This is a genomic window from Streptomyces scopuliridis RB72 (assembly GCF_000718095.1).
Lineage (GTDB): Bacteria > Actinomycetota > Actinomycetes > Streptomycetales > Streptomycetaceae > Streptomyces > Streptomyces scopuliridis.
Genome location: NZ_JOEI01000015.1, coordinates 1 through 57329, shown reverse-complemented (window position 1 = coordinate 57329; position 57329 = coordinate 1). Strand labels below are relative to the sequence as shown.

The window sequence follows — 57329 nt, the reverse complement described above, 5'->3', positions numbered from 1 at the left end:
GCCCCCGGCCACGTCCCGGCCTGAGCCGCGGACTCAGGACCACCCCAAGGAACAGCGGCATTCCGCGCCGTCGTCCGCACCGGCCATCGCCGATGTCTGCGCCCTCGGAGAGCGGTACGGCCAGTGGCCGAAGGACAGCCCCCAGGCCCGCATCTGCCATGACACCTACGGCGATTGACCCCGTCCCGCACCGCCCCGCACCGTCGCCCCCCAGCCCCCAATCTCTCTGCCACTCGCGCTGTCACCGCTCGCGCAACAGCCGCTCCAGCCGGTCGATCCCCGCCCGGACCCCGTTCACATCCCCCTCGGCCCCCAGGGCGTCCGCCGCGTCACGCGCCCGGTCCAGATGGAGCCGCGCCGCCTCCGGCCGCTGGAGCTTCAGATAGTCGGCGGCGAGATTGAGATGGAGCGACGGATAGAAGGCCCGTACGACCGAAGAGGCCCCGGGCACACCCTCCCGGGCCTCCGCCCACCGGCCGCCGCCCGGCTCGCCGCCGTCCGCCCGACCGCCGCCCACCCCGCGCTCAGCCGCCGACTCCTCCCCCAGCCCGTCCGCGGCCGTCAGCGCCCGCAGATCCCAGGCCAGTTCATCGCCCGGGTCGTCCTGCGTATCCGCCATATAGTGCGCGAGGGCACAGCGGTGAAACGCGTCGCCCGCCTCCCCCAGCTCCGCCCAGAGCTCGCCGAACCGATTGCGCGCCTCCTCGCGGTCGCCGCCGTGGAGCAGTATGACCGCCTGCCCGATCCTGGTCATGACGGCGTCCTCCGACGCCTCCTGCCGCTCCCTCACTACCGCCGCCTCCGCATGCCGTCCATGTGCCGTCCCGCACGCCGTCCAGTACATCCGACGAACACGACGCTATCCGGCATGACAGGCCATGACCTTCAGGCTCGGGCGGACAACCCGAGCCTGTCGGCAGGCTCGGCGGATCAGCCGCGGTCGCCCAGGTCGGGGATGCGCCAGTCGATGGGCTCGTGCCCCTGCGCGGCGACGGCCTCGTTGATCTGGGTGAACGGCCGCGACCCGAAGAACTTCTTCGCGGACAGCGGCGAGGGGTGCGCGCCCTTCACCACCACATGCCGCTCCGTGTCGATCAGCGGCAGCTTCTTCTGCGCGTAGGCCCCCCACAGGACGAAGACCGCCGGGTCGGGCCGCTCGGCCACGGCGCGGATCACCGCGTCCGTCACCTTCTCCCAGCCCTTGCCCTTGTGGGAGTTGGCCTCACCCGCGCGGACCGTCAGCACCGCGTTGAGCAGCAGCACACCCTGCTCGGCCCAGGGCATCAGATAGCCGTTGTCCGGCACCGGGAGGCCCAGCTCCTCCTTCATCTCCTTGTAGATGTTCCGCAGGGAGGGAGGAGTCCTGACACCGGGCCGCACCGAGAAGCACAGGCCGTGCCCCTGCCCCTCGCCGTGGTACGGATCCTGGCCCAGGACGAGGACCTTCACCTTGTCGTACGGAGTGGCGTCGAGCGCCGCGAAGACCTCTTCGCGCGGCGGATAGACCGGCCCCTTGGCCCGCTCCTCCTCGACGAACTCGGCGAGCTCCTTGAAGTAGGGCTTCTGCAGCTCATCGCCGAGGACGCCGCGCCAGGACTCGGGCAGCATGTCGGTGTCGGTCACGTCAACAACCTCCGGTAAGCGATCACTTGTGCACCACTGAACCTACCGGGGGCCACTGACAACGGCCTCCGGCGGCTGGTGACAAAGGCCGCTACCAGCTGGCTTTCCGGTTCAGCTCCCACATCTGCATGACCGTCTGCGGATCGAGCGCCCGCTCGCCGCCGCCGATGTCGTCGGTCGACGCCACGTACAGCTTGCCCTGCCACAGCGGGAGGAGCCGTACGTCATCGACGAAGATCTCCTGGGCGCGCGCGAACTCCGCGTTCACCGCGGCGCGGTCGCTCACCCGCCGCGACCGGGGCAGCAGCTTCTGGGTGATCTCCGGGCTCTCGTACGGTGTGCTCAGCGCGTTGTTCGTGCCGACGAAGGGCGCGATGAAGTTGTCCGGGTCCGGGAAGTCGGGGAACCAGCCGCGCCCGAAGACGGGGTACTCCCCCTTCTGGTAGCCCGCCTGGAACTGCTTCCACGGCTTGCCCCGGAGGGTGATCCTGAACAGCCCCGACGCTTCGAGCTGGCGCTTCAGCTCGGTGAACTCGGCGGCCGTCCCCGACCCGTAGCGGTCCGTGGTGTACCAGAGCGTGAGGGGCACGGGCGCGCTGATGCCCGCGCCGTTGAGGATCGCCCTCGCCTCGTTCACATCGGGGTCGCCGTACTGGTCGAAGAAGCTGGTGGTGTGCGCGAAAATGCCCTTGGGGACCATCGAGTACAGCGGCTCGGCCGTACCCTGGTAGACCTTCGCCACGAGCGCGTCGCGGTCCACGATCTGCGCCACCGCCCGGCGTACCCCGAGCTTGCCGGCCGCCGGATCGGCGGGGTTGAACACCAGATAGCGGATATCGGCGCCGACGGTCTCGACCAGTTGGAGATCCTTGTTCCGGGGCCCCTTGTGCTGGAGTTCGACGACCTGCTCCGAGGTGAGACCCCGGTAGATGGCGTCGATCTCCTTCTTCTGCAGGGCGCGGAAGACCGTGTCGGAGTCCTTGAAGTACTGGATCGTGACGGCGTTGTTCCGGTGCTTCGCGAATCCGCGGTAGTCCTTGTTCCGGTTCAGCTCCGCCCGGTCCCCGTCGGCGTACGAGGCGAGTACGTACGGCCCGGAGCCGGTGATCCCGCTGTCCTGCCGCAGCCTGTCCATCGGATACTCGGCCGGGGCGACGAGGGACATGGCGGGCGTGGCGAGGATGAAGGGGAAGGTCGCGTCGGGCTTGCGCAGCCGGAAGACGACGGTGTCGTCCCCGCTCGTCTCCACGGTACGGAGGGAGTCCAGCAGACCGGCGGGTCCGCCCGGCACATTGATCTTCCGGATCCGGTCGAAGGAGTGCTTGACGGCCGCCGCGTCGAGCGGTTCGCCGTCGGAGAACTTCAGTCCGTCACGCAGCACGCACTGGAACACCTGGTTGGCGGCGTCGGTGAACCGGCACTTCCGCGCGGCATCGGGCTGCGGATACGAACTGCCGGTCGGAAAGCTCACCAGGGTCTGGAAGACATTGCGGAACATCTCCCAGGAGTTGTCCCAGGACGCCGCCGGATCGAGGGTGCTCGGCTCACTCGTCGTGCCGACGGTTATCCTCCGTTCGGCTTCCGCGTCATCGTCCGAGAACAGGCCGCATCCCGCGAGCAGAGACATGACCGCCAGAGCTGCGGCGGTCCGCCGAATTGTCCGGTTGAACACGTAACACGCTCCTTGTTCAGCCATGGATCGGCAGACCATACCGCAGCGCCCACCGGATCAATACGCTGATCCGGTGGGGCTTTTGGAGAGGTTGGGGCCGGGAATCGTCACCCCACCCCGGTGTTGAGGAAGATGCCCCCGTCGACGACCAGCGTCTGGCCGGTGATCCAGTCGGACTGGTCGGAGGTGAGGAACGCGGCGGCGCCGCCGATGTCCTCGGGCACCCCGAGCCGTCCCATCGGGTAGGCAGCCGCTGCCTCCGCCTCCCTGCCCTCGTAGAGCGCCTGGGCGAACCTGGTCTTGACCACTGCGGGCGCGATGGCGTTGACCCGTACCGCCGGCGCGAACTCGTGCGCCAGCTGAAGGGTCAGATTGACCATCGCCGCCTTGCTCATGCCGTACGCGCCGATGAAGGGGGACGCCGAGATCCCGGCGACGGAGGCGATGTTCACGATCGCGCCGCCGTTCTCCTTCTGCCAGGCCCGCCAGGTCCGCTGCGCGAAGCCGAGCGCCGAGATGACATTGGTCTCGTACACCTTGCGGGCCACGTTCAGGTCCAGCTCGGCCATCGGGCCGAAGACCGGGTTCGTCCCCGCGTTGTTGACCAGGAAGTCGACCCGGCCGAACGTCTCCATGACACGGGCGACGGCCGTCGCCTGGTGCTGCTCGTCGTGTGCCTTGCCCGCCACGCCGATCACCCGGTCCGAACCGAGCCTCTCCACGGCCTCCTTGAGCGCGTCCTCGCCCCGGCCGGTGATGCACACCCGGTCACCGCGGGCGACGAACGCCTCGGCCACTCCGTATCCGATACCCCTGCTCGCGCCCGTGATCAGGGCGACCTTCCCGCTGTCCGGCAACTGCCGCTCGGACTCCGGCTGCCGCGTCCGCTCCGTCATCTCCTCTTCCCCCGGCCTCAGTTGAGCGGTCCGCCGGCGACGTACAGGACCTGGCCGGAGACGAAGCCGGCCTCCTCGCCCGCGAAGAAGGCGATGGCGTTGGCGATGTCCTCCGGCCTGCCGACGCGCTGCACCGGGATCTGGCCCGCCGCGGCGGCCTGGAACTCCTCGAAGCCCATGCCGATACGGGCGGCGGTCTGGGCGGTCATCTCCGTGACGACGAAGCCGGGCGCCACCGCGTTGGCGGTGATGCCGAACTTGCCGAGTTCCTTGGCGAGGGTCTTGGTGAAGCCCTGGAGACCGGCCTTGACCGCCGCGTAGTTGGCCTGGCCGCGGTTGCCCAGCGCGGAGCTGGAGGAGAGGCTGACGATACGGCCGAACCCGGCGTCCACCATGTGCTTCTGGCACGCCTTGGCCATCAGGAACGCGCCCTTGAGGTGCACGTTCACCACGGTGTCCCAGTCGGACTCGCTCATCTTGAAGAGCAGATTGTCCCGCAGCACACCCGCGTTGTTGACCAGGATCGTCGGCGCCCCCAGCTCGGCCGCGACCCGCGCGACGGCGGTCTCCACCTGCGCGCTGTCGGAGACATCGCAGCCGACGGCGAGTGCCGTGCCGCCGGCCGCGGTGATCTTCTCGACGGTGTCCTTGCACGCCGCCTCGTCGAGGTCGAGTACGGCGACGGCGCGGCCCTCCGCCGCCAGCCGTACCGCGGTGGCGGCGCCAATGCCGCGCGCCGCCCCGGTCACGATGGCTACGCGCTGCTCGATGGTGGACATCCCTGTTCTCCTCGCCCTAGGCCCTGTCCGACAAATCCCGCCTGGCCCGCGACGCCTGGCACGCACGCTCGCCGCGTGCCAGACGCCGCGAGCCCCGCCCTCCGGGCGGACGGCGCTATTTGTCAGACAGCGCCTAGGCTCCTGCGGCTCCCGATCACCAAGACCACTGAGCAACCGCTTAGTAGGTCCAGCAGACAGACGCTAGAAGCCACGGCACGCGGTGTCAACGGCCGACGGCGCCGATGGCGGGATCCGGGGCGGACGTCACACCCCGGGCATCAACCCGCCCGCATCGCATCGCCCCCGCGAGCCGCTCGTCAGCGCACCAGCAGAGCGAGCAGCCGCTCGGCCTCCGCCGCCGGGTCGTCCGTCAATCCGGTGTGTACGGGACCCGGCTGTACGACGGTCGAGCGCGGCGCGATCAGCCACCGGAACCGCCTGCCCGCGTCGTCGTCCGCCGCCTGCCCGGCCGCGTCGCCGCCACGGCAGACGCTCTCGACCGCGTGCAGCGCCGCCCGTACCCCCAGAACATCAGCGCCCGGGTCGAGGATCCTCAGCTTGGCCTCGTCCAGATGGGTCCTGGCCGAAACGTAGGAGCGGGCGCGGCAGTAGACCAGCACGCCCGCGTTGAAACACTCGCCGCGTTCGACACGCGGCACGACCCGCAGCAGCGCGTACTCGTAGACGTCCTTCGTGCTCACTGGCCGCCGTCCTTCACGCTCTGCTCGTTCGCCGTCCGCCGCGTGGTCCGCGCTCCGGGCGTCAGCCGGTCGGCGAGCCAACCGGGCGCCCGCGAAGGGCCGTTCGTGGTGGGCGCGTCGAGGGTGATGCGCTCGTGGATCGTGCCGGCCCGCGCGAGCAGCGGCTCCACATACGCGCGGCGCAGCGCGTCGGTGGACTCGAAGCCGGGCTCGTCGACCAGCCACTCGTCCGGTACGTCGGCGGTGACCTCCGTCAGCAACTCCTCGGTGACCAGCGGCGCCAGCTCGGCGGCGGCCGACGCGATATCGGGTCCGAAGGAGGCGAGTACATGGTCGGAGGCGTTGTACGGCTTCGCCGCGGAAGCCCGCGCACCGGGCCAGTTGTGGTGCCAGATCATGGTGGCGCCATGGTCGATGAGCCACACGTCACCATGCCAGACAAGCATGTTGGGGTTGCGCCAGGAGCGGTCGACATTGTTGATGACCGCGTCGAACCAGACGATCCGCCCGGCCTCCTCCGGCCCCACTTGGTAAGCTAGCGGGTCGAAGCCGATCGATCCCGGCAGATAGTCCATGCCGAGGTTCAGCCCACCGCTCGCCTTCAGCAACTCCTGTACTTCCTGGTCCGGCTCGGAGAGTCCGATGACAGGGTCGAGTTGCATACGCACCAGTTCGGGGATTCTCAGCCCCAGCCTGCGGGCCAGCTGTCCGCAGATCACCTCCGCGACCAGGGTCTTGCGGCCCTGTCCCGCGCCGGTGAATTTCATGACGTACGTACCGAGATCGTCGGCCTCGACGATCCCCGGAAGCGAGCCGCCCTCACGCAAGGGCGTGACATAGCGGGTCGCGGTGACTTCGGTGAGCATTGCGCCAGGTTACTTCGGGGTGGTGAAGCGCCGCTCGGTCGTTTTCGCCTGTCAGAACACGCCCGGGGTTCCCTCGGCGTGCCCGTGAGAGAGACCTGGAGACCATGGAGACCACCGGCTTTCCGCTGCAGTTCGCCCGTACCCGCCGCTTCTCGCTGGGTGTCCCCCGGCAGTTCACCGTGTCACCGGACGGCGAGCGCGTGCTGTTCGTACGGTCCGTGTCGGGCGTCGATCCGCGCAGCCGGCTGTGGCTGTACGAGAACGGCGAGGAGCGGATTCTCGCCGACCCCTCGGACCCCACCGGCGACATGCCCGTCTCCGACGCGGAACGGATACGCCGCGAACGGGCCCGCGAGACCTCGGTGGGAGTGGTGGGGTACGCCACCGACCGCGAGGCGCGCGTGGTGGCATACGCGCTGGCCGGCGCCCTCTGGGTCGTACGGACGGACGGCGGCGCTCCATGGCGCGTCCGCACCGAGGGCCCGGTCGTCGATCCGCGTCCCTCGCCCGACGGCGCGCACGTCGCCTATGTCAGCGGCGGCGCGCTGCGCGTCGTACGCACCGACGGTACGGACGACCGGCCGCTCGCCGAGCCCGAGACCCCCGATGTGACCTACGGGATGGCCGATCACACCGCCGCGGAGTCCATCGGCAGGACGCGCGGCTACTGGTGGTCGCCCGACGGGGACGCCCTGCTGGTGGCCCGGGTCGACACCTCGATGGTGCGCCGCTGGTACCTCGGCGATCCGTCCGATCCGGCACGGGCGCCGCGCGCGGTGCCGTATCCGGCGGCGGGCACCGCCAACGCGCGGACGTCGCTGCGCGTTGTCAGGCTCGACGGCCGGCACATCCCCGTACGGCTGCCGGAGCGCGCCCCCGAGGACGAGGCTCCGGCGGGTGTCTGGCGGGACCCGGCCTTCGAGTATGTCGTCAGCGCCGGCTGGGAGAAGAGCGGCGGGCCAGTGATCGGTCTCCAGACCCGGGACCAGCGCACACTATGGGTCCTGGGCGTCGACCCGGCCGACGGCGAGGTCGAGCGGCTGTTCCGGCAGACCGACGAACACTGGGGGGAGTGGCCGCCGGGCGCTCCCCTGCACACCGCGTCGGGGAGGGCGGTCCTGCCGTGCGTACGCGGCGACGCCCGCTCCCTGCGGATCGGCGACGCCTTCGCGCCGGACGGACTCCAGGTCCGCGCGGTGCTCGGCGCGGTGGGCGAGCGGGTCCTCTTCACCGCGAGCGAGGAGCCCACAGAGACCCATGTCTGGTCGTACGCCCCGGACACCGGGTTCGTCAGGCTGACGGACGAGCCGGGAGTGCACACCGCCTCGGCGGGCGGCGACACCGTCGTCCTCGACAGCAGGACCCCGGACGGACACACGGTCACGGTGGTACGCGGCGGCGCCCCGTCGGGCCGGATCGCGGTCCTCACCGAACAGCCGCTGGTCACCCCCGAGCCGGTCCATCTGGCCCTCGGGAAGCGGGAGTTGCGCGGCCGGCTGCATCTTCCGTCCTGGTACACACCGGACGCGGGCAAGCTGCCCGTACTGCTCAGCCCGTACGCGGGCCCCGGCATGCAGGTCGTGACGAAGGGCGGCGGTTGGTACACCGCCGTGTGCCAGTGGTTCGCGGAGCAGGGGTTCGCCGTACTGGCCACGGACGGGCGTGGCACCCCCGGGCGCGGTGTGGAGTGGCAGCGGGCCATCCTCGGGGACCGGCTGACGCCCGTCCTGACGGACCAGATCGACGCGCTGCACGCGGCGGCCGAGCGGTACGACGCGCTGGACCTGGCGCGGGTGGGGATCCGGGGCTGGTCGTTCAGCGGCTATCTGGCGGCGGCGGCCGTACTGCACCGTCCCGAGGTGTTCCACGCGGCGGTCGCGGGCGCGGCGCCGGCCGACCGGCGGCTGTACGACACGTACTGGGAGGAGCGTTACCTCGGCCATCCCGGCATCCAGCCCGAGAACTACGACCGCTGTTCGCTGATCCCGTACGCGGACAGGCTGACCCGGCCGCTGCTGCTCGTCCACGGACTCGCCGACGACAATGTGTTCCCCGCCCATACACTGCGGCTCTCGGCCGCGCTGCTCGCCGCGGGCCGGCCGCACTCCGTACTGCCGCTGCTGGGGGCAGGCCATCTCGTCACCCGTGTGGGGCAGGCGGACACTCTACTGCGCCACGAACTCGACTTCCTCAGGAAGTCTCTCGGTATCTGAACACGGCGGCGGGTATAGCCGTACCTATCGCTGAACGGCCGACCGGCCGGCGCAGAGCCCATCAGGGAACGGAGCTCGGTATGACGGGAACGCAGGGGACCGCACGGGTCGTCGCACGCCGGACCGTGGTCGCGGCGGCGGGCGCGACGGGGCTGGCGGCGGCGCTGGTCGCGTGCGGCGGCTCGGACACTCCGGCGGAGTCCGCTGCCGGGAAGCCCGCGACGCCCGACGACGACGCGGGCGGCGGTGCGGGACTGACCGCTGTCCTCGCGAAGACCACCGAGATCCCGGAGGGCGGCGGGATGGTCTTCGCCGACCAGGGCGTGGTGGTCACCCAGCCCACGGCGGGCGAGTTCAAGGCGTTCTCCTCCAAGTGCACCCACGCGGGCTGCGCCGTGAAGGACATCTCCGACGGGATCATCCACTGCCCGTGTCATGGCAGCCAGTTCAGCGTGGCGGACGGCAGTGTGAAGGCCGGACCCGCGACGCAGCCGCTGCCCGCGACGCCGATCAAGGTCACCGGGGACTCGATCTCGCTCGCGTGATCCGACGCGTGGCCGAATCCCCCCACCCATGACCGGCGGCCGGCGGGCTCCACTTTTCGTCGGCAGAAGGTGAAGTCCTCCGGCCGCCCCACTCCGTCCTCCCCCTCCGGTCAGCCGCCGACCAGCTGGTTCGCGGCCCCGGCCGCTTCCCCCAGCGCCTCGACGGCGGCCCGGATCGACGGACGGCGGTCCGCGTCCGTCCGCCACACGGCGTAGACGTGCCGGCGCATCCGCTGCCGTACGGGCACGACCGCCACGCCCTCCGGCACGGGGCCGCGGCCCAGCCGGGGCGCGACACAGACCCCGAGTCCCTCCGCGATCAGCGCGAGCTGCGTGTGGTACTCCCCCGCGAGATGCGCGATCCGCGGCTCGAACCCCTTCGAGCGCAGCGTGAACATCAGCCACTCGTAGCAGAATTCGCCCTCGGGCCAGGAGACCCAGGGGTCGTCCGCGAACTCCTCCAGGTCCACTTCCGACCGGTGCGCGAGCGGATGGTCCGCGGGCATGGCCACATCGGGGACATCGTCGAGCAGATGCGCCGTCGCCAGCCCGCCGGGCACCGGCAGCCGCTTGTTGCTCCAGTCCAGCACCACGGCGAGATCGAGATCCCCCCTGATGACGCCGCGGATCCCGGCCTCGGGTTCCACCTCGCGCGAGCGGACCCGCAGCTCCGGATGATCCTCGCGCAGCGCGCGGATCGCCAGCGGGAAGAGCCCGCGGGCGGCCGTCGGGAAGGCCGAGATCCGCACTTCCCCGACCACCCGGCCGCGCTGCGCCTCGATGTCCGACTGCGCGACCTCGACCTGGGAGAGGATCCGCGCGGCGTGGTCGGCGAGCAGCCGTCCCGCGTCGGTGAGCCGTACGCCGCGCCCGTTCCTGGCCAGCAACTGCTGGCCCACCTCCCGCTCCAGTTTGGCCAGCTGCTGGGAGACGGCGGAGGTGGTGACATGCAGCCCCTCGGCCGCGCCGCTCACCGAGCCGTGGCGGGCCAGGGCATCCAGCGTGCGCAGGCGCTCCAGATTCAACATGTAAGCAATACTAATCAGAGTGGTGCACATAATCTCGCTTGTTCTACGAGATGGTTCACGCCAGGCTGTCCGTATGAGCACCGCCACCCCGCCCCGTCCCGGGCCGGACTCCGTCTCCCCCTCCCCCGCCGTTCCGGCCGCGCCCGCCGCCGCCGATCCGGCGCGGCCGGGCTCCCTCCGTACCCGCCCCGCCGTGGACTGGCGCATCCGGTTCGCGGTGCTCGCGCTCATCTGGGGCTTCAGCTTTCTGCTCATCAAGGTGGGCACCCATGGCTTCGCCCCCTTCCAGGTCACCTTCGGCCGGCTCTTCTTCGGTACGGCGGTGCTGGCCGTGGCGATGGCGGTGAAGCGGGACCGCCTGCCGCGCGGGCCCCGCACCTGGGGGCATCTGGCCGTCGCGGCGTTCTTCCTCAACGCGCTGCCGTTCTCGCTGTTCGCCTACTCCGAGCTGACGATTCCCTCGACGCTCGCGGGCATCTGCAACGCCACGTCGCCGCTCTGGGGCATGGCTCTGTCGCTGGTCGCGCTCTCCGAGGACCGGCCCACCCGGCGCCGGGTCGCCGGGCTCGGCCTCGGCTTCCTCGGTGTGCTGACCGTGCTGGGTGCCTGGCAGGGCTTCTCCGGTCTGGATGTCACGGGTACGGCGATGGCACTGCTCGCCTCGCTCAGCTATCCGATCGGCTGGATCTACGTACGCCGCACGCTGGCGGGCAACAGCAGCTCCCATCTCTCCCTGACCGGCGCGCAGCTCTTCCTGGCCACGCTGCAACTCGCTCTCGTGACACCGCTGTTCACCACTCTGCCGACCTCGCTCCCGGCGGGTCCGCTGCTCGCCGTGATCGTGCTCGGCGCGCTGGGCACCGGTCTGGCGATCCTGCTCCAGTACGGGGTGGTCGCCGAAGTCGGCCCGACGACGGGCCAGATGGTCACGTACTTCATCCCGGTCATCGCCACGGCGGCCGGTGTCACCCTGCTCGGCGAACAACTGAGCTGGAACACGCCCGTCGGCGCCCTGATCGTCCTGGCCGGGGCCGCGCTCACCCAGAGCAGGGCCAGGAAGCGGCCCGTAGCCGCGCAGGTCCCGGCCGCGCCTCAGCCGTAGCTGCGCGCGGGCGCCGGGCCGGCCGCCGATGCCACCGCGTCGGCGACCGGCCCGATGTCGTCGCCCGTCATGTCCGACACCGTCAGCCGTACGCCCGGCGGCGTGGCCATACGGAAGCGCGCCCCCGGCGCGACCGCCCAGCCCGCGTGCAGCAGCCGTGCCACCGCCCCGGTCTCGTCGGCCACCGGCACCCAGACGTTCATCCCGCTACGGCCGTGCGCCTCGATGCCCCGCTCCGCCAGGGCCCGTACGAGCGCGTCGCGCCGCTCGCCGTACGACCGCGCCACGGCCGGCACATCCACGGCCCCCGAGGTCCACAGCTCCACGACGGCGCGCTGGAGAAGCCGGCTGACCCAGCCGGGACCCAGCTGCTGACGCCCCGTCACCCGGTCCACGGTCAGGGCGTCCCCGGTGAGCACCGCGATCCGCAGATCCGGTCCGTACGCCTTCGCGGTGGAGCGTACGAACGCCCAGCTGCCGGTGGTCCCGGCGAGCGGGTGGAGCGGCAGATCGACCATGCCGTGGCCGTGGTCGTCCTCGATGAGCAGCACCTCGGGATAAGCGGCGAGCAGGGCGCGCAGATCCTCGGCGCGGGCCGCCCCCACCGAGGCGCCGGTCGGGTTCTGCGCGCGGTCGGTGACGATGACCGCGCGGACACCGGCCCGCAGCGCCCGTGCCAGTCCGGCGGGGAGCGGCCCCTCGTCGTCGACCCCCATCGGTTCGGGCCGCAGCCCGAGCGCGGGCACCAGATCCAGCAGACCGCCCCAGCCCGGATCCTCGACGGCCACCGCGTCGCCCGGTCGCAGATGGGCCGCCAGTACGCGTTCGATCGCGTCCAGCGATCCGGAGGTCACGGCGACCGGTCCGGCCGGCACCCCGTCGGCGTCGAGCCCCGCGCGGGCGAGCCGCGCGAACTCCGGGTCGACGGGCGCCTGTCCGTACAGCCCCGGATGGTCCGCGTTGTGCAGCGCGGCGGCGGCGAGGGCGTCGTGCAGCGGGGGCAGCAGCGCCGGATCGGGGTTGCCCTCCGACACATCGCGTACGCCCGGAGGCGCGTCGACCCGGATCGAGCCGCGCGCCGTACTGGCGGGGCGGGCCCGCACCCTGCTCCCCCGGCGCCCCGCCGTCTCGATCACCCCTCGGTCCCGCAGGCTCCGGTAGGCGGCGGCGACCGTATTCGGATTGACCCCCAGCTCCGTCGCCAACTCCCGCATCGGCGGGAGGACTTGCCCCGGAGCCAGCTCCCCGGAACCCACCGCGCGCTCCACGCTGGCGGAAATCTCCGCCGCGCGCCGACCCTCAATCCGATACTCTCCTAGCACAAAGAAGATTATGCACTAGTGCAATGGAGATCGCAATGCCGGAGAGCACCGCCGCCTACCAGCCCACCCCACGCACCGTCCCCACCCGCGCCCGCGAGCGGGCGGCATACGACCGCGAGCTGGTGCACGGGATACTCGACGAGGCGTATGTCTGCCACCTCGGTTTCGTCCGCGACGGCGCTCCGGTCGTCCTGCCGACGCTCTACGGCCGGGTGGACGAGCGGCTGTACGTCCATGGCTCGACCGGTTCGCGGCCACTGCGCATGACAGCGGCCGGCGGCGGTACGGAGCGCGCGGCCGAGAGCGAGGCCGGCCCCGGTCTCGCCGTCTGTCTGACCGTGACGCTTGTCGACGGTCTGGTGCTCGCGCGCTCCGCCTTCCACCACTCGATCAACTACCGCTCCGTCGTGGTCCACGGCATCGCCCGCCAGGTGACCGACCCCGAGGAACGGCGCACCGCGCTCGACGCGATCGTCGACCACGTCGTACCGGGCCGTTCCTACGACTCGCGCCCGGCGAACGCCCGTGAGCTGGCGGCGACCGCCGTGATCCGCCTCGATCTCGACGAGGTCTCCGCCAAGGTCCGCACGGGCGGCCCCAACGACGATCCCGAGGACCTCTCGCTGCCGCACTGGGCCGGGGTCGTCCCGCTCGCGCGCGGCTACGGCGCGCCCGTCCGGTCCGACGATCTCGACCCGGCCATCGCACTGCCGGACTATCTCTCCGCGCTCTGAGACGACACCACGGACGACACCACGCGGAGTTCGGGCGGCGGTGTCAGACGACCGCCGCCGCCCGGCGCCGTACAGCTGCGAGGCGCGCCTCGGCCAGCGCGAGACCGGTCACCGCCGCGAGCAGCAGGACCGTACCCAGCAGAGTCGCGACGGTCAGCCGCTCACCGAGCAGAACGACGGCGATCACCGCCGCGCTCACCGGCTCCAGCAGCATGATCACCGAGACGGTCGCGGCCCGCACCACCGCTGCCCCGGCAAAGTAGAGGGCGTAGGCGAGCGCGGTCGGCACCGCCGCGACGTACACCAGCAGCCAGACCACCCGGGCCGGTTCCGCGGTGTGCGGCAGCAGCCCCTCGCCCCAGGCGATCGGCAGCAGCAGGACCGCGCCGATGGCGAACGCCCAGGCGGTGGTGGCCATCGCGTCGCCACCGCCGCCCTCGCGCCCCAGCCGGCGCGTGAGCAGGGTGATCCCCGCGTACCCGGCCGCCGACAGGATCGCGAGCGCGATGCCGGCCGGGCGTACGGAGCCGCTCTCACCGCCGAGTACCAGCACTCCGAGCCCGGCGAGCGCGCCCGTCACCGCGACCAGACCGCCGCCGCCCAGCCGCTCGCCCATGGTCAGGCGGGCGCCGAGCGCGATGAGGACGGGGCCGGCGCCGAGGGTGACGACCGTACCGACCGCGAGACCGGTCGCTTCGACGGCGGCGAAGTAGGCGCTCTGGAAGACGGTGAGACCGATACCGGTCCCGAGGATCCGGAGCAGCCGTCGCCGGCGCGGCTCCGCGGGCGCGGGCTCCCGGCGCCGCCGGAGCGCGAGCGCGCCGAGCAGCAGGACGAGACCGCCCAGGCAGCGCCAGAAGGAGAGCGCGAGAGGGCCGAGGTCACTGACCCGGTAGACCAGCGAGGCGGCGGCGCCGGCGGTCCCCCAGGCGACCCCGGCGACGATCAGAAAGAACAGACTCCGCCCGACCGGCAGGCCGGAAGCAGCGGAAGATACAGGATTCGGCACGTGACGTCTCCGTGTGAAGAACGGGATGGGTGTGGTCGCTCGGCTCCGTCACGCGGGCAGCGACGAACCGCTCGGGACAGGGGCCTGTACGGCCGAGGTCCTGTCCGAGCCCGGTCTTCGTCAGCGGATGGCCGCCCGCGTTACGACGCGGGAGGCGGAAGAACGGTCAAGTGCATAATCGGCACCCTATGTCGTGGGGTGTCCGGCGGACAACCGCGCCGGGTCGCCCGCCCCCGTACCGCCCGCCATCGGCCCGGAAGGCGCCTTCGGCGTCGACGACTGGGCGATGAACGCGCCGGTCAGCACCACGACGCCGCCGATGATCTGCGGCGCGGAGAGATGTTCCCGCAGCAGCACCCAGGCCAGCACGGTCGCGACGACCGCCTCCAGACAGGCGACCACGCCCGCCACCTGCGGCGAGAGCCGGCGTACGGAGACCACTCCCGTCATATAGGCGAGCACGGTGGCGATCAGCACGATCCAGCCGAGCAGCAGGGCCGCGGCCACGCTCGCTCCGCCCATGTCGGCGCTCCCGCCGAGCAGCGACCAGTCCATCCCCCAGGGCCGGGCGACCACCGTCAGTACGACGGCCCCGACGAGCAGTCCGTACGCGATCACGCCCAGCGGATCGGCCGCGTCCTCCCCGTCGGCGCCCTGGTCCGAGAGGACGAAGTAGCCGACCTGGCAGCAGGCGGCGGCGAGCGCGAGGAGCACCCCGACCAGGTCGAAGCTCAGCCCGGCCCAGACCTCGACCACACAGGCGAGCCCGCCCACCGCGAGAACGACGCCGACCGCGGCGGCGCGGGTCACGGGCCGCCGCTGGACGAACCGGACCCAGAGGAGGACGAGCGCGGGGGCCAGATACTCGATGAGCAGCGCGACCCCGACGGGGATACGGGAGATCGCGGCGAAGTAGCAGGCCTGGACGCCCGCCACGGCCAGCAGGCCGAATCCGGCGAGCAGCGCGGGCCGTTGCCGTACCAGCGCCCGATGGCGCCAGGCCACCGGAAGCATCACCAGGGCGCCGCCGGTGACTCGTAGCCAGACGACATGGAGCGGGTCGAGCCCCGCTTCTATCAGCGGCTTGGCCGCCACGCCCGAACCGCCGAACGCGAACGCCGACGCCAGGGCAAGGCCCAGGCCGACGCTCCTCCCCTGAGACATGTGCATGGCGTCATCATGACAGCCGACGTCAGGAGCGTCATCCTCATGACGCCTGTCGAGACAGCCGAGGTCCGGCGGGACGGCACAGGACCGGCACGACGCGGCGGGCCGAATCGCCCGTGGTCAGACCGATCGTGACGTACCGGACAGCCGCCCGGCCAGCGATCGCGCGTCCACCCCGGCCCGTTCGAGCACATCGACCGCCCGGCACTCCCGGTCGGCGGCGAGCGCGGCGAGCAGATCGAGCCCGCCGGCCAGCGGCTCACCGCGCCGCTCGGCGCGCTCCAGCGCGCCCGCCATGGCGGTGACGGCCGGGGGCGACCAGCCCGTCACGGGGCGCTCCCGCACCACGGGCACGGCCCCGGAGTCCTCCACGGTCCCCTGCCAGCGCAGTCCGTAGCCGATGCTCCGCTGGACCAGATAGCCCAGCACCCGGGCCAGTTGGGGGCCGCCGCCGAACGCGGCCCGCACCTCGGGGTCGGTCTCCAGCAGTGAGTGCAGCAGATGGGCGGTGTCGACCTGCCGGTCTCCGTCGCGGTGCGCCCTTCTGCGCGCGCCCGAGACGACGGACGCCAGCTCCGGGGTGAGCCGGGCCTCGACCTCGGCGCGCGCGGACGCGGTATCGGGTCGGTTCGGTGCGGACGGTTCCGGCACTCGCGGAGGTGGGCTTTGCACCCTCTCACCCCATCAGTCCCGGGCTTGCGGAGCATCCCCGCCGGGGAGCATTCTCGCGTCCCACCGGAGTTGGGCACATCTGGACCGGTTCTCCTCCTTACGAATGAGATCGCCCCCCCTTCTCTCCCCGGTGAAGCGCGCCGCCTTGCCTCCGCGGACGCGGCGGGCAAGGGGGACACGCAGAGGCCCCGCGGCGCCTGCGATACAGGCATGGCCGCGGGGCCTCCAGTACGGGCCGAAGCGTGCTCAGTCCTCATCGGCGAGGATCAGATAGAGCTTCTTGCGTGATTCGGTGATGACCGCCAGAGCCTTCTGGCGCTGCTCGGGCGTACCGGTCTTCCAGACCTGTCCGAACGCCTCCATCAGCCCGAAGCCGGCCTGACGGATCTCGTTCATCGTGTCCCAGTCGATGCCCCGGCCGGCCTCTTCCCACGGGGCCTCGGGCCCCGATTCGGCCTCCGTGCGCCCGGTGTCGGTGAGCGTGAACAGCTTCTTGCCGCCCTCGCTCCGGCTGGTGATCAGCCCCTCGTCCTCCAGCAGCTGGAGCGTCGGGTACACCGAGCCGGGGCTGGGGCGCCAGGCCCCGCCGCTGCGCTCGCCGATCTCCTGGATCATCTCGTATCCGTGCATGGGCCGGTCCTTCAGCAGGGCCAGGATCGACGCGCGTACATCACCGCGCCGTGCCCTTCCCCTGCCGCCGCCGCGCCCGCGGCCACCGCCGCCGAAGGGACCGCCGAAGCCGGGCCCGAACGGCCCGAAGGCCCCGCGCCGCCCCTCGAAGTCGCCCCTGCCCGGGTGGCCGGGTCCGCAGGCGCCGGGTCCCGGACCGTGTCCGCGTCCATGCTCATGTCCATGGTCATGTCCGTGTGAACGCATCGCTCTGTCACTCCCTACATCGTTGATCTGTCGCGATGCGTCAACGATATATCGGAACAGCTCGCTCGGCAAGCATTATCGGGCCGCGGCTCCTGAGACTGTCAGCGAGAGATGGCACTTTTCAGCAGGATTTGACACTGCCGAACTGTGTTCGGGTAGCCGGGTCACGTTGCCGTGATCCGGCTACCCGACACGGCTACGGGTTGAGATCCAAGTCAAGGGCGAGGTGTTTCAGAGTCCGCACCACGATGCCGATAGACGGGTCGGTCGGGCGTGGCCCCGGACCGAAGCGGTCCCGGGCCCACGGGCGACGAGTCAGGCCACCGGCTGACGGCCGATGAGGGACAGCCAGTCGGTGGACGGCGGCCAGGTGCGGTACGGCATCCGGGTACGCAGATCCAGCGCGTCGGCGGCCCAGCCTTCGGCGGCCTCCAGAGCAGGCCGGGAGATCTGGTCGTAGGCGGAGGCGACCCAGACCCGGTGGAAGTGAGCCAGCTTCCACGGCTCGAGCAGGTGCTTCCTGATCCGTCCGGTCACTCCCTGTTCGCCGGCGGCCATGCCGAGCCAGACGATGCGGCCATGGGCGTCGACCACGAGGTAGAGGCCCGGAGCGAACGCCTCGACGGTGTCGACCTGCGACCAGTACGGGTCGCTGCTGCAGTAGCCACCCAGGGCGCGCGCAAGAAGCGGGACGTGCGGTGGCCGGAGGATCGGGCCCGGCGGCGGTGCGGCGTCTTTCGGTGTACGCGCCCCTGGCCGGATGCCACTCACTCGGCCTCCTCCGTCCCGAAGGTGAAGTCGCCGATGCCGCCGGTCGTCGTGCCGGTGTCGGTCGGCCGGTACCGGAGCTTCCTCAGGTACGTGCCGGCCTTCACCACGATGGGCTCCAGCTTGTCGAGCTCGTCCTGCCACGACTCCCGCTCCTCGGCGGTCATCTCTCTGTCCGGTCCCACCAGGGCATGCATGTCCTCGAAGTGTGTGGAGAGGGTTGTCACGGCCTTCCTCGCGTTGTCGACCAGGCCGGTGGTGTCCTTGAGCTTCTCCGCCCACTGCTCGCTGGGCGAGAGCGCGGAGGGTGTGCCCACTCCGCCATCCGAGTCGGTGTTCTCCACTGGCCAGTGGCTGGTGAACCACTCCGAGTCGGCCGGCTTGTCGGTGGTGGCGACGGACCCGTCGGCTACCCGGCGCAGACGGCCTGCCGACGCGCCCGGCCGCGGCGTGACCTTGTGGCCGGCGCGGAGCTTCATCACCTCGGCGAAGGCGTCGATGGCCTCGATGAACAGCCGGACCCCGTCGTCGGTGATGCGGGCCGCGACCAGCTTGGTGGACACCGCCCGGCGGTCGCCGGTGGAACCGTAGGAGCCGAGCAGCACCTTGCCGTTGACGAGGCCCGGTACCGCGATGTGTGCCAGCTCGGCGCGGGCGGCGTCGCGGCCGTCGCTCGGTTCGGCCGAGGTCGCCGCGGCGATCAGCTCGGCGGCGGACAGCCCGGTGGTCGGAATGCCCTGGCGCACGATCTTCTGATGGGGGGTGTCCATGGCGGCGGCCGGGAGGTCAACCCCGCCCACTGCAGCGGTGAGCAGCGCGCTGCGGATCTCTCCGCGGGTCTCCGCGTGCTTGGCCCTCAAGTGGGCTGGCGACGGCTCGACGAGAACCTTGGTCGTCCTGCGCAGGCTGGGGATGTCGCTGGGGAAGACCACCCGGTCCACCAGCCGGACGAGGTTCACCACGGCCTCGCGCGGGTCGTCATGCAGGTACGCGGCCGGGGTCGTGCCGGTGAGGACCGCGTGCTCCAGCTCCGTGATCGCGTTGTCGGCGTACGCGCGGTTGACCAGCTTCCGGCCGGATGCCATGGCCTGGTTGGTGCCGGTGAAATCGAGCGGGCCGCGCAGGTGGGTGCGCAGGTTGGTCGACGCCAGTGCGGCGTCGAAGTCCGGGCGCGCGCCCTCGGCCGGCACGTAGCCGATGACGAAGGCGGCGTCGGTGGTCGCCACCTGGAGCGCGGAGGCCGCCAGTTCCGCCCAGCGGCGGGCTTCCTGGGCCTCCTTGGCCTTCTCCGCGTCGTCCTCCGGGATCTCGATGTCCTCGGGGTCGATGCCGTCGTACGTGTTGAGCTGTGCGGTGTAGCGGTCCCGCCAGTCGGCCGGGTTGCGCCAGCGCTGGCCGTCGGGTCCTCCGAGGAGCTGCTGCGGCAGGCCGAGCAGGCCGACCGCGGGCTGGAGTCCGAACAGGTCGTGGCGGTGGCGGGTACGGTTCGACCCGGCAGTGGCGCTGGTGGTGTCCCACACCTGGCCAGCGACTCGGTAGCGCACAACGTGGTAGGTGGCCCGCTCGGACTGACCCGATACCGCGAGGTCCGCTTTCAGGTCGTACTTGCGGGCCTTCTCCGCTGCGGTCAGCCTGCCCTCGATAAAGGTCAGGTGCTCCAGCAGCGCCTCCTCCGAGTCGAACTCGACCTCCAGTACCGCCTGTTGGCCGCCGTCCGGCGCCTTGACCGGGACCACTCGCGGGGTGGCCACGTTGGCGTTCTGGGCGACGTCGTAGGCGAAGCGGATGTTGAACTGGTTGATCGCACTGGCCAGGCCGGGCTGCTTGACCCTCAGTTGGTAGAGGGTGCCGTGCTCGGTGCGCACCGGGTCCACGGCGGCGTCCTTGAAGCCCGTGACGACGACGCCGGTGCTCTTGTTGCCGCTCGTCGCGATCAGGGGCTTGAGGTTGATGGCCTCGGTGGCCATCCGCTCCAGGGCGCTTCGGTCGAGAGTGCACCGGGGATCGGCCAAACCGGCGTCGACGAACTGGGATCGGTACTCGGGCTCGTCGAGATAGGGAAAGCGACCGGAAGGGCGCTTGGGACGACGCGGCGACATACCGCACCTCTGCTTTCGTACGCAGGGACGGCCGGCTCTCGCCGCATTCCCTGAACGGATCGGGACGCGGAGTGGGACCGCCTCCCGCCTGTGCAGAGGTGGGTGCCGCCGCCGTACCGCCTCCCCGCCGCTGCGGGGCACTGGGCCGTTGCGACCACCTTGGACAGATCACCGCCACCCGGCCACCGCTGGCTCCTCGCAGGAACCGTAGTACTGGCCTCCCCGGACCGGGATCGGTCCACTGGGGCTGGTGCGGGTCACCGACATCGGTGCGCTCCACCACCCAGAGTACGTGCCAGAGCCGACAGTTGTCAGACCGTCAGCCGTAGCTGATCCCTCCTGCACAGCAGGGAAAGACGTCGACATCATCGCGACGGGAGGGGGATGCTTGCCCCTATGTCAGCCACACCCACCGTCTACGCGGACGAATCGAACTCAACCGGGGAAAATCTGCTCGATCCGGCTCAACCCGTCTTCTGCGCCGCAGTCGTACACATCGACGATCACATGGCTCGCCAGGTCGTGGACGACGTCAAGGCACGGCTTCCCCGGGGACATGGTGAACCGAAGTACACCTCATTGTCTAAGACGGACAAGGGACGATCAGCACTGCTGACAGCTTTCGAGTCCATGGCCGACGCAACGATCTTGGCGTATGTCGCGGACAAGCAATTCATGGTGACAACAAAGATGGTCGACCTGCTGGTCGAACAGCTGGCACACGAGACCGGATACAACATGTACGCCGACGGCGCTGCGGTCGCCTTGGCGAACCTGCTGCATGCGGGTGGCAGGCTGATGGGTGATGCTGACGCCTACGACCACATGCTCTACACATTCGTTGGTGCCGCTCGCCGACGTAGCCGTGCTAGCGCCGACGACTTGTTCGCTGCGATTTCTGCCTACCAGGTCACCACGCACCCCGAATTCTCCGATGTGTCTGAGATTCTGGGTTACACGCGGGCGCAAGCAGACGACATCATTGCGACGATCGCCTCAGGCGAACTTCTGGACGCGTTGGACCCGGCTGTGCCTTGCCTGGTTCCGCTCTGCCACGAGATGGGTCAGATACTCGGCGATTTCGCCTTGGTGCACGATGAGTCGAAGACCATCTCGCGCCACGCTGACACACTCCTCGCCTTGCACGAGCTGCCCGATCCTGCACGACCCGGACATCTGATGCCACGTTTGGCCATAACTAGCATCACTTTCTCCGACAGCAGCGCTGTGCCCCAACTCCAGATCGCCGACTGGGCAGCCGGCGCTACAAGGCAATGGGCGACCAATCTGGTCACGAAGCTGCCCGATCCGTTTGCAGAGAAGCTCAAGACGGTTGTAGAGCCGTGGCTTCACGGAGGAATCTGGCCTGACCTGTCTTGTGTCGAGAATCCCCGACGCCTCGGGTAGTTACCTCGCTGTAGCGGATTCCGCCACAAACGCGCTAGGCTAGTCCGCCCATCTGACCAATACGGTCGAGCTCAGCCGTCCACGGCTGGTCGACCATCAGCTCGTTGAACGCCTGAATTCCGAAGTACAGCAGCATGAATGCCATAAAAGGCGATGCCTCAGCTGGGTTTGGAGCCGAGCCGTATCGCGGAGCATCGAATAGGTGGATGACGTCTGACGCCGAGTCGTCGAAGAATGCTCGCGCGGCTGCGATGCCTGAGTGCGACAGCTGGGTCTCACTGATCCAGACCTCTTGGATACCGTTGCCGAGGCTACCGAGCAAATGGGCCGTTCCATTAAAGGTGTCCGTTGGCGAACTTGGGAGTGACGCCGTCGCAACGCTGTCCGCAGCTGCGGCGACCTCGTCGTCGTAGGTGAAAATTCCTCCCTCGTCCACGGCCTTCCGAAGCTTGCCGTGGGAGTACTGGAAGTGCTTGTTCATGGAGTCAGCCGCGGCCTCGCCGTCGCGAGCGAGCCATTGCAACTGGCTCATGTACTCGATCATCAGCCGCCGGTTGGGGGCGGCTTCGTGTCCGAGATTCGATCTATGCAGAAGCAGCACTGCACACGCTTGCCGATGCAGCGCGGCCACCAAGCCCCAGCCAATCATGAAGGGCCGACGTTCCAGCGGAGAGGGCGCGTGGTCACCGGCACCTCCGTCCTTCAGCAAGTTGGTCAACGCTTCAAGTCCTGCGAGAGCTTTATCATTTAGCTGACTTGAATCAGATGTCATGTCGATGTTTTCTCTTCGAACGGTTCGGCGTTTTCTCTATTTTGCGGCAGTGATAAAAAATCCACCGCGACACTCATTCACACCAGAAGCGCGCTTCCAGGTCGAGGAAGAATTGGCGTATAAACGCCAGGTTTTCGCGAGCCGCAAGTATCTCCTTCCCGCCGAAGCGGAAAACCTCGTAACCCTTGAGTCGTAGCGCACGGTCCTCTGCAACCATCTCTGAGTAGAGGTCGGCTGCGACCTCCCAGTTATCTGACCCCTTCGGCACTTCTCGCGCATAGTGGTGCTTGCCGTCCACCTCGATCACGATTCGCACTCCACCGGGCAGCAGCAGAAGGAAGTCCATGCGCTCCCGAGCGAGTCGGCGGGGCTTCTTGAGAAACTGCCGCTGGCGCTCGGTGAGCGGGTCGAAATGTACATAGACCTGAGGAAGAAGCGCGGGCTGCGACATTGCGTCCGGCTCAGCGTAGCGACTGACGAAGGCGTAGAAGAGGTAGCGCTCGGCCTCTGAGCCGAGGGACCTCTTCAGTCTTTCGTGCAGCGACAGGGCCACAGTGCGATCGTCAGCGTCCGCCATGTTGTTCTGCTCGCGCCACCAGTCGACGAGTTCGCCCCAGGTGAGTCCAGCGTCGGTCAGCGGGCGGTTGTAGACGAGGCAGGTGTCCGCGTGCTCGACGATCTCGATCGCACCGTCGATCATCTCGCTCATGATGATCTCGGGCTTGTAGCCAGTGGAAGCGAAAACGATGTTCTTCAGAGTGCCGTCGACACCGCGCAGGCCTTCCAATCGCTCGCTGGCAACCTCCAATTCGTCCAGCCGAGCCCGGATCGGATCGAATAGCTCTGCTAGGTAACCGCGGCGCTTCGCGTAGCCGCCTCCGCCGTCCATGCCTTTCTCGATCCAGTACCGGCGGAATCCCCCATGGCTACGAAAGGGCGGGTTGAAGTCGATGCCGTGCCTCCGCAGCACCGCCTTGAGGCAGCGGAGGAGTTCCTCGCTTCCTTCATCGTCGACGTTCTCACCGCCGCTGGTGCCGAAGGCTTCCAGTTCAGCGCAAACGAAGCGGACGATCGCCTGGGCGGCCTCCAGGTCCGGCACGTCTTCGAGCGGGCCGGACCTCAGTGCTGCAACGCGGTCGGTGTCCAGGACCTGCCGCACCCACGGTGTCCCGAGGAAGTCTCGCTGCACCGAGATCAGGAAGTCGCTCGCCTTCATGACGTCAGGCTACTGAAGACCTCTGACATTCCAAGGTCGCTCCACTGTGCCCTAGTTGGGCCAGGTCCTCGTACTTCGCAGGCCAGTTCGTCCTGATTTTCAGCAACGGGAGGACCGTGTAGCGTCGGCCTGCACGTTGCTGGGCTTGCTGGCACCGACGCCGACATCAGTTCCCGGCGGACAAGGTGATCGCAGAGATGACGTCCCACCTGTAGGTAGCGTTTTCTCGACGCAGTTCCACAAGGTCCGCGTGCGAGACGTGAACCGGGAGAGTCGGCCGGCCTCGGAGCTCGGCTACCTGGCTGATCACCGAATCTGCGGGGCGGGTCGTGTTGCTGTAGGCGATTCCAAGATGTGGACGGAAAGATTCGGTGGATCTTCCTCCAGCGGCTCCAGCCAACGTCCCCGCACGAGCGAGTATCGCGTGAAGGCTGATCAGTGGGTTCCACGGGGCAACGCTGTAGCGCAGGGCACCGCGTGACCCCGCCAGCGGGCCGACCTGCAGATCGAAGGCTTGGGGCGCCGTGTCCTGGGCCACTTGCACAACTCGGGCCAGGTCCCTTTCACCCATGGCGGCACTGTCGGCGACCTTGTTCAACGTGATGTGAAGGCCATCGGCAGGCACCAGGTCCAGCGCCGGGTTGGTAACGGCGTCCTGACAGGCGCGAGCATCGTTGATCAGCGCGCGCTCATTGGGGAAAGTGAGCATCCAGTAGTAGGCCCGGCCTCCGCTCCAACCGGGACGGTCCCAGTGGTTGGACATGTGCGATACGGCCTGGAAGGCCGCCCAGTCGTGTGCGGCAATCGCGTGGGGGTCGGCGAGGTCACGCGGAGGGTCGGACGGGAATGCCCGCCGGTCCCGACGCAGAACCGCGCTCATTCGTACCCCCTCGGCCGGACGGCGTTCGGGCCGTCTGCGTCGCTGTCCAAAGTCGCGCCCGCAGTGGGGTGCTGAGTCACGGAGCTTAACGGGCGGCGATAGCCGCCCGTCTCGTCGGTCCAGGTCGGGGCGGTCGCGTGAAGCTCGGCGGAACGGCGGAGATGAGCCGTGGGTGTTGCCCGCGCGGTTCACCGCACCGCTGCGATGCCAGGTGTCCACGGCGAGATGCCACGCGGGACGGTGCCGTCCTTGTCGATGATCGGGGCGAGGAACGCAGCGTAGTGGGAGAGCAGGGAGAGCCAGTTGTTGTCGGTGGTGCCTGTGGTTCCGTGCTGAATGCGTGCCCAGAATGCGCTGTCGCTTGTCCGCCAGAGTTGGTGGGTTCCCCGGGGCTGCTGGTCGCGGATGGGGTGCGGAGCGTACACATGCTCGCCTTGAGTCAAGGTGGTCCACGTGATGATGGACGCGGTCTGGCGTTTACGGTCGCTGAAGTCGGGGCGTCCACCCCGTCCGGTCGGGATGGGGATCCTGTCGGTGATCTCGTTCCAGGTCGCCGGGTCGATGCACCAGTAGCGCAGAGCATCGCGCCGACGACGGTAGTCGACCAGATCGTCTCGGCTGTCGAGTTCGTCGGCCAGCGCGTGGACGGCGAGTTCGAACTCCTGTGGGTCAGGCCGTGTCCGTGCCCAGTTGTGGACGGCCTTCGCATTGTCGGAGGCCCGGTGGGTGCCCGCGGGGTTGAGCGGCAGTCCCAGGAGCGTCCCGGCCTTGAAGAGCGAGCCACCGACTGCGATCTGACACAGGTGGAGCACAGCTGTTCGCCGGATGCTGGACGCCGGGATTCCGTTCATGTGAGCGAAGTACCTTTCGTACCAGCCGTCTTCGAGGAAATGGGGGATGTGCTGGGGGCCGAAGCGTGTTCGGCGGATGGGTCGTTTCAAAGCGCGGGGCCGTAGTTCCCGGGCGTAGGTCTGCAGCACGGGGGCGACGGCTTGCAGGAAACCTTGGGAACAGTCGGGTCTGGTGTCCAGGAAGTCCCTGCGCCATTCGCCGCTGCTTCGCCGGCGTGGGTCGTGCACTACCAGCAAGCGGACGTGCTCGCCCAGGTCACGGGGATTCTCCAGTCGAAGTAGCCGGTCGGCGGCGGCCAGAAGGGCCGCGCAGGGAGCGGAAGCCAGCGCGGGAGCATCGATGAGGCTCTGGGGCCGGTCGGCGAACGGCTGCTCTTCGCGCGGGGCTGCTTGGTCAGCGTCGAGTGCTTCGGCAAGCCCCGGGTCGGGGAGGATGTCGCGGGCACGAGGCCAGCTGGCCTTGATCAGCTGGCAAAGGACACGGAGGTCAGTGAAGTAGTTGCCGACTGCGGCCTCGCTGCCGAGCACTTCGGTGGTCGTCGGGCCAGCAGCCGACAGCAGGTCGAGCATGTGCCGTTGGAAAGCCATGATCTGTTCACTGGGGGCGGGCGCGGAGGCAGTACAGCGGTCGAGTCGGCCCTGGCAGCCGATTTCGGGGCCGTGCCCGGCGGGCCCCGTGGCCGACAGTGGGGACCGGCACTGGGCGGGGTGCAGCCCTGTGTCGCGCCAGCGGGGCAGCGCCCGGTAGGTGGTCCTGGTGACGGTACATAGCGCTGGTCGGCCGCAGTCCGGACACCGGTGTTCGAGGAACCGGTTGTGGGTGGGACAGGCGAAGACCGGCGGCAGCCTCCAGAGCCGGCGCCAGGCACCTCCGAATTCCTGCTCGATCGGCGTGTCCCCGCCGGCCAGGCAGTCAGGGCAAAAACGTGTCGTGTGGAGGAAGATCCAACGGTTGTGACGGCTCGATAGCTTCTGACGGTATGAGGAGGGAATGTTGGAGGCTGGCGGGTAGCGGAGCCCGAGAGGGCTCAGGAGCATGCCCGTGACCTCGTCTTCAGTGGTCTTGACCGTTCGCGCGAACCTTGTCCGTACGTCCTCTGGCATGTGAATGATGTGCGATACCGAACCGTTCGCACTCGCTGAGCGGGTCAGCCCTGTGGCATGTGCGAGGTCGGCCGGCGACGCTTCGAGCCGGTAGGAGAGCCTCATCAGGAAGCCGGGGAGCGATTCGTCGGGCAGCGGTGGAAGGCTGCGTGGCAGAGGCCTGATTGGGATCATCGCGTCTCCTGGTCACGCGACGGAGGAACTGGTGGCCGGGATTCCTTTGTCGTCGAAGGTCGTGTTTCTCGGCCTGGAGCCCGCCTTGGGCTCGGTCCGCGCCGGCTGGGGCGGAACGGTCCCCTCTTCACCGGCCTCCGCGTCGCGTTTTGGGTCGCGGACGCGGATGACGACCTCGTCCAGGAGGTCCTCGGTGAGTTCCTCCGCCTCGTTGTCCATCGCGAGTGCGGCGCCGTCCGCGATGAGCCGTTCGATGTAGCCGACCACTCCGCTGGTCCGCCGGAAGATGTACTCGGGCATCGTGCCGCTGGTGAGCATGTGCGGGCGGGCCTTCAGTAGACGCAGTTGGTCTTCCAGTCCGGCGAGGTGGGTGAGGAAGTCCGCGATCTCCTCGGGTGCCCCGTAGCGGAAGGGCTCGAGGTCGACCAGGTCGAAGCGGCGTTCTGTCTGGGTTGCCGCCTCATCGGCCCAGGTCAGTTCCGGTGTGGGAGGAGGGAAGTGCCACTGTTTGGTCTTGGGATCCTGCCGTCCCTCGCGTAAGAGTCCGGACAAGGGGATTCCGACACCGATCAGAACGAGGGTCACGTGCATGCTCATCAGGGCTCGCAGGAGGTCAAGGGTGTCCTGGTCGTCGATCCGGTGCAGCTTCAGCCGGGTGATGTCGTCCAGGATGAGTACGCGCGTTCGGTGGTCCCGGAGTGAGGTACGGACCCGCCGGACCAGTCGCGTGAGAGTGGGGTTCCTGCTGACCTCGTCGCCGAAGAATTCCAGGATCGCCTCGCAGGTCGACTTCGGCGTGGCTTTGACGGGCGTCTGTACGTAAGCGACTGTGCAGCGGATGTCCCGGGTTCCGGGCAGGGGTTCCGGGTCGAAGCGCTGACTCAGACTCAGCCAAAGGTCCTCGAAGGCTGCGGCTGCTTCGGCGGCGGTCTCGGTCTTCCCCTGGTTTCCGCCTCCGTTGACCATGATGCCGGGGCGGGTGGTAGGCCGTGCGTTGAGGGAGTTGGCCAGCATGCGTGAGTGCATCAGGCGCGAGACCGCCAGGCTCATCGGTGTGTCCTGCATCGGCAGGTTCGCGTGGGTCGCGCGGCGGTGAAGGTCGTTGAGACTCCGGCCGAGCGGGCTCCATGTGCGGTAGGTCTTCAGGTCCACCACCGGGGCGGGGAGGAAGTCGTTCCTGGTCAGCCGCCAGGTCGACCAGCCCTCGGCGGTCTCTCGCTCTGGTGGGTCACCGGGCAGCACGAACCGGGCCGTTCCGGGGTGGCGTCAGAGTGCTTGGCATCCATCACTTTTCCTCCGCTGTGGCGGGGACGGGGGCAGCGGCATGCGATATACCTTCGTCAGCCGGCAGGAGAGCGCGTGCCCGCTGGCGGGCTGCATCGCCCAGGCGCGGTGCCGGGGCCGGTGCCACCGGCACGGCCTCCTCGCGCCGCTGACGTCGTTCGTCGTCAATGGCCTTGTCGGCCTCCCGCAACCGGTCGGTCCACCGCGCGGGCGGCGGGGGGACCGCGAGGGCCGGCCGGTCGAGAGCGGCAGCCCGGCCCTGCGCGATCTCGCGGGAGCGCTCCGTGCGCTGGGCCTTCGTCATCCGGCTGGGCCACTGGTCGACAGGCGTGTGAGCAGCGATCAGGTCCAGGAGCAGGGGAAGCAGTTCGCGGTCGGACTGCGGCTTCAGCCCTGCCTGCTTTGCGGCAGTGAGGAGTTCACGTACGCGCGCGCCGTTGAAAGAGGGGACTTCCCCCTCGGGCGGCAGCCCCGTCCAGCGCAGGGTGTGCCAGGCGTGGGTGCGCGGGTCCTGGAAAAAGACCGCACGGGCGTCTCGGGGATCACGGTGCACATGCCAACGGTCCTTGCGTCGCCCGCCCTGGCCGGATGGCTGGTCCCGGTAGGCGTCCAAGGCATCGCCGTCGTACCAAAGTCCGCCGATCTTCACTCCGCGCTTGCCGTGAATGGCAACGACATGCCTCGGAAGGGCGCGGTAGTACAGATTCGGCGAGGGAATCTCCAACGCCCAGCCGCCTTGCGCCATCGCCGCGGCGAACAGCGTGTTGGGGCTGTGGTCGCCCACCGGATCCCAGCACGGCGCGTGCTCGCCCAAGCGCCTGTTCTGCCAGATCCGGACGATCCAGGTGGCCAGCAGGTGTTCCATCTGATCCACCGTCAAGGTGGCATCGGCTTCGGGATCGGCCCCCCGGTCGGCAACGTCCACCCCGGTGTAACCGGGCAGATATTCGAACAGTAGAGATCGAACTGCTCCAAACGCCCTCTCGCAGGCAGCCTTGTCGGTAGGCCTCAGGACACGCGCCGGCAAGATCCGCACCTGAAGCGCCTGCTGGACATCGACCAGGTGATGGTTGCGGTAGACGCTGCCGTGATCGGTGGTCACAGTCTCCGGGGCGAAGAAGGGCAGCGCGGCAACCTTGTGACCGGCGAACTCGGCAACCAGCGCGGCCGGGACTCCTGGGTAGGGCCATTCCATGTCCTGGTCCCAGTCCGGACGCATCGGCAGCGGCGACATCACGTCCCGCAGCATCATCGCAATGTCCGTGGAGGTATCCGAAACGAGCGTGAGCCGGAAGGCGACGAGCGAGTGGGTGTAGACGTCCATCGCCAGGCTGAGATGGACCGCGACCGGGTCATCGAACACCGACTCGCGGACCATCACCGGCAGGATGGTGGTGTCCAGGGCGACGACCTGGCCCGGCCTCTGGATCACCACGTGTTCACCACTGGTCTCCAACTCGGCGGAACGGGCGTACTTCTGCCGGGCCCGCCCGCTGCCGAACCATTCCCGCCAGACCACCCGCAGAGTCCCGTAGCTGGGAATTTTCTCGACAGCCTCCTCACCGAACTTCTCGCGGACGTACTGGTGGATCAGGCCGACCCGCACCCGCATGTTGACCTTCGAACGGTGCAGGGTGTCCGCGCGGACCGCGAGGATGGCCTCGCGGACCGGTTCGGTCACGCTGGGATGCCCCCGGGTGGCCGGCGTCCAGCGGTTGTCCGCGCACCCCATTTCGAGATCGGCCCGGCGCCTGGCCTCCCACCGGATGAGGGTGCGGTAGCTGACCTGGTCCAGGGCCAGCGCCTGTGCGTGGGCCGGGTCCAGGGCCTTTAACTCGGCTTCCTTCGTCCGGCGGCGCTGGGTGACCGTGGTGCGGTCCGGATCGTATTGCGGCCGAGGCTCCCCCGGGGCGGCCCGCAGCGGGTCCCCGCTGCGGTAGCCGGTCTCGATCTCCAGGAGATGCGCCCGACGGATGCGCATCAACTTGAGGCGTTCGGGCTCCAGGTCACTCGTGGTTTTCGGCTGGCGGCCCCGTCCTGATGCGGACGCGCCCGCCGTGCGGGTCGAGCGTCGGCAGTCCGGGTGGTTTGCGAGCATACGGAAGGTGGTCGGCACCCGTTTGCCGGTCTGCGAGGTAAGTACCACCCGGCCGTACTGCGGCTCGAGGTACTCCACACGCCACTCGGTCCCGTCGATCACGAGCAACTCGCCGGCAGCCAACTCTAGGAACGCGGTGGCGCTCACGCCGAGGCTCCTCTCACAGTTGCGGCCCACACCACAGTTCGGTCCTCCAACGGCTCAGACAGGTCAATGCCCAGTTGGCGATGCCAGAGCAGGTGCAGCAGCACGGCCCGGGCAACGGCTTCGATACCGCTGCCGACCGCCAACTCCCGGAAGGTGAACGGACTACCTGGAGCCTGAGAGGCCTTGAGGAGCGTTGCCTTCAAGCCCAGCGGATCCGTCATCGCTCGCCGTCGTGAGTAGAGCGAGTCCAAATTCGTGGCCACGTGCGGGCGCCACCCGGTCACGACCGTGTACCGCCAGCCCACTGCGAGTGCGGCTTCCTGCGACGCGGCGAAGCGCATCAAGTCGTCCTGGTCCATCCGCCCAGCCGGGCGGACATCGATCAGCCAGCGGCCACCTCTGGTCACCGCAAGAAAGTCCGGCGTGTGCTCGCGCCACCGGCCCTCCGCCCGGAACCGCAGCAGGAACGGCTGGGGCAAGAGCTCCAACAGACCACCGGCGAAGTCCAGTGCCACCAGGAACCGGTCCTCCTCCAGCGACTCGAATGCGTGCAGCCGCCCCGTACCGATCAAGGACTCCAGACCGGGTCGATGCCGCTGCTTGGTCCGCCAGCCGAACGGCCTCCACGGCCGACACCCCGCCAAAGGCAGCGCGCCCAGGCCAGCGACCGACCGGACAACCTCCGCCTTGCCGAACCGCCACGATGTCGTCCACCGCTCCGACCACCCCCGCTCCAGGTCGAGGACCGACCGGCGCGTACCGAAGGCATCGCACGGTACGGCGAGTTCGTCCCAACTGCACGCATGCGACCAGAGTGGGCTGGCGATCACGCCGTCGACGGCGCGCGGCGCCGAGAACGTCGACTGGGCAGAGCTATAAATCGATTCCATATCGACAGGGAACAGGCGTTACCACTCTCCGTGGTCGAATCATTCGATTTCGGTGACAACAAGACTGACGGTGCGCTACCGTGCCACCCCCCGCTGAAACGCGGTGTCAACCACGGCTGAAATCTCAGGCCCTCACCCCAGCTCGGCCTCGCCGATCAGTGTCAACCTGTGTTGAAAGTCTCAGCTCCGGTGACCTGTGTCAGTGGGTGTTGATCGATTGCCAGCGAAGGCCGATCGATTGACTTCTGTGCCATTTAGGGATGACTGTCTGTGGGGTTTGTGACAGTGGAGGATGACCGCAGACGGCGACGATCACTCTGCTCGACGGGTCTGTAGTGTGCGGCGATGACAAGAAGCGAGCGGCTCGCGGAGCAGTTGGATTGGTGCTGGCGCAAGAACCTGCGGCCACGGCTGGACGGTCTTACTGACGAGGAGTACTTCTGGGAGCCGGTGCGCGGCTGCTGGAGCATCCGCCCACGTGGCACGTCGGCCGCACCGATGTTGGAAGGCTCGGGGGAATGGACGATGGACTCCGCGTCCCCTGCCCCGGCGCCGGCACCGGTGACCACGATTGCCTGGCGGCTGGCGCACATCATCGTCTCGTGCCTGGGCTATCGGGTCGGATGGTACTTCGGCGGCCAGGACGTCGACTCCCAGACATTCGCCTACGCGGGGACCGCTGACGAGGCGCTGAAACAGCTCGATGAGATGTATGGGAGATGGAACGCGGGGGTCCGCGAGCTCTCGGACGCTGACCTGGACAATCCGCCCACGGTGGGTCCCGAGCGGTTTCCCATGGAGAACAGGGTCCTGCACGTCAACAGGGAGCTGATCCATCATGGCGCCGAGATCTCCCTGCTGCGCGACCTCTACCGCTGGCAGGACGGAGCCGGACCGCACCGAATATGACTTTCGGTAACCGGCGATCGAGCTTCGGAGACTTACGTGGAGTCCGTGACGCTCCATGGCTGCTGCCGCCGATAGGCCTCACGATCTTTAACCGCCGTTCTGCCTTCCCTACGTTCTCCTTCGGGACAGGACAGCGTCATCTTCCGTCGCCGATATGCCTTCTGGCGACAGCGCTGAGAGCATGTCCGGCGCTGTGACCTACGACTTCCTTCTGGCATAGGGCCTGAACAGACTGGGCAGCGCGGTGATTCAAGGGATTCGTTGCAGGTCGGGGCGAGGGCGTCAGCCCTCACCCCGACCGATTTGGGTGGAGCCGCAGGTCCCGGCAACGGGACGGGGCATGGGGTTGTCGCCGCACGTTGCTCTCCGGATGACCGGTAGGCCCGCTGACGGCATCTGGCTGAACACGTGCGCCGTCGTGACTGTCCGTGCCCGGGAGGCAGCGGGTGCCCGCAGACTTCGCATGTCCCCGGGGGTGTCGGTGTTGGGCTGTTCCAGGCGTGAGCGAACCGACTCTGCCAGCGGGGAGATGGAGCCACCGTGCGCCATCCCAGGGTTGTTGATCATGCGCGCCGTCGTGGTCATGTGCAGCTGCGCGCTGGCCTTACCCATGTCCAGCATGTCAATTCCGAGCAGTCGCGAAGCACGGTCCTCGTCGCACACACTGCCCCCTGCAGCTATGACGAGCAGCCCTCCCTTCGTGCAAACCGAACATTCGGTTAGCACGTGGAAAGGTGAAGCAACCAATGGCCGATGCTGCTTGTCAGCGCGTCCGCAGGCAGGGTTCGAGGATCAGGCGAGGCGGCGGCAAGAGCCGGGGGACTGCTTAACGCTCCGGACGTGATCGTGGAACGGATCGGCCCTCTCGCATGCGCAGGATCAAGGCGACCGCGTCCTCCGGGCGGGTTCCGGGAGTCAGAACTTCCTGCAAGAGGAGGCCGCGAATCGCGGCAATGGTGACGGTGGCCACATCCCGCGCTTCCTTGGTGTCGAGCCCTTCGCGTTCCGCGAGTGAGGACAGCATCACGGTCAGGTCGCCGATCGACTCTACGAACTCACGGAAGTCCTCGGGGCCGTACGCGGCCAGTCCGACGACGTAGAAGAAGCCGCGGGCACGCGACAGCTGTTCTGGCCGGGTGTAAGTACGCCAGATCGCCACAACGAAATCGTCGAAGGTGCCCTGCTGGGCGGCCTCCAAAAGTGCCTCGTTGTCACGGGATCGCTGCGCCTTGAGCATGGCGGCCAAGACGCCCGAGAGTGACCCGAAGTGGTATCGCAACAGGGCGTGGCTGGTCTCGATCCGGGCGGCGATCTCACGGAGCGACATCTCCGGCGGGGGAAGGGCCTCGCCGAAGGCGTCGAGAAGCCGTGCCAGGAGTCGCTCGCGCGCGCTGCCCTTGCGTTCCGAGGTTGACAGGATCACTCCCACAGTTTATCCATTGGAAAAGAAGGGTTGGCGGTTCCGTGTTGCTTCGCACATGGTCGCAGTCAGCTCGCAACGGCGGAGGATCGACGATGGGACCTGCTCATGTAGTCGGCGCGGCGGTCATCGACGGATCGGGGCGCGATCCCAGCAACCTCGACATCACTATCGAGAACGGCCGCATCACCCAACTCGGTGCCTCCAGCGCGCACGGCGAGCGTCTCGATGCCGAGGGATTGACGATGACGCCCGGCCTGATCGACGCTCACGTCCACCTGGGCCTGTCGAGCCCGATCCAGCCGCACTTCTCGTTTCAGATAAGCGCCGCCGAGATCGCGGCGGACATCTTCGCCACGGCCGGCGCGACGCTCGACGCCGGCTTCACCACCGTTCGCGACACCGGCGGGATCGACGGCGGTGTCGTCACCGCGATCGCGAAGGGCAAGGTCAGAGGGCCGCGCGTCCTGTCGTGCGGACCTGTTCAGTGCCAGATCGGCGGGCACGGCTACTACGGAGCCGAATGGGAACCCACCGAGCTGTGGAGCAGCCACCACCTCGCGGGCCTGTGCGCCCTCTCGGAAGACCCAGAACTGTTCTCCGACCCCACCAACGCCGTCCTCGTAATCCAGGCTGGCCAAATCGTAAAGGACCTCAGATGAGCACCATGTGGCAGGGCTGCCTCGCCCACACCGACTACTTCGAGATGCGCTCCAGCGGTGGGCACGACTACGGCGTCTGGGTCACCACGCCACCGCGCTACGACCCTGCCGCGGCGCAAGCGCCTGTCGTGTACGTGCTCGACGGCAACTGGGCCGTGGGCATGACCGCCCCACTCATCGTCACGCAGTTGGACCCCATGCAGTCGATTCAGCCCTACGTCCAAGTCAGCGTGGGTTACGCAGGCGAGGAAGCAGAGCACTGGGAGCGGTTGCGCAACCGCGACCTCGTGCCCCCCGGCGAACCCATCGCGAAGGAGTACATCGATGCGGTGGAGATGGGGGTCGAAGCGGGCACAATGACTCGCGAGCAAGCCGACGCCTACCTCGCTGAGTTGAGCGACAGCCGCGGGGATATGTTCCTGAACTTCCTTACCGACGACCTACACCCGCGGATCGAACGCGACTACGGCACAGCCCCGAGCGGTCACGGCCTCTTCGGCTATTCCTACGGCGGGCTCTTCAGTCTCTACGCCTGGCTCACCAAAAGCACCTTCTTCGAGAGCATCGGTGCGGGCAGCCCCGGCATTGTCAATGCAGACAGTCAGGTCTTCGCTCGTCTTCAAGCAATGGGTGACACCCTGCCTGCTACCAAGCTTCACGTGACCTTCAACGACCGAGAGATGCTCGGAGACATGGCGGTCTACCAGAATCTCGCGAAGAACGCGGCCACGTTCCTTCACCGCCTCACCTCACGCAGCGGATCCGTCACCAGCGCACTCATGCACGAAACGCACGTGACTGGGCTGCAGGCATCGTTCCTCAGCTACCTCAGGACCTGCCGTGCCCAGTAAGCATGGACGCCGCGGCTCTGCCTGACCGCCGCGCTGGGCGGCGGCGCTCCTGGCCAGTGCCGCCGCCCCGAGTGCCTGGCACCACTCGCCGCACCCGACCGGTACGCGTTTCGAGCCCGAGCCGGTCGCGCCGGGAAGCGCGCCACCCAGAGGGAGGAACGGAACGGAGCAAGAGGCGCCCCAAGACTTCCATCGGTCTTTCGTGCATATCGTCCATGAACCGGCTGCCCGGCGGCGTGGTGCCATCTATGTTGCATTCGTATTTGAGTCAACTTCTCTGGAGGTGTGCGGGTGGCCGAGCGGGACTTCGTCAGCACGACGCCCCCTGCCGTGGGTATCGCCGAAGTACTCAGGCGACGGCTGCCCGCTGGCCGGGTGGTGACTGATCCGGACATCGTCGCCGGTCTCTCCCACGACCAGGCGGTGTGGGCGCCTGTTGGCCGAGCGGTGGCCGTCGTGCGCGCCAAGAGCACCGACGAGGTCCGGACCGTGGTTCGTGCGTGCCTGGAGCAAGGAGTCCCGTTGGTTGCAGTCAACGATGCGGGCGCCGCCGTCGGACAGCCGGACGAAGTAGGAGCGTGCCGACGCCTGCGTGTGCCGTCGTGCCAGTGCAGCCAGAACGGCTGTGAGGCGATCGCGACCACGTGCGGATCACGGTCCAGCAGGATCAGCCGGTCCCGCTCCAGCCACGACTCGTAGCCCACGTGATCCCGCATCGTCGACGAGTAGTACCAGCCCGCGAACCCGTGACCGTCCTTGCGCCAGCTGAACTCTCGCACCGGGTCCACAGCCTCAAACGGCGTATCCCAGCTGGACCCCAGCGACCGGCGCACGAGCGTGCCGTTGACGGAAAAGGCCAGGTCAAAAGCCTCAAGGGCAGCCTCTTCGAACACACCGACAGGTGCCCCCACCACGTCCCCCGCGTACCTGTACACCGAATGATCAACCTGCGGTGGCACAAACTAGCGCTGATCATCCTTCAGTGGCAATCGATCAGCGATCACTGGCACAGGTCACCGGCCACGGCTCCTCATGTGGGCCCGAGTAGGGTCATCCAGTCGTGTCATACGAGTAGTGGGGGCCGGTTCGTGAACCTGGGCGTTATCGGGCAGGCGGCCGGGTTGTTCGCCGTCACCAACATCGACGACATCCTGATCTTGGCGCTGTTCTTCGCGCAGGGCGCCGGACACCGCGGCTCCACCCGCAAGATCGTGCTCGGTCAGTACCTCGGTTTCGCGGCGATCCTTGCTGTGGCCGTGGCCGCCGCGTTCGGCGCCACGTTCCTGCCCGAATCGGCCATCCCCTACCTCGGTCTGCTCCCGCTCGCCCTCGGCCTCAAAGCCGCCTGGCAGACGTGGAAGAACCACCGCGACGGCGGGGAGAACGACGAAGCCGGGGCCAGGGAGGGCGGGCCGAACATCCTGGAGGTCGCCGCGGTGACCTTCGCCAACGGCGGGGACAACATCGGCGTCTACGTCCCCGTGTTCGCCACCGCCGGCGTCGGCGGGATGAGCGTCTACGCCGTGGTCTTCCTCGTCCTGGTCGCTGTCTGGTGCTTCGCGGGCAAGTTCTTCGCCACGCGCCCGGTCATCGCCAAGGCCCTCGCCCGCTGGGGCCACATCCTGCTGCCCGTGGTCCTGATCGCCATCGGCCTGCTCATCCTCATCGAAGGCGGCGCCTTCGGACTCTGAGCCGACACCGGCCCGAATGGCGCCTTGGCCTGCGGCTTTCCGCGCCTTCTACGCTGCACCCATGCGTATTCGAATCGTCGACGCCTTCGCCGACCGCCCCTTCACGGGAAACCCCGCCGGGGTGCTGCTCCTGGACTCCACCGGCTTCCCCGACGACGGCTGGCTCCAGCGGGTCGCCGCCGAGGTCAACCTGTCGGAGACGGCCTACGCCCATCCCCTGCCGCCCGGTGGCGACGCCGACTGGGCGCTGCGCTGGTTCACCCCGGCCACCGAAGTGGATCTGTGCGGCCACGCCACGCTCGCCACCGCGCATGTGCTGCGCTCCACCGGACGCGCGAGCGGCGCCCTGCGCTTCGCCACGCGCTCCGGGATCCTCGGCGCCCTCGCGCATGAGGACGGCTCGCTCACCCTGGACTTCCCGACGTCCTCGCTGACACCCGTACCAGTCCCGGACGGGCTCGCGTCCGCGCTGGGCGCCGAGCCGGTCGCGGTCCACGACACCTCGGAGCGGATCGGCGATCTGCTGGTCGAACTGGCCGACGAGCCGGCCGTACGCGCGCTCACCCCCGACCACGCCGCGCTCGCCGGTCTCTCCCGGCGCGGCATCATCGCCACCGCCGCCGCCGAGGACCCGGGCCGGGGTTACGACTTCGTCTCCCGCGGCTTCTTCCCCGGTGTCGGGATCGACGAGGACCCGGTGACCGGCAGCGCCCACACGGCGCTCGCCCCGTTCTGGTCCGCGCGACTGGGCCGTACCGAACTGACCGGCCTCCAGGTCTCCGCCCGTACCGGCCTCGTCCACACCTCACTGCGCGGCGACCGCACCCTGCTCACCGGCCGTGCGGTGACGGTCATCGACGGCGAGCTGCTCAGCTCCCCGTGACCACGGCCGAGGGGACGTACGGCCACCCCGTACGCCGGACATCCCGCACGCCCCCTCGCCACCCCGTCGCCCAGCGCGGAGCTACACCGTGGGCAGCCAGTCCACCTTCCCGGCCAGCAGCGCGTACCCGACGAACGCCCCGATGTCGAGCAGTGTGTGGGCCACCACCAGCGGCCCGACGCGACCCCAGCGCCGGTACAGCAGCACGAACACGACGCCCATCACCATGTTGCCGATGAAGCCGCCGATCCCCTGGTACAGGTGGTACGAGCCGCGCAGCACCGAGCTCGCCACCAGCGCGGCCATCGGCGACCACCCCAGCTGTCCGAGCCTGCGCAGCAGATAGCCGACGACGATGACCTCCTCCAGCACGGAGTTCTGCGCCGCGGAGAGGATCAGCACCGGAAACTTCCACCACACATCGGGCAGCGATTCCGGCTCCACCGTCAGATTGAAGCCCGCCGCCTGCATCACCAGATAGAACGCGAGCCCGGCGCTCCCGATACCGGCCGCGATCAGCGTGCCGCGGCCCAGGTCCGGCCAGGGCCGCCGCCCGTCGAAGCCGATGTCGCGCAGCCCGCTGCCCTCCCGGGTCAGCAGATGCGCGACCAGCAGGACCGGTACCAGCGCCGTACAGATCCCGAAGAGCTGCCAGGTGAGATCGAGCCAGGGCCGGCCGGGCGCGGCCGACGTGTTGAGCCTCGCCGCCTGGTCGCCCAGCGCCTCCGGTCTGGTCAGCGAGCCGATAAAGCTGATCAGCGCGGACACTCCGCTCGCGCCGAGCGAGAGCGCCAGGACGAGTACGGTCTCGGACCGCAACGTCCCGCGTGAGATGGCCTCCCGGGGATGGAAACCGTCCTCCTGGCCCGCCTCCGCCTGCACACCTGCCTCCAGTTGAGTATTCCCGCCTCATGCCTCACGCGGTGCCGCTAGGGTCTCGAATGCAGGTACGAAGATCGCGCGCGACAGGCCGGGGGAGCAATTCGCCGTTCGCGTGGCGAGGCTCGTTCTCGTCCACTCTTCCAGCCCTTGTACACCCTTCATGAAGGAGGGGCGCCACCGTCATGGGACGTCACAGCATGCCCGACGCGAAGGCGACCGGCACGGGCAGGGCCCGTTCACCGCGCCGTCGCACCGTCTCCATCGCCACCGCGCTGGTCCTGGCCGTGGCGGCGGGGACGGGGGTGGCGGCACAGAGCGGTCTTCTCTCCTTCGCGGATCCCTGCGCGGACGCTCCGGTACGGCTGGACCTGGCGGCCTCCCCCGATATCGCCCCCGCGCTGCGCGCCATCGCGGACCGCGCGCGTCAGGACCGGGTGACCACCGACGGCCACTGTCTCGACGTACGCGTCGAGGCACGCGAGAACTACCAGGTCGCCGCCGCGCTCGCCGACGGCTCCGGGACACCCGGCTACCAGGTATGGGTGCCCGACTCCGACGTCTGGGTGGAGCGCGCCAAGGGACTGGGTGACGGCATCTCGCTGACCCCGGCCGGTACGGTCGCCACCTCTCCGGTGACGCTGGCCACCGTACCCACGACCGCGCGGACCCTGGGCTGGCCCCGCAAGAGCTACACATGGGCCGAACTGGCCGCGACCGCGACCGGCGCGGACGGGCTGCTGCTCGGCTCGGCCGACCCCGCCCGCAGTGCCACGGGACTGCTCGCGCTCAGCAGCATCGCCGAGTCCTCACGGCAGAAGGGCGCCGACAGCGACACCCGTACCGCCGCCACCGCCGAACTCCTCACCCAGCGCGTCTCCGACACCGACACGCGTGTACTGGAGACGCTGGCGCAGGACGACTCGGGCGCGGAGAAGGGCAATCCCCGCCGCAATGAGGCGGTGCTGCTCTCCGAACAAGCCGCGTTCGCCCACAACTCCGAAGGCAGCGGCTCCACCAACCTCAACCTCTTCTATCCCACGGACGGCGCGCCCGTACTCGACTACCCGTACAGCCTGGTCGACGAGACGGAGCTGACCACCGACCAGAGCCGCGCCGCCATGCGGTTCATGGCGCTGCTCGGCGACGAGGCCGCGTACCGCACACTCCAGGAGCACGGTTTCAGGGTGGCGGACACCGCGCTGGACCCCACCCTGGTCCGTACGGCGGGCGGCCTCGCGCCCCAGCCGTACGACGGGAACGACGCGGGACCGCCGTCCTCCGAATCGCTTCAGCGAGCGCTCGGCCTGTGGACGGTGACGGTGCAGAGCGCGCGGCTGACGACGGTCGTGGACACCTCGGGTTCGATGGCGGCGCCCGTACCCGGCCGCGACGGCCAGAGCCGGATGGATGTCACGAAAGCCTCGCTCCTCCGGGCTCTCGCCGGGTTCACCCCCGAGGACGAGATCGGCCTGTGGGAGTTCGCCACCCGGCTGGACGGCGCCAAGGACTACCGCGAGCTGGAGAAGACGGCCCGGCTGGGCGAGCCGGTGAAGGGCGGCGGCACCCACCGGGACCGGCTCTCGGACGCCTTCACCGCGCTCAAGCCCGTCCCGGACGGCGACACCGGTCTGTACGACACGATGCTGGCCGCCTACCGGGAAGCGGTGGCCACGTACGTGAGCGGCAAGTTCAACGCGCTCGTCATCCTCACCGACGGCTCCAACAAGGACGACGACTCGATCTCACGCGCCGAACTGATCAAGCGCCTGAAGACCGTCGTGGACCCCCGCCGCCCGGTACCGCTGATCGCGATCGCGGTGGGCCCGGACGCCGACCGCGACGAGGTCGACACGATCGCCAGGGCCACCGGCGGCGCGGGCTACGAGGTGAGCGATCCCGCCGAGATCCAGGCCGTGATGTTGCGGGCGGTCATGCTGTCGGCCGGACTGACCGGCCCCGACTCGACGGCGGCCGACCGGTCCTGAACCGTGCCGTACGACCGGGGTCCGCCGGCCGTACGGCATGCCTCACCCGGTCCCGTCGAGGGAGGACCCCGGGAACCCTGGGCCCTGTCTGACAAATCCCGCCTGGCTCGCGGGCGAACGGCGCTATTTGTCAGACAAGGCCCAGCGGCCAGCTGTGCACCGGCTCGCCCTGGTGCATCAGCTCGCAGTAGCGACGGGTGGTGGCCGCCAGCGCGGCGTCCCGCTCCAGCCCGGCCTCCAGCGCCCGGTGGAAGGTGTCCACCTGCCACGAGGCCCCGTTCATCCGCCGCTTGCAGCGTTCCTCGATCACCCCGAGATAGAAGTCGCGGTCCGCCGGCTCGATCTGCCACGCGTCCAGACCGGCGGCGGCGAGCGGCAGCAGTTCGTCGCGTACGAGCTTCACCACCGGCACGGCCGTCAGACCGGCGGCCCGGCCGGGGCGCGGCCAGCGCAGCTCCGCATCGATCCCATAGCGGCAGGCGAGGTCGAAGTTGGCCGCCGCGTCGGCGAAAGGCATCCGGCTCCAGACCGGTCTGGCGTCCTCCGCGAGCGCGCGCACCAGCCCGTAGTAGAAGGCGGTGTTGGCGATCACGTCGGTGACGGTGGGGCCCGCGGGCAGTACGCGGTTCTCCACCCGCAGATGCGGTACGCCGTCGGCGACCTCGTACACCGGCCGGTTCCAGCGGTAGACCGTCCCGTTGTGCAGTGCCAGTTCCTGGAGCTCCGGCACTCCCCCGCTGTCGAGCACCCGCAGTGGGTCCTCGTCGTCGCAGATCGGCAGCAGCGGCGGGAAGTAGCGCAGATTCTCCTCGAAGAGGTCGTACGCGGAGTCGATCCAGCGCTCCCCGAACCAGGTCCTGGGCCGCACCCCCTGGGCCTTCAGCTCCGGCGGCCGGGTGTCGGTGGCCTGTTCGAAAAGCGGTGGCCGGGACTCCCGCCACAGCTCCCGGCCGAACAGGAACGGTGCGTTGGCACCCAGTGCCACCTGCACCGATGCCATGGCCTGGGCGGCGTTCCACACATCGGCGAACCGGTCGGGCGTCACCTGGAGATGGAGCTGTACGGAGGTACACGCGGCCTCCGGGGTGATCGACGACGAGGTGCAGGTGAGCCGCTCGACCCCTTCGATGTCGAGGGTGAAATCCTCGCCCCTGGCCGCCAGCATCTGTTCGTTGAGCAGGGTGTAACGGTCGACGTCGGAGAGATTCGCGGAGACCACGTCATGCCGGGTGAGGGTCGGGAGAATTCCGATCATCACGACCCCCGCGTCGACCTCACTCGCTTTGCGGTGGGCATATCCGAGGCCGGTACGGAGTTCCTCGGCGAGCTGGTCGAGAACCCGTCCGGCCAGCCGGTGCGGAGCCACGTTCACTTCCATGTTGAACATTCCGAGTTCGGTCTGGAAATCACCGCTCGCGATACGCTTCAGCACCTCGGCATTCATCATCCGGGGCATCCCGTCGGACCCCGCGAGATTCAGCTCGATCTCCAGACCCATCAGATTCTTGGGCCGGTCGAACCCCTCCTCCGCCAGGAGTCGCCCCAGCACCGCCAGGCACACCTGCAGCTTTCTGCGGTACTTCTGCCGATCGGACAGTCCGGAACCACCCGCTTCGACCTTCTCACCCATCGAAGTGTCCCTCCTCGATCGAGTGGGCAGCCCGCGGCACCGGGCGCTCGCGTCACGATCGATAATGCCCACACGGAGTGATCCGTAACGCCCCGCCGACGCCTCGTACCCGGTACAGTGTGGACATCGGTCGTGCGGCACATTCCTTTGGCATGGTGTGGTGTTCTGTAGCCACTGCCCGACCGGCCGCGAAAAACGCCGACGAGTTTCGGCCGTCCGTGGCGAATGAATCAGCCCAGGCCAGACGCCTGCGTTCCGCGCTTATCAGCAGAAACTACGCAGGAGATGGACTTAATAGTGCCTTGTCCGCAATATGCAGGACAGCTAGCAGAAACATGGCACGAACACGTGTCGTATAAACTCCCGTATACGAGGCAGAGAGTCGGCGTCCGGCCGTACAGCCCTGAGCCCACCTCTGACCCCGCACGCTGACAGCGACGTCCGCACCCGCCCATGCTCCACCTCAAGCGTCACCCCTGTCTCCTGAGTGAGAGGCAACCCACCATGCCGCTGCATGTCCCCCCGGCTCCCGCGCCCGCCCTGCGCAGCGTTCTCGCGGCACTCGGTTCCCCTACCGCTGTGCGCGATGCCCGCACCCCCGCTCTGCAGTCCGTCCAGGGACCGCTGAGCCCCGAGCTCCCGCTGCCCGTCCATGTGCTCGACCATGTCAGCCCGGCAGCCCGGGCGACCGCCCCGGCGGGACGTACGCCACGGACCAGGCTGGCCGGCTGGCGCTTCCTGATCCGCAGCGGGGACCACGCCGTCGCCGCCGCGGACACGATGCTCACCGCGGACGGCTGGGCCTTCTCCCGGTTCTTCGAGGGCCCGTACGTCACCGCGACGGAGCGGGCGGTACGGCAGGCGGACGCGCTGGGGACCGCGTACCAGCCCCGGCTGCTCTCGGTGCCCGAGCTCTACATGCTGACGCTCTGGCTGCACGGGGACACGGACGCCGACGCCTCCACGGGGTCCCCCGCGCCGGCCGACATCCTGGTGCCTCTCGCGCCGGCCCCGCCGGGCATCGCGGCCCACCGCCCGCACCGCGTCGCCGAGTTGCTGCCCATGATCGGCCTGCGGCTCGCGCCCGCGCCACTCCTGCGTACGCCGGCCTGAAGCCGGAGCGCGGGCAGCGTGCCCGCGTCATGTGTTCCTCCCGTACCCCGCGGCCGCTATGGTCGCGGGGTACCTTTCTGCTCATCCGGCCTAGCCCGGTTCGGCCACCCCGAACCACCCGAAAAGACGGTCAAGTTGAACTGAACCGCCCGGCTGGGTGACACGTCCTTAAGCAGAAGGAAGCGCTGCCGCGAAATCCCTGCGGATTGCCGTCCGTAGGGCAACACTAGGACTGGACCAGACAGAATACGGGGGGCGGCCATGACCACATCGAGCCGCAGGACACTCACTACGACACAGCGAAAGAACTCGCCCATGTGCCAGCACCAACCAGCCTGCCCCACAGCCGACTCCGCCGACCGCGACGCCGCCCGACTGATGGCTCACCACCCGGAGCAGGGCTGGAGTCTGCTGTGCAACGGCGTTCTGCTCTTCGAGGACACCGGCGAACTGCTGCCCGACGGGAAGATCATCGCCCCGCACCGGCCGCTGCGGACCGAACAGGTGGTGACGGCGGCCTGACGCCGCCCGGCGGCGTCCGAACGCCGCCGGAATGACTGGGGCCGGCCCGGAGACCTTCCTCCGCACCGGCCCCGACGCATGTCCGGCCCCCGTCACTGTCCGTACGCGTCAGTGGTCGTACCCGTCAGTTGTCAGTTGTCGTACGCGTCCAACGGCGGGCAGGAGCAGACCAGATTACGGTCGCCGAACGCACCGTCGATACGGCGTACCGGCGGCCAGTACTTGTCGGCCGCCGAGACCCCGGCGGGGAAGACCGCCTCGTCGCGGCTGTACGCGTGCTCCCACGCACCGCCCAACGCGGCGGCCGTGTGCGGGGCGTTGCACAGCGGGTTGTCGTCCGCGGGCCACTCCCCCGACGCGACCTTCTCGATCTCCGCGCGAATCGCGATCATCGCCTCGCAGAAGCGGTCGATCTCGGTCAGGTCCTCGCTCTCGGTGGGCTCGATCATCAGAGTCCCGGCCACCGGGAACGACATCGTCGGCGCGTGGAAGCCGTAGTCGATCAGCCGCTTCGCGATGTCGTCGACGCTGACGCCGGTCGCCTTGGAGAGCGGCCGCAGATCCACGATGCACTCGTGGGCCACCAGTCCGTTCGGACCGGTGTAGAGCACCGGGTAGTGCGGCTCCAGGCGCTTGGCGATGTAGTTGGCCGCCAGCACGGCGACCTGCGTCGCGCGCTTGAGGCCCTCGCCGCCCATCAGCCGGACATACGCCCAGGAGATCGGCAGAATGCCGGCCGAGCCCCACGGAGCCGCCGAGATCGGTCCGACGCCCGTCTCGGGGCCGGCCGCGGGCTGGAGCGGGTGGTTGGGCAGATACGGGGCGAGATGGGCCCGTACCCCGACCGGACCGACGCCGGGACCGCCGCCGCCGTGCGGGATGCAGAACGTCTTGTGCAGATTCAGATGCGACACATCGGAACCGAACCGGCCCGGCTTCGCCAGCCCCACCAGCGCGTTGAGGTTCGCGCCGTCGACATACACCTGGCCGCCCGCGTCGTGCACGGCCGCGCAGATGTCACCGATGTGCTCCTCGAACACCCCGTGCGTGGACGGGTAGGTGACCATTAGTACGGCCAACTCAGCGCCGTGCTGGGCGATCTTGGCGTGCAGGTCCTCGACGTCGACATCGCCGTCCTCGCGGGTCTTGACGACGACGACCTTCATGCCGGCCATCACCGCACTCGCCGCGTTCGTGCCGTGTGCGGAGGACGGGATGAGACAGACGGTGCGTCCCGTGTCGCCGTTGGCCCGGTGGTACGCCCGTACCGCCAGCAGCCCCGCGAGCTCGCCCTGCGAACCGGCGTTGGGCTGGAGGGAGACCGCGTCATAGCCGGTGACCTCGGCGAGCCGCTCCTCCAGCTCCCTGATCAGCGTCAGATAGCCCTGTGCCTGCTCGGCGGGCGCGAAGGGGTGCAGCGCGCCGAACTCGGGCCAGGTGACCGGCTCCATCTCGGTGGTCGCGTTCAGCTTCATCGTGCAGGAGCCGAGCGGGATCATGCCGCGGTCCAGCGCGTAGTCGCGGTCCGCGAGCCGGCGCAGATAGCGCAGCATCGCGGTCTCGGAGCGGTACTGGTGGAAGACGGGGTGGGTCAGATAGTCGTCGGTCCGCAGCAGCGCGCCGGGCAGCGCGTCCTCGGTGGCCGCGTCCAGCGCCTCGATGTCCCCGCTGACGCCGAAGGCCGTCCACACGGCGGCCAGCTGCGTACGGCCGGTGGTCTCGTCGCAGGCGATGGAGACATGGTCGGCGTCGGCCAGGCGGATATTGACGCCGCCCTCACGCGCGGCGGCGACGACCTCGGCGGCCCGGCCGGGGACCCGGGCGGTCAGCGTGTCGAAGTACGCGCCGTGCACGATCTCGACGCCGCCCGCACGCAGCCCCTCGGCGAGCAGCGCGGCGTAGCGGTGGGTGCGGCGCGCGATGGACCGCAGCCCCTCGGGGCCGTGGTAGACCGCGTACATCCCGGCCATGACGGCGAGCAGCACCTGCGCGGTACAGATGTTGCTGGTGGCCTTCTCGCGGCGGATGTGCTGTTCGCGGGTCTGGAGCGCCAGCCGGTACGCCTTGTTGCCGTCGGCGTCCACCGACACCCCGACGAGCCGGCCCGGCAGGCTGCGCGCGAACTTCTCGCGTACGGCCATGAATCCGGCGTGCGGTCCGCCGAAGCCCATCGGGACCCCGAAGCGCTGGGTGGTGCCCACCGCGATGTCCGCGCCCAGCTCACCCGGTGAGGTGAGCAGCGTCAGCGCGAGCAGGTCGGCGGCGACGGTGACGATCGCGCCGAGGCCATGCGCCTGCTCGATGACGGGCCCGAGGTCCCGTACGGCCCCCGAGGCGCCCGGGTACTGGAGCAGCACACCGAAGACGCCGCGCTCGGCCACCTCGGCGGGGATGCCCTCGCTCAGGTCCGCGACGACGACCTCGACACCGGTCGGCTCGGCGCGGGTCTCGATCACGGCGATGGTCTGCGGCAGGGCGTCGGCGTCCACCAGGAAGACGCCGCCCTTGACCTTGCCGACGCGGCGGGCGAGCGCCATCGCCTCCGCCGCCGCGGTGCCCTCGTCCAGCAGGGAGGCGCCCGAGGTCGGCAGCCCCGTCAGCTCGGCCACCACCGTCTGGAAGTTCAGCAGCGCCTCAAGCCGGCCCTGGGAGATCTCCGGCTGGTACGGGGTGTACGCGGTGTACCAGGCCGGGTTCTCCATGACATTGCGCAGGATCACCGACGGCGTGTACGTGCCGTAGTAGCCGAGCCCGATCATCGGCGCGAGCACCTGATTGCGGTCCGCGAGGGAGCGCAACTCGGCCAGCACCTCCGCCTCGGTACGGGCCCCCGGCAACCGCAGCGCTTCCGTGCTCTTGATGACGTCAGGCACCGCGGCGGCGGTCAGCTCGTCGAGCGAGCCGTAGCCGACCTGCGCCAGCATCTTCGCCTGCGCCGGCGCGTCGGGCCCGATGTGGCGCTGCTCGAAGGGGGTGCCTCGCTCCAGCTGGGAGAGCGGAATGCGGTTGACGGTCATTGCGGAGGCCTCCTGGTCGACGCGACCTGTGAGGGGCACCGGGACACGGGTGCCCGAACGGCCTCCCCCTCTGTCATCTCAACCTGAGAGCTTCACCGGCCCGCCCGGAGGCGGCCCGGCTTTCACCGTCGGTGAGAGCGGATGCCGTCCGACGCCCGCCCTGCTTTCCAGAGTGACCTCGTCCGTGCGGTACGGGGGCCTGAGAGATTCCGGGGAGGATTTGCTCCTTCGGCGCCTCCGGCCTTCTCTCCGGAGACTCTCCCGCACGGGGTCAGCAGCCGCTTGCCAGCCTACCAGCGCGGCCTTCGGCACAACTTTCGAGTGGCCGACGCCCGAGATCTGCACTTTTGTAGTATTCACAAGCAGTTGCGAGCAGTTGCGACCCGTTTGGAGGGACCGTGGAGACCGACATTGATCCGCGCAGTCTGATAGGCCGCAAGGCGTTCGACCGCAACGGCCATAAGCTCGGGACAGTGGACGAGGTATATCTCGACGACGCCACCGGAATCCCGGAGTGGGCCGCCGTCCGTACCGGGCTCTTCAGCCGCGACGCCTTCGTCCCCCTTGCCCCCAGCACGCTGTCCCAGGACGGTCTGCGGATCCCGTTCGAGCGCGCGCTGATCAAGGACGCCCCCGATTTCGGTGTCGGCCGGCATCTCTCGCCCGACCAGGAACTCCAGCTCTACCACCACTACGGCCTGGCCCTTCCGGAACCCGAACCACCCGAACGGCCCGCTTCCCTGTCCGACCGTGATGCGGAACGCAACTTCGGACGACTGGCCGGCCAGGACGACTGACCCGCCACCGCCGGCACCAGCGGCAGCGGCTCGGAGAGCTCCAGATCGGGGTCGTCGGCCCAGAAGGTCCGCACCCGCCCCGGCGGAGACCCCGGCTCCTCGAACCGTACGGTCACCCTCCGCAGGCCGCTGCCCTGCACCCAGCCCGCGCCGAACTCGCGATGGCGCACGTCGTGTCCCGCCGGGAATCGCCGCTCGGCGGGCGCGTCCGGCGCCTCGGCGGGCCCACCGCCACCGCTCCCGGCCGCTCCGGACGTCGCCGTCCCATCCCCGACCGCGCTCTCCGCACCCGCCGGCTCGCGCTCCCGCTCGTCCGCCGACGCCCGCGAGGCGGCGGCGGACTCGTCGGCCGCGGCCTGCGCGAAGAGATCCTCCTGCGTGTAGTCCGCGAGCCCCGTCACGCCCACCCCGAGCAGCCGTACCCCGCCCGTGGTGTCCACCGACTCCAGCAGCCGCCCCGCGGCCTCCCGCACCACGCCCGGGTCGTCCGTGGGCCCGCGCAGGGTCTCCGAGCGGGTCAGGGTCGAGAAGTCGTACCGCCGCACCTTGAGGACGACGGTCCGCCCCGAGCGCCCGGCCGCCCGCAGCCGCTCGACGCACCGGTCCGCGAGCCGGTCCACCTCCGTACGCACCCTGACCCGGTCGTGCAGATCGACATCGAAGGTGTCCTCGACCGACACGGACTTGGCGTCGCGCTCGGACACCACGGCCCGGTCGTCACGCCCGAGCGCCATCCGGTACAGCGACGCGCCGTGGGCCTTCCCCAGCAGCCGTACGAGTTCGTCCTCACCCGCCTCGGCCAGATCGGCGACCGTGGTCATGCCCGCCCGGCGCAGATGGTCCCCGGTCGCGGGGCCGACCCCGGGCAGCGTACGCACCGGCATGGGCCCCAGCAGGGCGCGCTCCGTACCGGGCTCTATGAGCACGAGACCGTCCGGCTTGGCCTGCTCGGAGCCGATCTTCGCCAGCATCTTGGACCCCGCGAGCCCCACCGAACCGCTGAGCCCCGTCACCGCCCTGATGTCCCTGCGCAGCCGCTCACCCGCCGCCAGCGCCGAGGCCGTGTCAGCGGCCGAGCCGCCCGCCTCCAGGTCCACGAACGCCTCGTCCAGGCTCAGCGGCTCCACCAGCGGCGAGAGCCTCCCCAGCAGCTCCATCACCTGCTCGCTGACCGCGCGGTAGAGCGAGAAGCGCGGGACGAGATAGGCGGCGTTCGGCGCCAGACGCCTCGCCTGGGCCATCGGCATCGCCGAGTGCACCCCGAAGCGTCTCGCCTCGTACGAGGCCGTGGAGACCACCCCACGCGGGCCCAGACCGCCGACCACCACCGGCTTTCCGCGCAGACTCGGCTTCGCCGCCTGCTCGGCGGCGGCGAAGAAGGCATCCATGTCCAGATGCAGGATCGTCGGCGCGGATCTCACATCACCGATGCTCCCTCACGCCACTGACAATCGGCCGGAGATACGGGTCGGAGATACGGGTCAGACAGCCCGGTCCCGGCGCCGTCTGGCCAGTTCATCGGCGGGGTTGTTGCCGATCAGCGTCTCGCCGGTGTCGATCCGCTCCCCATGGAGCTGGGACAGCGCGGCCTCGACATCCCGCCACACCACACCGACCGCGATCCCGAAGACCCCCTGGCCCCCCTGGAGCAGGCTCACCACCTCGTCGGGCGAGGAGCACTCGTAGACGGTCGCGCCGTCGCTCATGAGCGTCACCCGGTCCAGATCCTGGAAGCCGCCGGCCCGCAGATGCTGAACCGCCGCCCTGATGTTCTGCAGAGCGACCCCGGTGTCCAGGAAGCGCTTCACGATCTTGAGGACGACCACATCCCGGAAGCTGTAGAGCCGCTGGGTGCCCGACCCGTACGCGGGGCGGACACTCGGCTCGACGAGCCCCGTGCGTGCCCAGTAGTCCAACTGGCGGTACGTGATCCCCGCCGCCGCGCACGCGGTCGGACCCCGGTATCCGACCGTCTCCGCACCGGGGTCGGGGGCACTGCCGTGAAGCGGATACGGACCGCCCGCCGCCGTACTGTCGCCGCTGCTTCTCACGCCGACCCTCCGTCCTTGACCTGCCCTGTCGAAGGTAGGCAGTCACCCGGGGTGCGTCAACGATCGCCACACTCGCCACGCCGAGTGATAATCACCCTGAGTGTGGTTTCCCGTGCCCCTTTTTGGGGAAGGGCTGACCGAATGCGCTGACAGAGCCCGGCGCAGCGCTCACCGGCCGCTCACTGGCTGTTGGTCCCGAAGTCCTCCGGAGAGATCTGGTCGAGGAACTCGCGGAACTTCTCCACCTCGTCCTCCTGCTCATCCGGGATGGCGATGCCGGCATCGTCCAGAACCCCGTCACTGCCGTAGATCGGCGTGCCCGTGCGCAACGCGAGCGCTATGGCATCGGACGGCCTGGCGCTCACCTCGACCCCGCTCGCGAAGACCAGCTCCGCGTAGAAGACCCCTTCACGCAGGTCCGTGATCCGGACCTCGGTGAGCTCCTGGCCCACCGCTTCCAGCACGTCCTTGAAGAGATCATGGGTCAGCGGACGGGCCGGGGCCATGCCCTGCTGGGCGAAGGCAATGGCGGTCGCCTCCCCCGGTCCGATCCAAATGGGGAGGTACCGGTCGCCTCCCACTTCACGCAGGAGCACGATCGGTTGGTTGGAGGGCATTTCCACCCGGACACCCACAACGTCGAGCTCGTTCACACAGCAACCCTAGGACGTGCCCGGCAGGTTTGGGTAGTCGGACTCCCCCATGATCAGTCCGGCCGGACCCCGAGAGCCGTCCGGACCAGGGCCGCGTGGAGCCGCGTGGAGAGCGCGGCCAGCTCCTTCGTGGTCGCCTCCGCATGGGCCCTGGTCTGCGGGTTACGGTGCCGGCGCAGCGGCGAGACGACCTGTTCGACCAGCCCGGCCTCGCGTTCCGCGGCCGCCTTCATGACCCGCAGATGCCGGGGTTCCAGACCGAATCGTCCGAGATCCGAGACGAGCCGGGCCACGGTGACGGCCCCGGCGTCATAGGCGCCGTCCGGCAACGGCGTGATGAGGCCGTACGACTCCCACTCGTCGAGGAGGCTCTCGCCGACCCCGGCGGCGGCCAGCAGCTCGTCACGGCCCATCCGCGCGGCGGTCGGAACCCCCGGCTCCGCCTCCGGGACGGCGCTCAGCGGCCCCCGCTGGGGGCCCGGCAGCTGGACATGCTCGCCGCGCCCCAGGGCGTCCAGCTGCTCCCTGATGACCTTCAGGGGCAGATAGTGGTCCCGCTGCATCCGCAGCACCCGGGCCAGCCGCTCGACATCCCCGGCACTGAACTTCCGATAACCGGAGGGAGTCCTGTCCGGCTCGACCAGGCCCTCCGCCTCCAGGAACCGGATCTTGGAGATGGAGATCCCGGGGAACTCGTCCCGCAGCCTGGCGAGCACCGCGCCGATGCTCAGCAGCGGCTCGCCCGTGCGGGCGGTGCCGGATCCGGCACCGCCCTTCGGTGTGCGCAGCATGGACCTTCCCTGAGGGTCACACGCCCCGCTGGCTCGCGTAGAAGACCAGCCGGTACTTACCGATCTGGACCTCGTCGCCGTTCGCCAGCAGGACCGAATCGATCCGCTCACGATTGACGTACGTACCGTTCAGACTGCCGACGTCCGAGACGGTGAAGCGGCCGTCGGCGCCCCTGCGGAACTCCACATGGCGACGCGACACGGTCACATCGTCCAGGAAGATATCGCTCTCCGGATGGCGGCCGGCCGTGGTCAGTTCGCCGTCCAGCAGGAAGCGGCTGCCCGAATTCGGACCGCGGCGCACCACCAGGAGCGCCGATCCCATCGGCAGCGCGTCGACCGCCGCCTGCGCCTCCGGCGTGAGCGAGGGAAGCGACGTCTGGCCGGTCACCTCGGAGTCGTACGCCTCAAGACCCGAGATGGAGATCGTCGAGGTCGTCTCCGAAGCGCGCTCCGCGGGCACTCCGCCCCGCAGTGGCGCGCCACAGTTGGAGCAGAACCGACTGGCTTCGGCGTTTCGGTGTCCGCACCTCGTACACACAGGCATGGCCGACATAGAGGGATCCTCCTGCCGCGACTGCCCCCCGGGGACAGATGAGTCCTCGAAACCTATGCGGCCAGGACCGGCAGGGTCAACAGACGACGCGCCGGGCGCCTCGCCACCCACCTGGTCACGGAAGAGCGGGCGCTCGCCGCCCGGCTCCTCGCTCTGGCCATGGCGCGATGCGCGATGGCGGGCGGAGCCGCCCTCCTCGCGTGCGCTCTTGCCGAACAACTTCGCAAACAACTTCACGGGCGATTCCCCTTGACCGAAACAGACCCGCCCGTGGGGCAGGACGAACCCTGAATGAACACACCTGCCGACCCGGACATCTTGACAACGTCCGTATCCACCGGACAGTTTCCACCACGCACCACGCTGATCGTGCGCCGACCCCCCGCAACCTCATGCCCGCGTACGGCGACTGCCATGCGCCCCCGCCTCACTGCGCCGACGACCGAGCGTAGTCAGGACGCTTCGCCGGTCGCAAGGCATCCACGATGATCTTCTCAGCCCGCGTCACCGTGGCCGTGGCCTGCTCCTTCTCCAGCGTCTGGACCACTCCGCCCGGAATGTTGAGGGCGGGCTCCAGATCCTGTGGCTTGCCGATGACCTTGAAGACATACGGTGCCGTGACCGCCTTGCCATCCACCTGGACGTCACCTCCCGTACCCGAGAAGTATGTATCGGCGACCACCCTGACGTCATTGACCTGGATGGCCTCGGCGCCCGCCGCCCGCAGCTCCTGGATCGCGTCGAGCAGCATGTCCGGCTCGACCGTGCCGCTCGGGTCGTTGATGGTCAGCGTGATTCCGGGCCCCTGCGCCGCGACCGTGCCGGCCAGGATGCCCAGCTGCTGCTCCTTCTCCCGCGTCTGCTTGCGCGCCTCCTCGGCCTGGTCCGAGCTGGTCTCCAACTCGGTGCGCTGCGCGTCGAGACGCTGCTTCTCGTCCTCAAGGCGCTGCGTACGGTTGTCGAGCTCATCGAGGATGCGCACCAGGTCCTCCTGGCGGGCGCCCCGCAACGCGCTGTCGTCGTTGTTCGACGTGACCTGGATGGCGAGCCCGAGTCCGAGCACGAACAGCAGGACGGCGACGATCAGCTGGGCCCGGGTGACCCTCGGCGGCCACAGCCCCGCGGCCAACCGCTGGCGGCCGGTGAGCTGTTGGCGCTCCGGCTCCGACGGGGTGTTCGTACCGTCCTCGTTCCTGGGGGTCTCTCCGCCGTTCATCGGCCTCACGCCCGGAACACATGCCGGCGGATCGCGGCAGCGTTGGAGAAGATACGGATACCGAACACGACCACCACGCCGGTGGACAACTGGGCACCCACGCCCAGCTTGTCGCCCAGGAACACGATCAGCGCGGCCACCACCACATTCGACAGGAACGAGACGACGAAGACCTTGTCGACGAAGATCCCGTCGAGCATGGCGCGCAGTCCCCCGAAGACCGCGTCGAGCGCGGCGACGACGGCGATCGGCAGATAGGGCTCGACCACCGCCGGCACCTCGGGCCGGACCAACAATCCGACCACGACTCCCACGACGAGGCCCAGTACGGCGATCACGATGTGCCCTTCCCGGTGTTGGCCGCGCCCTGTCCGTTGCCCTTCCCGGCGTCGGCGGCCTTCGGCTCTGCTGTACGTACGATCAGGCTCGGCGCGGCAGGCAGACGCACGTCTTCCTGATCCGAAATGCTGGTACGAATACCGAAGTTCTCCTGGAGCGCGTGCAGATACTGACCGTCGGCGCTGTCCTGGAACGCGGTGCTCAGCTTCTTCCCGTCCCCCACCGCGAGCACCGTGTACGGCGGCACCAGCGGCCTGTTGTCGACCAGTATGGCGTCGCCCGCGGCCCGGATCGCGGACAGCGAGGTCAGCCGCTGCCCATTGATCGCGATCGCTTCCGCGCCCGACTCCCACAGCCCGTTGACGACCCGCTGCATGTCGCGGTCGCGCACCCGGCCCGTATCGGAGAAACCACTGCTCTCCCGCGGCCCGCCGCCACCGGACTCGGTGTCCTTGGCGTCATCCACCACGAGCTGCACACCCGGCCCCCGCACCGGCGTCGCGCCCGCGAGCAGGGCGACCAGTTCGCCCTGGTCGCCGCCGTGAGCCCGCAGGGCAGCGCGCTGGCGCTCACCCACCTCGGTACGCAGCTTCTCGACCGTGCTCTCCAGCGTGTCCGCCGTAGCGGTCTCCGCGTCGATCCGGCTGATGAGCTCCTCGCGCTCCTTGGCCACCACGGGCGCCGAGATTCGCGCCTGGGCCGCGCCGACAGTGACCACCAGAGCGGCCAGCACCAGACCCGCGGCGAGGCCGAGCTTCGCCTTGAGCGTGCGCGGCAGTCCGCCTTCTTCGGCGTCCCTGCGGGCCGCCGCCTCCGCGTAGCCCTCATCGAGGCTGTGGTCCATCACATTGTTCAGCAGCGACATCGACGCGTCGGGGCGCGGCGGCGGAGAGCCAGTGCTCCGAATGGGGGGCTGCTGCGACATGACGCACATCGTCGCACGTCGGGGGCGCTACCGCCGAATGGCCCCACCGGCGCGCCGGACGGCGGTCGATCACACCGTCCGGCACACCCGTGTCACACCCGCGAGCGGCCCTAGTGACCTGCGCTGTCCACGACCGACGACCACTCGTCCAGCAGCGCCTGCGCCGACGCGTCGTCCGGGCCTTCCGCCCACAAATGAGTGACGGCTTCGGCCGGGTCCGGCAGCACCATCACCCAGCGGCCGTCGGCCTCCACCACACGCACCCCGTCCGTCGTGTCCACCTGCCGGTCTCCGGCCGCCTCGACGACACTGCGCATGACCAGCCCCTTGACGGCCCAGGGCGTCGCCAGATCCCGGCGCAGCACATGGGCACGCGGAATACGGGCGTCGATCTGGCTCAGCGTGAGCTGCGTACGCGCCACCAGACCGATCAGCCGCACGAAGGCGGCCGTACCGTCCAGGACGCTGCTGAACTCCGGCACGATGAAGGCTCCACGCCCGTCACCGCCGAAGATCGTGGTCTCCTCGCGGCCCACCCGGGTCAGATCGTCCGGCGAGGTGGTCGTCCACTCAACCTGCGTGCCGTGATACGCGGCGACCTGCTCGGCGATCCTCGTGGTGGTCACGGGCAGCGCCACCCGGCCGCTGCGCCGCTCGGCCGCGACCAGATCGAGCAGGACCAGCAGCGCGCGGTCGTCCTCGATGATCCTTCCCCGCTCGTCGACCAGTGACAGCCGCTCACCGACGGGGTCGAACCGCACCCCGAACGCGGCCCGCGCCGAGGCGACGATCTCACCGAGCCTGACCAGTCCCGAACGGCGCGACTCGGCCGTCTCTGTCGGCCGGGACTCATCGAGGCCGGGGTTGATGGTCAGCGCGTCGACCCCGAGCCGGCCCAGGAGGCTGGGCAGTACGAGCCCGGCGCTGCCGTTGGACGCGTCGACCACGACCTTGAGCCCTGCCTCCGCGATGCCGGTCGTATCGACATTGCGCAGCAGCGAGCCGGTGTACGAGTCGAAGACGCTGGCGGGGAAGTGCAGATCGCCGATCTCCCCGGGGAACGCGCGGCGGTACTCCTGGCGCGCGTACACCCGGTCCAGCTTGCGCTGACCGCCCTGCGACAGGTCCGCGCCGCGCTCGTCGAAGAACATGATGTCCACGGAGTCCGGCACCCCGGGCGAGGTACGGATCATGATGCCGCCGGCGCTGCCCCGGGCCGTCTGCTGCCGGGCTACGGGCAGAGGCACGTTCTCCAGGTCCCGTACATCGATGGCGCTGGACTGCAGTGACGAGATCACGGCGCGCTTGAGGGCACGGGCACCACGTGAGTGGTCACGCGCCGTGGTGACGGTGGAGCCCTTCTTCAGGGTCGTGGCGTACGCACCCGCGAGCCGCACCGCGACTTCTGGCGTGATCTCGACGTTCAGGATGCCGGAGACACCGCGCGCTCCGAAGAGATGCGCCTGCCCTCTGGACTCCCAGATCACCGACGTGTTGACGAAGGCGCCGGCTTCGATGGTCTTGAACGGGTAGACCCGCACATTGCCCTGGATGATCGATTCCTCGCCGACGAGACACTCGTCGCCGATGACCGCACCGTCCTCGATCCGGGCGGCCCGCATGATGTCCGTGTTCTTGCCGATCACACAGCCGCGCAGATTGCTGTGCTGCCCGATGTAGACGTTGTCGTGGACAACTGCCTTGTGGAGGAACGCGCCGGTCTTCACGACGACGTTGGAGCCGACGACGGTGTGCTCGCGAATCTCCGCGTCGGCCTCGACCTTGGCGTAGTCACCGATGTACAGCGGCCCGCGCAGAACGGCGTCGGGATGGACCTCGGCGCCTTCGGCGATCCACACGCCCGGCGAGATCTCGAAGCCGTCGATATCGACGTCGACCTTGCCTTCGAGCACATCGGCCTGGGCCTTGACGTAACTCTCGTGCGTGCCGACGTCCTCCCAGTAGCCCTCGGCGATATAGCCGTAGACCTTCTTGCCCTCCTTCATCAGCTGAGGGAAGACATCACCGGACCAGTCCACCGACACGTCGGCCTCGACATAGTCGAAGACCTCGGGCTCCATCACGTAGATGCCCGTGTTCACGGTGTCCGAGAAGACCTGTCCCCAGGTGGGCTTCTCCAGGAAGCGCTCGACCTTTCCCTCTTCGTCCACGATCGTGATGCCGAATTCCAGTGGATTCGGCACCCGGGTCAGACACACCGTCACCAGTGCGCCCTTTTCCTTGTGGAACGCGATGAGGTCGGTCAGATCGAAATCGGTGAGCGCGTCACCGGAAATGACGAGGAAGGCATCGTCTTTCAGTGCCTCCTCCGCGTTCTTCACACTCCCCGCGGTGCCGAGCGGCTTCTCCTCGTTGGCATAGGTCAGGTCCATGCCCAGCTCTTCACCGTCACCGAAATAATTCTTGACGAGAGAGGCGAGGAATTGCACGGTTACGACGGTCTCACTGAGCCCATGGCGCTTGAGCAACCGCAGCACATGCTCCATGATCGGCCGGTTGACGACCGGCAGGAGCGGCTTGGGCATGCTTGAGGTCATGGGGCGAAGTCGAGTACCTTCGCCACCGGCCATCACGACGGCCTTCATGTCGGAAGCGTCCTCCTTGAAGAGACGGTCTCGCCGACTTCACCCGTCTGGACAGAGGCCCCATTGACGTCGGGCGCGGGCCGGCGACACTGCACGGCACCGCATCGACGAGCTCAGTCGGCCACGTTGTCCGCCTTGACAAGCCGACGGACCTGGACCACATACAGGATCCCTGCCCACCAATACAGACTTGTACCCCAAATGGCGAACGCCCATCCGAAAACTTCAGCGAGTGACGCAAGCCAGCCACTTCCGTCACTGAGAAGCAGGAGCGGGAAGGCATACATCAAGTTGAAGGTAGCCGCCTTGCCGAGGAAGTTCACCTGGGGAGGCGGATAGCCGTGCCTGCGAAGGATGGCCACCATGACCAGAAGCATCAGTTCCCGGGCCAGTAGGGCCACGGTGAGCCACAGGGGCAGGATCTCCCGCCAGGTGAGGCCAACCAGGGTGGAAAGGATGTAGAGCCGGTCGGCCGCGGGATCGAGAAGTCGCCCCAGGCTGCTGATCTGGTTCCAGCGGCGGGCGAGCTTGCCGTCGAGATAGTCACTGACGCCGCTCAGCATGAGCACCAGCAATGCCCAGCCGTCGCTCTTCGGCCCGCCGAACTCGGGGCGCAGGATCAGCCACAGGAAGAGCGGTACGCCGACGAGGCGGGCCATGCTGAGAATGTTGGGGATGGTGAGCACCCGGTCCGTCTGAACGCGAGTCTCCTGGACCTCCACCCGGGGGCCTCCTGTGTGGAACGTGCCAACGATGCTTCCTGACCCTACCCTCAGCGCCGGCACACGAACGCAGGGGGGTAAAGAAGGGGGACGAGGTATAACGTCTCACAGAATGCAGAAATGCCCCGCACCAGAAGGTGCGAGGCATTCCCACAATAATTGTTCGGCGGCGTCCTACTCTCCCACAGGGTCCCCCCTGCAGTACCATCGGCG

52 protein-coding genes, 1 pseudogene and 1 riboswitch (1 of these 54 running past the window's edge) are annotated in these 57329 nt (G+C 68.9%); of the genes and pseudogenes, 15 read left to right on the top strand and 38 right to left on the bottom strand.

Translation table 11 applies throughout. The annotated features are described in order from the left end of the window. Positions 1 to 178 carry the 3' end of a hypothetical protein gene (locus IF11_RS0120270; RefSeq protein ID WP_030353074.1) on the top strand. 272 nt of this gene lie to the left of the window's left edge, so 178 of the gene's 450 nt are visible here — the last part of the coding sequence; the start codon falls outside the window, past its left edge; the stop codon is at positions 176 to 178. Positions 179 to 241: 63 nt separating this feature from the next. On the opposite strand, the gene IF11_RS0120265 is transcribed toward IF11_RS0120270, so the two are convergent. From IF11_RS0120265 to IF11_RS0120235, 7 genes are all read right to left on the bottom strand, one after another. Then, positions 242 to 790 carry a hypothetical protein gene (locus IF11_RS0120265; RefSeq protein ID WP_030353073.1) on the bottom strand — a complete coding sequence of 183 codons (549 nt, stop codon included), beginning with the start codon at positions 788 to 790 and terminating at the stop codon, positions 242 to 244. A 140-nt stretch (positions 791 to 930) separates the two neighbouring features. Further along, positions 931 to 1623: a uracil-DNA glycosylase gene (locus IF11_RS0120260; protein ID WP_030353072.1), complete on the bottom strand. Its 693-nt coding sequence runs from the start codon at positions 1621 to 1623 to the stop codon at positions 931 to 933. A gap of 91 nt (positions 1624 to 1714) precedes the next feature. Continuing rightward, positions 1715 to 3295, bottom strand: a complete 1581-nt coding sequence (locus tag IF11_RS0120255) for an ABC transporter substrate-binding protein (protein ID WP_030353071.1) — start codon at positions 3293 to 3295, stop codon at positions 1715 to 1717. A gap of 107 nt (positions 3296 to 3402) precedes the next feature. After that, positions 3403 to 4191, bottom strand: coding sequence for an SDR family oxidoreductase (locus IF11_RS0120250; protein WP_051746082.1), 789 nt, complete (start codon positions 4189 to 4191; stop codon positions 3403 to 3405). Between the two features lie 17 nt (positions 4192 to 4208). Next, complete coding sequence (gene fabG / locus IF11_RS0120245) at positions 4209 to 4970, bottom strand: 3-oxoacyl-ACP reductase FabG (RefSeq protein ID WP_030353069.1); 762 nt, start codon at positions 4968 to 4970, stop codon at positions 4209 to 4211. A gap of 317 nt (positions 4971 to 5287) precedes the next feature. After that, the gene (locus IF11_RS0120240; protein WP_030353068.1) at positions 5288 to 5671 is read right to left on the bottom strand and encodes a DUF3037 domain-containing protein; all 384 of its coding nucleotides are present in this window, start codon (positions 5669 to 5671) and stop codon (positions 5288 to 5290) included. Further along, the gene (locus tag IF11_RS0120235; RefSeq protein WP_030353067.1) at positions 5668 to 6537 is read right to left on the bottom strand and encodes a HipA family kinase; all 870 of its coding nucleotides are present in this window, start codon (positions 6535 to 6537) and stop codon (positions 5668 to 5670) included. Before IF11_RS0120235 ends, IF11_RS0120240 begins: the two co-directional genes overlap by 4 nt. A 104-nt stretch (positions 6538 to 6641) precedes the next feature. Here IF11_RS0120235 and IF11_RS0120230 point away from each other — a divergent pair, with 104 nt between their 5' ends. Beyond that, on the top strand, positions 6642 to 8750 hold the full coding sequence (locus IF11_RS0120230; RefSeq protein ID WP_030353066.1) for a S9 family peptidase: 2109 nt from the start codon (positions 6642 to 6644) through the stop codon (positions 8748 to 8750). Between the two features lie 80 nt (positions 8751 to 8830). Then, on the top strand, positions 8831 to 9295 hold the full coding sequence (locus tag IF11_RS0120225; RefSeq protein WP_030353065.1) for a Rieske (2Fe-2S) protein: 465 nt from the start codon (positions 8831 to 8833) through the stop codon (positions 9293 to 9295). A 110-nt stretch (positions 9296 to 9405) separates the two neighbouring features. Here IF11_RS0120225 and IF11_RS0120220 read toward each other — a convergent pair whose 3' ends face one another. Beyond that, on the bottom strand, positions 9406 to 10323 hold the full coding sequence (locus IF11_RS0120220; RefSeq protein ID WP_030353064.1) for a LysR family transcriptional regulator: 918 nt from the start codon (positions 10321 to 10323) through the stop codon (positions 9406 to 9408). 73 nt (positions 10324 to 10396) lie between these two features. On the opposite strand from IF11_RS0120220, the gene IF11_RS0120215 reads away from it, so the two are divergent. After that, positions 10397 to 11425, top strand: coding sequence for a DMT family transporter (locus IF11_RS0120215; protein ID WP_051746081.1), 1029 nt, complete (start codon positions 10397 to 10399; stop codon positions 11423 to 11425). Here the strand turns inward: IF11_RS0120215 and IF11_RS0120210 are convergent. Next, entirely contained in the window at positions 11416 to 12747 is a 1332-nt protein-coding gene (locus IF11_RS0120210; protein WP_078490798.1) for an aminotransferase class I/II-fold pyridoxal phosphate-dependent enzyme, read from the bottom strand. The genes IF11_RS0120215 and IF11_RS0120210 overlap by 10 nt on opposite strands. A gap of 35 nt (positions 12748 to 12782) precedes the next feature. Here IF11_RS0120210 and IF11_RS0120205 point away from each other — a divergent pair, with 35 nt between their 5' ends. Then, entirely contained in the window at positions 12783 to 13481 is a 699-nt protein-coding gene (locus IF11_RS0120205; RefSeq protein WP_240627961.1) for a pyridoxamine 5'-phosphate oxidase family protein, read from the top strand. A gap of 43 nt (positions 13482 to 13524) precedes the next feature. On the opposite strand, the gene IF11_RS0120200 is transcribed toward IF11_RS0120205, so the two are convergent. From IF11_RS0120200 to IF11_RS40940, 6 genes are all read right to left on the bottom strand, one after another. Beyond that, positions 13525 to 14490, bottom strand: coding sequence for a DMT family transporter (locus tag IF11_RS0120200; RefSeq protein WP_037728138.1), 966 nt, complete (start codon positions 14488 to 14490; stop codon positions 13525 to 13527). 186 nt (positions 14491 to 14676) lie between these two features. Next, positions 14677 to 15660: an EamA family transporter gene (locus IF11_RS0120195; RefSeq protein WP_030353059.1), complete on the bottom strand. Its 984-nt coding sequence runs from the start codon at positions 15658 to 15660 to the stop codon at positions 14677 to 14679. 117 nt (positions 15661 to 15777) lie between these two features. After that, on the bottom strand, positions 15778 to 16329 hold the full coding sequence (locus IF11_RS0120190) for a Clp protease N-terminal domain-containing protein (RefSeq protein ID WP_030353058.1): 552 nt from the start codon (positions 16327 to 16329) through the stop codon (positions 15778 to 15780). Positions 16330 to 16575: 246 nt separating this feature from the next. After that, the gene (locus IF11_RS0120185; RefSeq protein WP_030353057.1) at positions 16576 to 17205 is read right to left on the bottom strand and encodes a PadR family transcriptional regulator; all 630 of its coding nucleotides are present in this window, start codon (positions 17203 to 17205) and stop codon (positions 16576 to 16578) included. 315 nt (positions 17206 to 17520) lie between these two features. After that, positions 17521 to 17976, bottom strand: coding sequence for a hypothetical protein (locus IF11_RS37855; RefSeq protein ID WP_051746079.1), 456 nt, complete (start codon positions 17974 to 17976; stop codon positions 17521 to 17523). Then, a complete protein-coding gene (locus tag IF11_RS40940; protein ID WP_157848443.1) occupies positions 17973 to 20072 on the bottom strand; it encodes a hypothetical protein in 2100 nt (699 codons plus the stop codon). The genes IF11_RS37855 and IF11_RS40940 overlap by 4 nt, the downstream gene beginning before the upstream one ends. Positions 20073 to 20468: 396 nt before the next feature. Between IF11_RS40940 and IF11_RS0120170 the strand changes: the two genes are divergently transcribed. Then, positions 20469 to 21479, top strand: coding sequence for a DUF3800 domain-containing protein (locus IF11_RS0120170; protein ID WP_133243342.1), 1011 nt, complete (start codon positions 20469 to 20471; stop codon positions 21477 to 21479). Positions 21480 to 21513: 34 nt separating this feature from the next. Here IF11_RS0120170 and IF11_RS0120165 read toward each other — a convergent pair whose 3' ends face one another. The 8 genes and pseudogenes from IF11_RS0120165 to IF11_RS0120135 all read right to left on the bottom strand — a co-directional run bounded on the left by IF11_RS0120165 (position 21514) and on the right by IF11_RS0120135 (position 30895). Next, on the bottom strand, positions 21514 to 22197 hold the full coding sequence (locus IF11_RS0120165) for a hypothetical protein (RefSeq protein WP_133243343.1): 684 nt from the start codon (positions 22195 to 22197) through the stop codon (positions 21514 to 21516). Between the two features lie 127 nt (positions 22198 to 22324). Beyond that, entirely contained in the window at positions 22325 to 23467 is a 1143-nt protein-coding gene (locus IF11_RS0120160; protein ID WP_030353052.1) for a hypothetical protein, read from the bottom strand. A gap of 166 nt (positions 23468 to 23633) precedes the next feature. Beyond that, positions 23634 to 24347: a 2'-5' RNA ligase family protein gene (locus tag IF11_RS0120155; RefSeq protein WP_030353051.1), complete on the bottom strand. Its 714-nt coding sequence runs from the start codon at positions 24345 to 24347 to the stop codon at positions 23634 to 23636. A gap of 188 nt (positions 24348 to 24535) precedes the next feature. Further along, positions 24536 to 25768, bottom strand: a complete 1233-nt coding sequence (locus tag IF11_RS42155) for a hypothetical protein (protein ID WP_240627963.1) — start codon at positions 25766 to 25768, stop codon at positions 24536 to 24538. Positions 25769 to 26014: 246 nt separating this feature from the next. Then, positions 26015 to 26476 (bottom strand): annotated as a pseudogene (locus tag IF11_RS43230) (TniQ family protein); the annotation flags it as partial. A 12-nt stretch (positions 26477 to 26488) separates the two neighbouring features. Next, positions 26489 to 27718 carry an ATP-binding protein gene (locus tag IF11_RS0120145; RefSeq protein ID WP_030353049.1) on the bottom strand — a complete coding sequence of 410 codons (1230 nt, stop codon included), beginning with the start codon at positions 27716 to 27718 and terminating at the stop codon, positions 26489 to 26491. A 43-nt stretch (positions 27719 to 27761) separates the two neighbouring features. Beyond that, positions 27762 to 30005, bottom strand: coding sequence for a DDE-type integrase/transposase/recombinase (locus IF11_RS0120140; RefSeq protein WP_051746076.1), 2244 nt, complete (start codon positions 30003 to 30005; stop codon positions 27762 to 27764). Then, positions 30002 to 30895: a TnsA-like heteromeric transposase endonuclease subunit gene (locus IF11_RS0120135; protein ID WP_078490796.1), complete on the bottom strand. Its 894-nt coding sequence runs from the start codon at positions 30893 to 30895 to the stop codon at positions 30002 to 30004. Before IF11_RS0120135 ends, IF11_RS0120140 begins: the two co-directional genes overlap by 4 nt. A gap of 345 nt (positions 30896 to 31240) precedes the next feature. Between IF11_RS0120135 and IF11_RS0120130 the strand changes: the two genes are divergently transcribed. Continuing rightward, positions 31241 to 31804 (top strand): DinB family protein, encoded by a 564-nt coding sequence (locus IF11_RS0120130; protein ID WP_030353046.1) that lies wholly within the window; start codon positions 31241 to 31243, stop codon positions 31802 to 31804. A gap of 826 nt (positions 31805 to 32630) precedes the next feature. Here IF11_RS0120130 and IF11_RS0120120 read toward each other — a convergent pair. Continuing rightward, the gene (locus IF11_RS0120120) at positions 32631 to 33227 is read right to left on the bottom strand and encodes a TetR/AcrR family transcriptional regulator (RefSeq protein ID WP_030353044.1); all 597 of its coding nucleotides are present in this window, start codon (positions 33225 to 33227) and stop codon (positions 32631 to 32633) included. A gap of 92 nt (positions 33228 to 33319) precedes the next feature. On the opposite strand from IF11_RS0120120, the gene IF11_RS0120115 reads away from it, so the two are divergent. Together IF11_RS0120115 and IF11_RS0120110 are read left to right on the top strand one after the other, a co-directional pair. Continuing rightward, complete coding sequence (locus tag IF11_RS0120115; RefSeq protein WP_030353043.1) at positions 33320 to 33886, top strand: amidohydrolase family protein; 567 nt, start codon at positions 33320 to 33322, stop codon at positions 33884 to 33886. Next, positions 33883 to 34737, top strand: coding sequence for an alpha/beta hydrolase (locus IF11_RS0120110; protein ID WP_030353042.1), 855 nt, complete (start codon positions 33883 to 33885; stop codon positions 34735 to 34737). The genes IF11_RS0120115 and IF11_RS0120110 overlap by 4 nt, the downstream gene beginning before the upstream one ends. Here IF11_RS0120110 and IF11_RS43225 read toward each other — a convergent pair. Then, a complete protein-coding gene (locus IF11_RS43225) occupies positions 34710 to 35516 on the bottom strand; it encodes a hypothetical protein (RefSeq protein WP_425315196.1) in 807 nt (268 codons plus the stop codon). The two genes, IF11_RS0120110 and IF11_RS43225, sit on opposite strands and share 28 nt — an antisense overlap. A gap of 309 nt (positions 35517 to 35825) precedes the next feature. On the opposite strand from IF11_RS43225, the gene IF11_RS0120105 reads away from it, so the two are divergent. Both IF11_RS0120105 and IF11_RS0120100 read left to right on the top strand, forming a co-directional pair. Next, positions 35826 to 36428 (top strand): cadmium resistance transporter, encoded by a 603-nt coding sequence (locus IF11_RS0120105; protein WP_030353041.1) that lies wholly within the window; start codon positions 35826 to 35828, stop codon positions 36426 to 36428. A gap of 61 nt (positions 36429 to 36489) precedes the next feature. Beyond that, positions 36490 to 37311, top strand: a complete 822-nt coding sequence (locus IF11_RS0120100) for a PhzF family phenazine biosynthesis protein (RefSeq protein ID WP_030353040.1) — start codon at positions 36490 to 36492, stop codon at positions 37309 to 37311. 81 nt (positions 37312 to 37392) lie between these two features. Here IF11_RS0120100 and IF11_RS0120095 read toward each other — a convergent pair whose 3' ends face one another. Next, entirely contained in the window at positions 37393 to 38193 is an 801-nt protein-coding gene (locus IF11_RS0120095) for a CPBP family intramembrane glutamic endopeptidase (RefSeq protein WP_030353039.1), read from the bottom strand. A 197-nt stretch (positions 38194 to 38390) separates the two neighbouring features. Between IF11_RS0120095 and IF11_RS0120090 the strand changes: the two genes are divergently transcribed. Then, the gene (locus IF11_RS0120090; RefSeq protein ID WP_051746075.1) at positions 38391 to 40178 is read left to right on the top strand and encodes a substrate-binding domain-containing protein; all 1788 of its coding nucleotides are present in this window, start codon (positions 38391 to 38393) and stop codon (positions 40176 to 40178) included. 130 nt (positions 40179 to 40308) lie between these two features. Here the strand turns inward: IF11_RS0120090 and IF11_RS0120085 are convergent, their stop codons facing one another. Further along, entirely contained in the window at positions 40309 to 41808 is a 1500-nt protein-coding gene (locus IF11_RS0120085) for a glutamate-cysteine ligase family protein (protein ID WP_030353037.1), read from the bottom strand. Positions 41809 to 42312: 504 nt separating this feature from the next. On the opposite strand from IF11_RS0120085, the gene IF11_RS0120080 reads away from it, so the two are divergent. Both IF11_RS0120080 and IF11_RS0120075 read left to right on the top strand, forming a co-directional pair. Then, the gene (locus IF11_RS0120080) at positions 42313 to 42921 is read left to right on the top strand and encodes a hypothetical protein (protein WP_030353036.1); all 609 of its coding nucleotides are present in this window, start codon (positions 42313 to 42315) and stop codon (positions 42919 to 42921) included. A gap of 315 nt (positions 42922 to 43236) precedes the next feature. Then, positions 43237 to 43443 carry a DUF5999 family protein gene (locus IF11_RS0120075; RefSeq protein ID WP_030353035.1) on the top strand — a complete coding sequence of 69 codons (207 nt, stop codon included), beginning with the start codon at positions 43237 to 43239 and terminating at the stop codon, positions 43441 to 43443. Positions 43444 to 43574: 131 nt separating this feature from the next. On the opposite strand, the gene gcvP is transcribed toward IF11_RS0120075, so the two are convergent. After that, the gene (gcvP, locus tag IF11_RS0120070) at positions 43575 to 46460 is read right to left on the bottom strand and encodes an aminomethyl-transferring glycine dehydrogenase (protein ID WP_030353034.1); all 2886 of its coding nucleotides are present in this window, start codon (positions 46458 to 46460) and stop codon (positions 43575 to 43577) included. Between the two features lie 177 nt (positions 46461 to 46637). After that, positions 46638 to 46734, bottom strand: a riboswitch (glycine riboswitch). Positions 46735 to 46858: 124 nt separating this feature from the next. Here gcvP and IF11_RS0120065 point away from each other — a divergent pair. Continuing rightward, positions 46859 to 47257 carry a PRC-barrel domain-containing protein gene (locus IF11_RS0120065; protein WP_030353033.1) on the top strand — a complete coding sequence of 133 codons (399 nt, stop codon included), beginning with the start codon at positions 46859 to 46861 and terminating at the stop codon, positions 47255 to 47257. Here IF11_RS0120065 and IF11_RS0120060 read toward each other — a convergent pair. From IF11_RS0120060 to clsA, 10 genes are all read right to left on the bottom strand, one after another. Next, entirely contained in the window at positions 47152 to 48678 is a 1527-nt protein-coding gene (locus IF11_RS0120060) for a DNA polymerase IV (RefSeq protein WP_078490795.1), read from the bottom strand. The two genes, IF11_RS0120065 and IF11_RS0120060, sit on opposite strands and share 106 nt — an antisense overlap. A gap of 60 nt (positions 48679 to 48738) precedes the next feature. Next, positions 48739 to 49308, bottom strand: coding sequence for a MerR family transcriptional regulator (locus IF11_RS0120055; protein WP_030353031.1), 570 nt, complete (start codon positions 49306 to 49308; stop codon positions 48739 to 48741). Between the two features lie 179 nt (positions 49309 to 49487). Beyond that, the gene (locus IF11_RS0120050; RefSeq protein ID WP_006123076.1) at positions 49488 to 49961 is read right to left on the bottom strand and encodes a bifunctional nuclease family protein; all 474 of its coding nucleotides are present in this window, start codon (positions 49959 to 49961) and stop codon (positions 49488 to 49490) included. A gap of 53 nt (positions 49962 to 50014) precedes the next feature. Then, positions 50015 to 50752: a transcriptional regulator FtsR gene (ftsR, locus tag IF11_RS0120045; protein ID WP_030353030.1), complete on the bottom strand. Its 738-nt coding sequence runs from the start codon at positions 50750 to 50752 to the stop codon at positions 50015 to 50017. Positions 50753 to 50768: 16 nt separating this feature from the next. Continuing rightward, on the bottom strand, positions 50769 to 51653 hold the full coding sequence (locus IF11_RS39035) for a double zinc ribbon and FHA domain-containing protein (protein ID WP_078490794.1): 885 nt from the start codon (positions 51651 to 51653) through the stop codon (positions 50769 to 50771). A gap of 82 nt (positions 51654 to 51735) precedes the next feature. Further along, complete coding sequence (locus tag IF11_RS0120035; protein ID WP_030353028.1) at positions 51736 to 52524, bottom strand: DUF881 domain-containing protein; 789 nt, start codon at positions 52522 to 52524, stop codon at positions 51736 to 51738. Positions 52525 to 52529: 5 nt separating this feature from the next. Beyond that, positions 52530 to 52862, bottom strand: coding sequence for a small basic family protein (locus IF11_RS0120030; RefSeq protein WP_023543062.1), 333 nt, complete (start codon positions 52860 to 52862; stop codon positions 52530 to 52532). Then, on the bottom strand, positions 52859 to 53788 hold the full coding sequence (locus IF11_RS0120025) for a DUF881 domain-containing protein (protein WP_037728137.1): 930 nt from the start codon (positions 53786 to 53788) through the stop codon (positions 52859 to 52861). The genes IF11_RS0120030 and IF11_RS0120025 overlap by 4 nt, the downstream gene beginning before the upstream one ends. A 110-nt stretch (positions 53789 to 53898) precedes the next feature. Then, positions 53899 to 56394: a mannose-1-phosphate guanyltransferase gene (locus IF11_RS0120020; protein ID WP_030353026.1), complete on the bottom strand. Its 2496-nt coding sequence runs from the start codon at positions 56392 to 56394 to the stop codon at positions 53899 to 53901. 113 nt (positions 56395 to 56507) lie between these two features. Then, positions 56508 to 57116, bottom strand: a complete 609-nt coding sequence (gene clsA, locus IF11_RS0120015) for a cardiolipin synthase ClsA (RefSeq protein WP_030353025.1) — start codon at positions 57114 to 57116, stop codon at positions 56508 to 56510. Positions 57117 to 57329 lie beyond the last annotated feature (213 nt).

Excerpts from the sequence above, each read along its gene's own strand:
- IF11_RS0120170 (WP_133243342.1), top strand. The coding sequence starts at position 20,469 with ATGTCAGCCACACCCACCGTCTACGCGGACGAATCGAACTCAACCGGG.
- IF11_RS0120080 (WP_030353036.1), top strand. The coding sequence starts at position 42,313 with ATGCCGCTGCATGTCCCCCCGGCTCCCGCGCCCGCCCTGCGCAGCGTT.
- IF11_RS0120235 (WP_030353067.1), bottom strand. The coding sequence starts at position 6,537 with ATGCTCACCGAAGTCACCGCGACCCGCTATGTCACGCCCTTGCGTGAG.
- IF11_RS0120100 (WP_030353040.1), top strand. The coding sequence starts at position 36,490 with ATGCGTATTCGAATCGTCGACGCCTTCGCCGACCGCCCCTTCACGGGA.
- IF11_RS0120185 (WP_030353057.1), bottom strand. The coding sequence starts at position 17,205 with ATGCGTTCACACGGACATGACCATGGACATGAGCATGGACGCGGACAC.
- IF11_RS40940 (WP_157848443.1), bottom strand. The coding sequence starts at position 20,072 with ATGTCGCCGCGTCGTCCCAAGCGCCCTTCCGGTCGCTTTCCCTATCTC.
- fabG (WP_030353069.1), bottom strand. The coding sequence starts at position 4,970 with ATGTCCACCATCGAGCAGCGCGTAGCCATCGTGACCGGGGCGGCGCGC.
- IF11_RS0120090 (WP_051746075.1), top strand. The coding sequence starts at position 38,391 with ATGCCCGACGCGAAGGCGACCGGCACGGGCAGGGCCCGTTCACCGCGC.
- IF11_RS0120110 (WP_030353042.1), top strand. The coding sequence starts at position 33,883 with ATGAGCACCATGTGGCAGGGCTGCCTCGCCCACACCGACTACTTCGAG.
- IF11_RS0120075 (WP_030353035.1), top strand. The coding sequence starts at position 43,237 with ATGTGCCAGCACCAACCAGCCTGCCCCACAGCCGACTCCGCCGACCGC.
- IF11_RS0120035 (WP_030353028.1), bottom strand. The coding sequence starts at position 52,524 with ATGAACGGCGGAGAGACCCCCAGGAACGAGGACGGTACGAACACCCCG.
- IF11_RS0120135 (WP_078490796.1), bottom strand. The coding sequence starts at position 30,895 with ATGGAATCGATTTATAGCTCTGCCCAGTCGACGTTCTCGGCGCCGCGC.
- IF11_RS0120220 (WP_030353064.1), bottom strand. The coding sequence starts at position 10,323 with ATGTTGAATCTGGAGCGCCTGCGCACGCTGGATGCCCTGGCCCGCCAC.
- IF11_RS0120205 (WP_240627961.1), top strand. The coding sequence starts at position 12,783 with ATGCCGGAGAGCACCGCCGCCTACCAGCCCACCCCACGCACCGTCCCC.
- IF11_RS0120225 (WP_030353065.1), top strand. The coding sequence starts at position 8,831 with ATGACGGGAACGCAGGGGACCGCACGGGTCGTCGCACGCCGGACCGTG.
- IF11_RS0120085 (WP_030353037.1), bottom strand. The coding sequence starts at position 41,808 with ATGGGTGAGAAGGTCGAAGCGGGTGGTTCCGGACTGTCCGATCGGCAG.
- IF11_RS0120020 (WP_030353026.1), bottom strand. The coding sequence starts at position 56,394 with ATGAAGGCCGTCGTGATGGCCGGTGGCGAAGGTACTCGACTTCGCCCC.
- IF11_RS0120130 (WP_030353046.1), top strand. The coding sequence starts at position 31,241 with ATGACAAGAAGCGAGCGGCTCGCGGAGCAGTTGGATTGGTGCTGGCGC.
- IF11_RS0120195 (WP_030353059.1), bottom strand. The coding sequence starts at position 15,660 with ATGCACATGTCTCAGGGGAGGAGCGTCGGCCTGGGCCTTGCCCTGGCG.
- IF11_RS0120155 (WP_030353051.1), bottom strand. The coding sequence starts at position 24,347 with ATGAGCGCGGTTCTGCGTCGGGACCGGCGGGCATTCCCGTCCGACCCT.
- ftsR (WP_030353030.1), bottom strand. The coding sequence starts at position 50,752 with ATGCTGCGCACACCGAAGGGCGGTGCCGGATCCGGCACCGCCCGCACG.
- IF11_RS0120230 (WP_030353066.1), top strand. The coding sequence starts at position 6,642 with ATGGAGACCACCGGCTTTCCGCTGCAGTTCGCCCGTACCCGCCGCTTC.
- IF11_RS42155 (WP_240627963.1), bottom strand. The coding sequence starts at position 25,768 with ATGCTCGACCTGCTGTCGGCTGCTGGCCCGACGACCACCGAAGTGCTC.
- IF11_RS0120115 (WP_030353043.1), top strand. The coding sequence starts at position 33,320 with ATGGGACCTGCTCATGTAGTCGGCGCGGCGGTCATCGACGGATCGGGG.
- IF11_RS0120215 (WP_051746081.1), top strand. The coding sequence starts at position 10,397 with ATGAGCACCGCCACCCCGCCCCGTCCCGGGCCGGACTCCGTCTCCCCC.
- gcvP (WP_030353034.1), bottom strand. The coding sequence starts at position 46,460 with ATGACCGTCAACCGCATTCCGCTCTCCCAGCTGGAGCGAGGCACCCCC.
- IF11_RS0120025 (WP_037728137.1), bottom strand. The coding sequence starts at position 53,788 with ATGTCGCAGCAGCCCCCCATTCGGAGCACTGGCTCTCCGCCGCCGCGC.
- IF11_RS0120250 (WP_051746082.1), bottom strand. The coding sequence starts at position 4,191 with ATGACGGAGCGGACGCGGCAGCCGGAGTCCGAGCGGCAGTTGCCGGAC.
- IF11_RS0120160 (WP_030353052.1), bottom strand. The coding sequence starts at position 23,467 with ATGAAGGCGAGCGACTTCCTGATCTCGGTGCAGCGAGACTTCCTCGGG.